Genomic DNA, 54,419 nt, shown 5'->3' with positions numbered 1-54,419 from the left:
AAGCTCCAACTCGCCACCTGTGACGGGAGCGCGGCCCAGCGGTGGACCCCCACCCCGTGACGCCCCGCTGAACACCCGGCCGGTCGGCCGCGCCCGTCGTCCGGGCGCGGCCGGCCGGCCCGCCCTTTCCGCTTCTCTGCAACGGGAGTACGGAATGAAGTCGAGCACCACCGTGAGCCGCGTCCTCACCGCCGCGCTGCTCCTCTCCCCACTCGTCACCGGCCTGACCACCCCCGCGACCGCGGCGGATGCGACGGCGGCCGAGGCCGTCAACGCGGCGCCCGGCGTGGTGCCCGCCCTCCAGCAGTGGACGGGCGGCACCGGCCGGATCACCCTGACCGCCACCAGCCGAATCGTGATCCCCGCCGGGGCTTCCGCCGCCGTCCAGTCCCTCGCCTCGCAACTCTCGTCCGAATCAGCCGAGTTGACGGGCCTCAGGCCGCCCGTGGCGACCGGCCCGCCCGCCGCCGGTGACATCGCCCTGCGCGTCGACCCGGCGGCCGACTTCGGCGCGGCGAAGGCCGAACTGCGCCCGGAGGCCTACCGGTTGAGCACGGCCACGGGCTCGGTCAGCATCACCGGCGGCGGGGACCAGGGCCTCTACTACGGGACCCGTACCCTGCTCCAGGCCGTCCTCGGCTCCGCCGACCACGCCAGCCTGCCGGTCGGCACCGCCGTCGACTACCCCGACTACGCGGTCCGCGGCTTCATGCTGGACGTAGGCCGCCGGTACTACACGCCCGAGTTCATCAACTCCTACCTCCACTGGATGGGCTGGCTGAAGCTCAACACCCTCCAGCTCCACCTCAACGACAACGAGATCAGCCCGCCCAACGGCGACTGGTCCCAGGCCATTTCGGCCTTCCGCCTGAAGAGCACCAACCCGGCCTTCGCCGGCCTGGCCGACGCCCAGGGCTACACCCGCCAGGACTGGGACGGCTTCGAGGCCACCGCGGCGGCCAACGGCGTCACCCTCGTCCCGGAGATCGACGCCCCGGCCCACTCCCGCGCCTTCGTCAAGTTCCGCCCGAGCCTCGGCCTCAACGGCGGCAACTCCGACCACCTCGACCTGTCGAAGCCGGCCACCACCGACTTCATGAAGAGCGTCTACGCCGAGTTCGCGCCGTGGTTCCGCGGCCCCACCGTGCACATCGGCATCGACGAGTACCCGCGCGAACTGACGGCCCAGTACAAGACCTACGTCAACACCATTGCGCCGTACGTGCGTTCGCTCGGCAAGAAGGTCAACGCCTGGGGCAGCTTCACCGTGATGGGCGGCAGCGGCGCGGGCTACGACAAGGGCATGGCGATCAACAGCTGGAACAACGGCTGGTACGGCCCCAAGGCCGCCATCGCCGACGGCTACCAGGTGATCAACTCCAACGACGGCCTGCTCTACGTCGTCCCGTTCGCCGACTACTACCACCCGCAGGGCCTCGACGGTCAGTCGATCTTCAGCAGCTGGGCACCCCACGTCTTCGGCGGCGGCCAGGACCTGGCGCCCCAGGCCCCGAACCTGCTCGGCGCCATGCCCGCCGTCTGGAACGACAAGGTCCGGCTCAACTACACCGAGCTCCAGACCCACACCCTGATCGAGAAGAGCTTCGCCGCCCTCGCCCAGAAGATGTGGTCCCCCACCGCCGGCGGCACCGACTACACCGCCTTCCTCACCAAGGTCGCCACCGTCGGCCAGGGCCCCGGCACCGCCTACCTCCCCGACACCGTCACCAAGCCGACCGGGGCCCCGGGCGACCTGGCCTTCCAGCGCCCGGTGACCGCCTCCTCGACGGAGACGGCCGCCTTCCCCGCCTCCTACGCCGTCGACGGCAATGCCACCACCCGCTGGGCCAGCCAGTACAGCGACAACCAGTGGCTCCAGGTCGACCTCGGCACCCCGGCCGCCTACAACACCGTCCGCCTCACCTGGGAGGCCGCCTACGGCAAGGACTACGACCTCCAGACCTCCACCGACGGCACCACCTGGACCACTGTCGCCCAACGCCGCGGCCGCACCACCGCCGGCACCGACACCCTCACCTTCCCCGCCACCACTGCCCGCCACCTCCGCCTCCAGGGCCTCAGCCGGGGCACCACCTACGGCTACTCCCTCTACTCCCTGGAGGTCTTCGCCCCCGACCTGGCCTTCCAACGCCCCGTCACCGCCTCCTCCACCGAGACCGCCGCCTTCCCCGCCTCCTACGCCGTCGACGGCAACCCGACCACGCGCTGGGCCAGCCAGTACACCGATGACCAGTGGCTCCAGGTCGACCTCGGCACCCCGCAGCGCGTCTCCACCGTCCGCCTCGCCTGGGAGGCCGCCTACGGCAAGGACTACGACGTCCGGGTCTCCGACGACGGGATCGCCTGGACCACCGTCGCCCAACGCCGCGGCCTCACCGCGCCCGCCGCCGACGTCCTCGCCTTCACCCCCGTCACCACCCGCTACGTCCGCGTCCAGGGCCTCGCCCGGGGCACCGGCTACGGCTACTCCCTCTACTCCCTGGAGGTGACGGCCTGACAGGATGACCCGGGGCGGCGGGCAGGCCGTCGGCGCCGACAGCAGAGGAACCGAGATCGACATGACCGAAGCACCCAAGCCCCTGCTACTGCCGGACGGCCGCCCCGCCGCCCACGCCTGGACGCTGGACCCGACGCTCCGTCACCTCAACCACGGCTCCTTCGGCGCCGTCCCGCTCGCCGCGCAGCGGGAGCAGCAGCGGCTGCGCGAGGAGATGGAGCGGGCGCCGGTGGTGTGGTTCCCCGCGCTGCCCGGGCGGGTGGCGGCGGCCCGCGCGGAGGTCGCGGACTTCCTGCGGGTCCCGGTGCGGGACCTGGCCCTGGTGCCCAACGCAAGCGCCGGGGCCAGCGTCGTCTACGGCAGCCTGCCGGCCCGGCCGGGCGGCGAGGTGCTGGTCACCGACCACGGGTACGGGGCGGTCACCATGGGCGCCGAGCGGCTGGCCCGCCGCTGGGGCGGGCGGGTGCGGACGGCGCACGTACCGCTGCACGCCGGCCCCGAGGAGGCGGCCGCCGCGATCCTGGCCTCCGTCACCGACCGCACCGCGCTCATCGTGCTGGACCACATCACCTCGGCCACCGCCCGCCGGCTCCCGGTGGACCTGATCGGCGCGGCGGCCCGCGAGGCCGGCATCCCGCTGCTGGTCGACGGGGCGCACGTACCAGGTCTGATCGAGGACCCGCTGGCCGGGCTGGAGTTCGACGTGTGGGTGGGCAACCTGCACAAGTTCGGCTGCGCCCCGCGCGGGGCCTCGGCGCTGGTGGTCCGGAGTGAACTCCGGGACCAGCTCCACCCGTTGATCGACTCCTGGGCAGCGGAGGAGCCCTTCCCCGAGCGCTTCGACACCCAGGGGACGCTTGACGCCACCAGCTACCTCGCCGCCTCGGCCGCCCTGGACTTCCTCGAGCGGACCTGGGGCTGGGACACCGTCCGCACCTACCTCTCCGACCTGGCCGACCACGCCGAACAGGTCATCGGCGCAGCCTTCGCCGAACTGACCGGCGAGAGCGCCGCGGTGGACGTCGGCATGCCGGTGAACGCCCTGCGGCTGGTCCGCCTCCCCGAGGGCCTGGCGGGCACCCGGCTGGAGGCGGACGCGCTGCGCGACCGGGTCGCGGCCGAACTCGGCGTCGAGGCGGCCTTCACCAGCTTCGGCGGCACCGGGTACTTCCGGCTCTCCACCCACGTCTACAACACGGCGGCCGACTACCAGGACTTCGCCGAGCGCTGCGTCCCCGTCCTCGCCGACTGGGCCCGGCGCTCCGCCTGACGCGCTCGCTCAGAGCCGGACCGGCAGGGCCGTCAGCCCCCGGAACAGCCGGGAATGACGCCAGGTCAGTTCGCCCTCCGGCACGGCGAGCCGCATGGCGGGGAAGCGCTCCAGCAGCACCCGCAGGGTGATCTCCACCTCGGCGTGGGCGAGCGGCGCGCCCAGGCAGCGGTGGGCGCCGTGGCCGAAGGCGAGGTGCGCGGCGGCGTCCGGCCGGTGGATGTCGAGGCGGTCCGGTTCGGCGAAGCGGGCCGGGTCGCGGTTGGCGGCGCCCGGGCAGACGAAGACCGGACTGCCCGCCGGGACGGCGGTCCCGTCCGCGCCGAGGGTGGTGGCGGCCGGGGCCCAGCGCCAGGTGGCGATGGAGACCGGGGCGTCGTAGCGCAGCAGTTCGTCGACGGCGCCGGGGATCCGCTCGGGGCCGGCCAGCAGCTCGTCCCAGGCGGCGGGGTGGCGCAGCAGTGCGAGCACGCCGTTGCCGATCGCGGCGGTGGTGGTCTCGTGGCCGGCCACCAGGAGCAGCACCGCGAGGGAGAGCAGCTCGTGCTCGTCCAGCGGGGCGTCCTCGCCGTCGCGGGCGGCGATCAGTTCGGAGATCAGGGCGTCGTCGGGGGCGGTGCGCTTGGCGGCGATCAGCTCGGCCATGTACGCGGCCAGCGCGTGCGAGGCGGCGTCGATGCGGGTGTGGTCCCCGGTGACGAACAGTTCGGCCGACCAGTGGCCGATCGCGGGCCGGTCCTCCTCCGGGACTCCGAGCAGTTCGCAGATGACGGTGACCGGGAGCGGGGCGGCCAGCCCCTCCACCAGGTCGACCTCCTGGCCGGGCTCCCAACCGGCCGTCAGCTCGCGCGCCAGGGCCTCGATCGCGGGCCGCAGCCGGTTGACCGTGGCGGTGGTGAACGCGCGGGTGACCAGGCGGCGTAGGCGGGTGTGCTCGGGGGCGTCGGTGGTGAGCAGGTTGCGGGCGATCGCCGGATGGAGGGTGCGGTCGGGGTCCTTGTCCGCGAAGTAGGCGGTGGTGTCCTTCGACAGCCCCGCGCCGGCCAGCGCCTGGCGGGCCTCCTGATACCCCGTCACCACCACCGCCCCGGCCTCGCTGCCCGCGAACGGGATCGGCAGGACCGGCGCCTTCGCGCGCAGCGCGGCGTAGTACGGGTACCGGTCGCGGTAGAAGGCCGGGTCGTTCAGCACCATGCGTCCGTCCCCCTCCGCGGCGTCCCGTCCAGCCCGATCGTAGCCAGCCGCGCTCCGCCCGGACCAGGGTGCCCCGCCGGTCCGGGCGGACGTGTCGTCAGGCGGCGTCGAGCCCGTGCGCCGCGATCACGTGGGCGCTGCCGTCCACCAGCCGGTACGAGAGGCCGACCACGGCCACCCGGCCGGCCTCGATCGCCTCGGCGAGGATGCGGGAACGATCGACCAGCAGGTCGACGGTCTGGCGGATGTGCTCCGCTATGAACTCACTGTCCTCGGTGTGCCCGGCCGCCCTGGCCGTCAGCACGCTCGGGGTCACCCGCTCGATCACGTCCCGCACGAACCCCGGCGCCCTGGTCCCCGCCTCGACGGCGGCCCGGGTCGCGGCCACCGCCCCGCAGGAGTCGTGGCCCAGCACGACCACCAGCGGCGCACCGAGCACGGCCACGCCGTACTCGATGCTGCCCAGCACCTCCGGGCCGACCACCTGCCCGGCGGTGCGGACCACGAACAGGTCCCCCAGGCCCCGGTCGAAGATGATCTCGGCCGCGAGGCGGGAGTCGGCGCAGCCGAACATCACCGCGAACGGGTTCTGCTCGGGCGCGATCTCGGTCCGCCGCGCGGCGTCCTGGTTGGGGTGCTCGGGCTCGCCGGTGACGAACCGTCGGTTCCCGGACATCAGCATCGCGAACGCGTCGGCGGGGGTGGTGGGGAGCATGGTTGACATGCCCGCAGCCTACGGCGCCTCTCGGACGCGTGATCGAACGGGTCCGCCGGTCGGGCATGATGCCCTCCGCCGACCGGGCATGATCGGGCCATGCCGATCCAGCGTCCTCGCCTGCTACGACACCTGCGCCGCCGCCGTCTGCGGATCGCGCATGTCAGCCCGGTGGAGTTCCCCTGTCTGTTGGTCGATGACGACGGCTGGGTGATGCCGTGCGCGGACGACGCCGAGCTCCAGGGACTGACCGAACCGGACTTCACCGACGACATCGTGGCCGCCTTCGACGCATCCGCGTGCCCGCTCGAACTCCGTCTCGTCGGCGACGGACAGGTCATCAGCCTGGCCCCGGCGGGGGACCCCCGACCCGACGAGCTCACCGCGCACGTACAGGCCTACTTCCGCCGCTGGACCGACCGAGAAGCCCCCGCGCTCGTGCGACCGGTGCAGGCCTATGTCGCAGAGGTCGCCGCGACCATCCGCAGCGCTCCCGCCCGGCGCCGCCCCCGTCCCTGAGGCGACCGCCTCCCTCCCCGACCGCTCAGCGGAGAGGGCGGGACACCGGCAGGCACGGTGGCCCGGCGGGAGCCGCGAGCGGGGGCGGCTCAGGAACAGCCGACCGGTGGGGCACGTACGAGCACGCACCACGCTGGGTATACTCCTCGCCGCGCCCGAACCGGACGCGGGATTTCTGATCACGGGGGCCGGAGTGCCGCAGGTCGAAGAGGGCACCGGAACGGGTGTGGACAGCCTGCGGGCGATCTGGGCGGCGGGGCCCGCCGAGGCTGCGGCCATGGCGAAGCGACCGTGGTACCGACGGGTGACGCGTCGGCGGATCACGGCTGTGGCGGGGTGCCTGGCCGTGGTGGCCGCAGCCGTGGTGGCCGTCGAGTCGGTGGACTCCGGCCACGTGCAGCGGGACATCTCGCTGCCGCCGACCTTCGGTGCGCTGGCCCTGGTGCAGGACGACGAGGGGCTGGCGCAGCTGCGCCGGGAGTACGAGGCGGACACCCGCCGACGGTTCGCGCCGGGCACCGTCACCGTCGTGGGCTACGGGACACCGGGCTCCACGGGAGTTGACGGCACCCGGCTGCTGGCCACGGCCTGGACCGGCTCGTTCGCGGACGCCGCCCAGACAGCCACCAAGGTGTTGGGTGGCTATCGCCCGGGCGGCGACGGCCACTTGTCGGACGGCACCCCGGTCAGCGGGATGGACACCTTCGACCCGGGCCCCCTCGGCGGAGCGATGGCCTGCGCGACGGTCGGCGAGCCGGGTCGGAGCGCACCGGCCTGCGCCTGGGCGGACGGCAGCACCGCGGGGTTCCTGATCGACTTCGACCCCGGCGCGACCGTCGGTCAACTCGCCGACCACACCCGGGAGTTCCGTTCCCTGGCCGAGCACGAGAAGTAGTCACCCACCGGCACGGCCTGACCAGCCGTCCCGGCCGTCGGCCGAAGGCGGCCTGGCCGTCACCCTCGCCTGAGCGGGCACGGGCCCGTCAGGTCAGTGGGTGGGCCAGGGGACGGTGGTGTCGGTGGGGGCGGTGTAGTCGACGCCGGGGACGTCCCAGCCGTAGAGGTGGCGGAACTGCTCGTGGAACCACTGGGGGCCGGCCGGGGTGGTGGCGAGGGCGGTGGCCGGGGATTCCCAGAGGTCGTGGACCTGCTGCTGGACCTTCTCATCGAGTTCCCAGTCGTCCAGGCGGATGCGGCCCTGCGGGTCGAGGGCGAGCGGGGCCCGGCCGGTGAGCTGGGACCACAGGGCGAGTGCCTGGTCGGTGGTGGTCCGCCAGCCGTCCGGGCCGAGGACGTTGCGGAGCAGGGAGGTGTACAGGGCGATGGAGGGGATGGCGGTGGACGCCTGGGTGACGGCGGCGCCGGCGACGACGGTGAACGCCCGGCCGCCGTGCGGGAGGAGACGCTGCGTCAGGGTGTGGGCGGTCTGCTCCAGGTGCTCCTTGGCGGCGCCGATGGTGCCCTGACGGTAGACCGGGGCGGTGATGGCGGAGCCGACGTAGGACAGGGCGACGGTGGTGAAGCCGTCGGCGAGCAGCCCGCGGTCGGTGAGGGCCTCGACCCACAGCTGCCAGTCCTCGCCCCCCATGACCTTGGTCGTGGCGAGCTGTTCGGCGTCGGTGGCGGGGGTGAGCCGGACGCTGCCGACGGTGGCGGTGCCGTCGGGGAAGAGCAGGGACGGCGCTTCGTAGGCGGCGCCGACGGGCTTGATGACGGAGTGGTGGACCTCGCCGGTGGCCGGATCGGTGCGGCGGGGCGCGGCGAGGCTGTAGACGAGGTGGTCGACGGGGCCGAAGCGCTCGGCGACGAGGTCGAGGACCTCGTTCTTGGCGTCGGCGGAGAAGGCGTCGGCGTTGACGAAGACGAAGTCGGCGCCGTCCTGCTCGGCCAGGCGGGCGGCGGTCGCGGTGCGGTACCAGCCCGCCGAGGCGGTGCGGCGGTCGGTGGCGGGTGCCTCGAAGGCGACGCCGACGCCGCGGATGCCGTGGCGGCGCAGCCCGGCGAGCAGGAGGGCAAGGCCGTAGCCGGCGCTTGAGCCGAGGAGCAGGACGACCGGGGGGCGACCCTCGGTGGTGCCGCCGTCGGTGGTGCGGTCGGGGATGGCCGTCCACATGTCCTCGACGACCTTGGCGCAGCCGTCGGGGTGGGAGTTGACGATGAGGTAGCCGCGCTGCAGGGGGTTGATCGGCTTGGTGCTCACTCGGGCCCGCTTTCGGTGGTGACGTTCGACTGCTGCTCCTCGGGCAGCGTATGGGGGCGGGTGCGGGCGGCTTGTGGGGTGCCTGACGGAGAATCAGCCCGCCCGTTGTCGCTGTCCGCATGGCGGCGGGCTCCTTGATCGGTTACGAGCCGTCTCCTCCCCCGTCAGTCGAGGGCGCGGGCGTGGCGGAGGCGGGCGCCGAGGGCGTCCGGGCCGATGATCGGGGCCGGGTAGTCGGGGGCCAGTACCCAGGGCTGGTGGACGGCGGGGCCGGGGACGTGGGCGAGTTCGGGGATCCAGCGGCGGACGTAGGTGCCGTCGGGGTCGTAACGGAGAGCCTGGCGCAGGGGGTTGAGGACGCGGTTGGGGCGGGTGTCGGTGCCGGTGCCGGCGGTCCACTGCCAGTTGAGCTGGTTGTTGGCCACGTCGCCGTCGACCAGCAGGGAGAGGAAGTGGCGGGCGCCGATCCGCCAGTCCAGGTAGAGGGACTTGACCAGGAAACTCGCCGTCAGCAGGCGGGCGCGGTTGTGCATCCAGCCCTCGTGGAGCAGCTGGCGCATGCCGGCGTCGACGATCGGGTAGCCGGTGCGGCCCTGTCGCCAGGCCTCGGCCTCCGCCTCGTCGTGGTGCCAGTGGTCGCCCCGGCTGCGGTAGTCCCGGTGCGCGGCGGCGGGCCGGGCGGCGAGGACCTGGTGGTGGAAGTCGCGCCAGGCCAGCTGCCGGACGAAGGCCTCGGCGCCACCGCCGCCGTGGGCGGTGGCGTGGGCGGCCAGCTCGTTCGCGGAGAGGCAGCCGAAGTGCAGGTACGGGGAGAGCCGGGAGGTGCCGTCCTCGGCGAGGGCGTCGTGGAGTTCGGCGTAGGCGTCCGGGTCCCAGCGCTTCCAGTGGCGGCGGGCGGCGCTCTCGCCGCCCGGGGGCAGGGCGGGTGACGTGCCGTCAGCGGCGGGAAGGGAGGAGCTGGTGAGGCCGGCCGGGGTGCGCAGGGCGCGGGGCGCGGCGAGGACCGCGCGGCGGGGGGCCTGCTGCCAGGCGCGGTGGTACGGGGTGAAGACGGCGTAGTGGTCCTTGCCCGCCGGGGTGACGCCGCCGGGCGGGACGACGGTCAGCGAGGCCTCGTGGACCCGGAGGCGGTCGCCGAGCAGTTCGCGCAGGCGGGTCTCCCGGCGGTGGGCGAAGGCGCTGACCCCGGCGGCCAGGCGGACGGTGGTGGCGCCGGCTTCGGCGGCCGCCCGGACGGCCTCCTCGGCCGGGTCGCCGTGCCGCAGGACCAGGCGGGAGCCGCGGCGGCGCAGTCCGTCGTCGAGGTCGGCGAGGCAGTCGGCGAGGAAGGCCCGCCGGTTGGGGGCGGCGAAGCCGGCCGCCTCGACGGCCGGGTCCAGGACGAACAGCGGGACGACCTGGTCGGCCGCGTGGGCGGCGGCGTGCAGGACGGGGTTGTCGTGCAGGCGCAGGTCCTGGGTGAACAGGGCGATCGAGACGGTCATCGAGGGTTCCCGGGTCGGTTCGAGCGATTCGTACGCGGACGCGGCATTCGCTCCGCAGCGTACGTTCGGAGCCGACGCGGTTCCGGATTGCGGCAGGCGGGGCGGGGCCAGGGTGTCCCCTGTGCATCCTGGGCCCGCCCGCCCGCCGTACGGTCAGACGGACTCGGTGGGCAGGCCGGCCTCCACCCAGTCCTGGATGCCCTCGCGGTACTTGCGGACGTCGGTGTAGCCGAGGGCGGTCAGCCGGTCGGCGACCTGGCCGCTGTTGGGGCAGGCGGGGTTGGAGCAGTAGGTGACGATCGCGGCGGTGCGGTCGGGCAGCACGGTGGCCGCGAGGGAGTCGACCTCGCCCGGCGTCAGGGGCAGCGCCCCGGGCAGGTGCTGCTGGGCGTGGTACTGGCCGCCGAGGGTGTCGACGACGGTGACGGCGCCGGCCTCGATGGCCGCGGCCAGCTCGTCGCGGGTGATGAGAGCGGTCATGGCAGTGCCTCCTGGAGAGAATCGGACTACAGTCCTCTTGTGGCTCACGACATTAACGGACCGCAGTCCGCTTCCGCAACGCCCCTGGAACTCCTGCGCACTCCCCCGCCCAAGGAGCGCGCCGACGCCGCCCGCAACCGGGCCGCCGTCCTGGAGGCCGCCGCCCGGCTGTTCGCCGAACACGGCGTCGAGGCGGTCTCGATGGACCAGGTGGCGGCGGCCGCCGGCGTCGGCAAGGGCACGCTGTTCCGCCGCTTCGGCGACCGGTCGGGGCTGGCGGCCGCGCTGCTCGACGCCCGCGAACGCGTCCTCCAGGAGGCCGTCCTCCAGGGGCCGTCTCCGCTCGGCCCCGGCGGCCCCCGCACGCCCGCCGCCTCCTCCGCCGACCGGCTGACGGCCTTCCTCTCCGCCTACCTGGACTACCTGCTCGACCACCTCCCCCTGGTCCGGATGTCCGAGACCGCCTCCCCCGGCGCCCGCTACCGCATCGGCGCCTACCGCTTCTGGCACCGCCACGTCGCCCTGCTGCTGGCCGACACCCCCGACCCCGAGTACGCCGCCCACGCCCTGCTCGCCCCGCTGGGCGCCGAGCATGTCGCGGCGCTGCTACCGGAGTTGGGGCCGGAGCGGATCCGCGCCGGGGTGCTCCGCCAGGCCCGCGCGGCGTTCTGACGGTCCGTCCGTGCGGATAGCCTGGCCGCTGGGCCCGACGACCCGCGACCAGCTACCCCGACCCGAGGAGGGAAGGCATGGCAGTCCAGCGTCTCGACAACGTGCTCATCGTGGTGGAGGACCTGGACGCGGTGATCGCGTTCTTCCTCGCCCTGGGGCTGGAGCTCGAAGGCCGGGGCCCGCTCGACTGGCCCGGCGCCGAACGGGTGATCGGCCTCACCGGTGTCCGCCAGGACATCGCGATGCTCCGGGTGCCGGACGGCCCCGGCCGGGTGGAGCTGGCCAAATTCCACCACCCGGAGCCGATCACCCCGACCCCGGCCGTGGCCCCCGCCAACACCCTGGGCCTGCGCCGGGCGATGTTCGCCGTCGACGACCTCCGGGCGACCGTCGACCGCGTCCGCGCCACGGGCGCCGAACTCGTCGGCGAGATCGTCCGGTTCGAGGACGTCTACCTGCTCTGCTACGTGCGCGGCCCGGAGGGCATCGTGGTCGGCCTGGCCGAGGAGCTCGGCTGACCTGCCGTCAGCGGACCCCCGCGCGGGCAGCACGCCGTCGGCCCCGGGAAGCGCGGTCCGGCCCGTTGCAGCGTCCATCATGCCGAGGGAGCACCCTCGTCACGGTCGTCGCGGACCAGGAGCCCGCCCACGGGATGGACGCCGGTCGCCGTACTCGGCGCGGTCGGCATCGTGGCGGTGGCCGCCACCTCGATCGGCAAGCGGCTCGGGCTGCCGAGACGATGCTCTTCCTGCTCGCCCTGCTGCTGTTCGCCGGGGTGGTGCTGCCGGCCGTCTGGTCGCGGCACTGCTACCGGCGGACGGCCGCGCGGCGGACGCCGGCGATGCTGCTGAAGGCCGGTGCGCGACCTCTACCCCTTCTGACGTCCGACTTCTGACGTCCGACTTCTGACGTCCGACGCACCGTCCGAGCGGACGCGGCCGCCGCGGGGACCCGGGTGAGGGGCTCTCCGCGGCGGCCGCGTGGGTGTCGGCACCGGTTCAGGTGCGGCGGCGCAGTCGGGGGAGCAGGACGGCGGCGAGGGCTGCGGCGGTGGCTGCCAGGAGCAGCGGGGTGCGGTTGGCCCGCGCGAAAGCGGCGGCGCGGCGGGGGAGGTCGGGCGGGGTGTGGTCGAGGGCGTGGGTGACGGTGGCGCGCACCGACGAGGCGGCGTGTTCGGCGAGCTCGCGGGCGTGGTGCGTGACGTCCGCCACCGCGTGCCCGGTGTGTGCCAGGTGGTCGAGTGCGCTCGCGGCCGGCGCGGAGACGTCGTTGCCGGGTGTCCCTGTGGTCATCGGTGGGTCCTCTCCTCGGAGTGGTGTGCCCTGGGGGCGTCCGTCCCGTTCTCGCGGCTACCCCGGTTCGCCGAAAACATCCCTGCGGCGCCAGGCAGTTGACGGGGCGCCAGCGCATGAGGACGGCGATCCGGGGCAACCGCGATTACGACGGCACCTCGAGGCCACGACCGAGGAGTGATCCCATGACCCGCCCCGTACCCACGCAGCTCTCCACCGCCGAACTCACCGCCGAGGCGGCCGACCTGGTCCGGGCCGCCGGGCTGGCCGCGCAGCCCGGCGGCGCGCCCGGCCTGATCCACCCCACCGACGCCGCCGCCGCGGTCAACGCGCTGGCCGGCCTGACCGCGCGGCTGCCCGAACTGCTGGACCAGGTAGGGACGTTCCTCAGCAGCGAGCAGGCCACCGGCCGGTTCGGCTCGCCCGAGGCGGACGACTTCGACGACGTGCGGCTGGCCCGGGACGCGCGCGAGCACCTCTACGAGGCCGGCCGTACCGCCGCCCTGCTCGCCGAGTCGCTCGCGGCCGCCGCCGGCGCGCTGGCGCCGCTCGGGCGGACCCGCACGGCCGGCGGGCCGACCACCCCGCACGTCTGACACCGGGCGGCACGACGCGACACCGACGCGACACCGCCGTGACAGCGTCTTGATCGGAGCTGTCAGCGGTCTGTCAGTGGTCTGACGGTGGCGTCGGACACCTTCGGAGGAGCGGCCGCCCGGACCGACCGGACGGCCCGGCCTCGAAGGAGTCACCATGCACGACGACACCCATGTCACGATCATCGGCGCCGGGCTCGGCGGCCTCGCGCTGGCCCGCGTCCTGCACGTCAACGGCATCGCCTCCACCGTGTACGAGGCGGAGAGCTCGCCGGCCGAGCGGACCCAGGGCGGGTTGCTGGACATCCACGACTACAACGGCCAACTGGCCATCACGGCGGCCGGGTTGACGGAGGAGTTCGAGAAGATCGTGCTGCCCGGCCGGCAGGCGCTGCGGGTGCTGGGGACGGACGGCAGCGTGCTGCTGGACAAGCCCGACGACGGCACCGGCGGCCGCCCCGAGGTGCAGCGCGGCGAACTGCGCCGGATCCTGCTGGAGTCGCTCCCGCTGGGCACCGTCCGCTGGGGCCGCAAGGTCGCCGGCACCCGTGCGCTGGGCGGGGGCCGGCACGAGGTGACCTTCGCGGACGGGACGGCCGTCACCACCGGTCTGCTGGTCGGTGCGGACGGGGCCTGGTCGCGGGTGCGGCCGCTGCTCTCGGACGTGGTGCCGGAGTACTCCGGCACCTCCTCAGTGGAGACCTACCTGTACGGGGCCGGCACCCGTCACCCGGCCGCCGCGGCGACGGTGGGCGGCGGGTCGATGATCGCGCCCGGGGACGGCCAGGAGCTGTTCGCCCACCGGGCGGAGGGCGAGACGCTGCACGTCTACGCCCTGCTGACGCGCCCTCAGGAGTGGTTCCAGGAGATCGACTTCACCGACCCGGACGCCGCCCGGCAGCGGATCGCCGCCGAGTACGCGGACTGGGCACCCGCCCTGGCCGCCCTGGTGGCGGAGGGCGACAGCGCCCCCGTGCACCGTCCGCACTTCGGGCTGCCGGGCGACCACCGCTGGGAGCGCGTCCCCGGCGTGACCCTGCTCGGCGACGCCGCCCACCTCCAGCCGCCGAACGGCGAGGGCGCCAACCTGGCCCTGCTGGACGGCGCCGAGCTCGGCCTGGCCATCGCCGCCCACCCAGGCGACTCCGAGGCCGCACTCACCGCCTACGAGCGGGAGATGTTCGTCCGCAGCGCCGAGGTCGCCGCCGCCGAGCCCTTCGGCCTGGAGGACCTGGAGGCCTTCGCGGCCCAACTCGGCGCGGCGTAGGGGCCGTCAGGCACGCCCCGCCGCCGTCAGCCGCCGGCGAGGGTGACGCCGCGGCTGCGCATGTTCTCGACCGTCGCGTCCTGCACCGTGCGCAGCGCCCCGGGCAGCGGGGTGCGGTTCTTGAGTGCCTTGGGCAGCTCGGCGGTGAGCGACTTGGCGGTGGCAGCCATCGAGGGCCCCCAGCGCCAGCGGCTGCTGCCGGAGGCGCCGAGCTGGCGGAAGACGTCGCCGATGACCTGGCCGCCGAAGTAGGGGCTGGGGGCGTTGAGGGCGGGGAGGGTGTCGGTGGCGACGGCCGCCGGGTAGATCCTGGCCTTCTCGACCAGGATGTCCAGCGCCTTGCGGTCGGTGCCGAGCCAGGCGGCGAAGCCGGCGGCGGCCTCGGGGGCCGGGCAGCCGCGGGCCACGGCGGTGGCGGAGCCGCCGTCGAAGACGGCCGGGTCGTTGCCCTTGCCCCAGCCGGGGAGCGGGGCGACGGCCCAGGCTCCGGAGGCGCCGGGGGCGTTCTCCTCCAGCAGGGCGGCGTACCAGACGGGGGCGGGGAAGGCGGCTATGGTGCCGTCGCCGAGGCCCTTGTAGAGCTCCGGGGAGAAGCCCTGACGGACCGCCACCAGGCCCCGGTCCACCAGGCCCTGCCAGTACTGGGCCATGGCGGCGGTGGGGGCGCCGGTGATGTCGACCTGCCACTTGCCGGCCTGGGTACCGAACCACTGCGCGCCGGCCTGGGCCGCGAGCGCGGTGAACCACCAGGGGTCGTCCGGGGTGAAGGCGGTGAGCGTGGTGCGCGGGGCCACCCGGTGCAGCCGGTCGGCGTCGCGGGCGAACTCCTCCCAGGTGGACTGCGGGCGCATGCCGTACCGCTGGTAGACGTCGCGCCGGTAGAACAGGGCCATCGGGCCAACGTCGACGGGCATCCCGTAGGCGTCGCCGTCCACCGTGACCTGGGACCAGGCGGATTCGGGGTAGAGCACCCGGGCGGTGGAGGTGTCCACGGGGGTGACGGCCTTGGCCGCGACGAAGGCCGGCAGGGACTCGTAGCCGACCTGGACCAGGCAGGGACCCTTGCCGTCGGCCACCGCCTGCAGCATGGCGTCGTAGCCGCCCTTGCTACCGGGGTCGGTCGGCCGGAACTCGATCCGGACCTTCGGGTGGTCGGCGGTGTAGGCGGCGGCCGCCTCGGCGTAGCCGGGGGCCCACCCCCAGAAGGTGATCGTGGTGGTCCGGTCGGCGGCGGGACTGGAGCATGAGGCGGTCGCCACGGCCATCAGGAAGGCGGCGAGGGCGCCGAGACGGCGTTGTCTCGGGGAGCTGGTCACGGGTGGTCCTTGGATCGGTGTCGCGGGGGCGGCGCGGGGGTGACCAGCAGTATGCCGCCCGAAATCGGCGGTACGTCAATGACTTTGATCGAATCGAGGCCCGACCGCCACCATCACCGACCCGGACACCCCAAGCTTTGTCAGTGCACGGTCATATCACTCGGGCAGCCGACAGCCCCTGGGGGCCACCACCGTCCCCTCCCGACTGCGCACCGGCGACCATGGGTCCAGGGCGGCGGCGGACGACCTCCCGGTGCGGGCCGGGACCGCCGAGGAGTTGCGCCAACGTGCCTGGCTCGGCAAGGCGACGACCGGGTGGCGCGGGCGCGCCGAACCCCGCTGACCTCGAAGTGTCGGCCAACCCGATCCGGCGTTCTCGACAACACCGTCGGTGGACCCGTCGGCCAGCCCGCCCCGGACGGCCTTCGGGGTGGCGGCGGGATGGAGCGCGGCGGCGCCGGTCACGTGCCCTGATCCCGCCGCCGGCAGGGACCACGGGCCCGTGACAGTTCATCAGAACCGGATGCAGGTGACCGGCTCTGTGCCGGTGGTGCGGGCGGCGGGTGTGCCGGTGTCCTGCCGTGCCCGTGGGGGTGGCAGGACACCGGCGGGCCATCTGGAGTCACGGGCCGGCGGGCTGCGGGAGCCGTGACGGTCGAGATGGGGCGTGGGTCAGATGCCGGCGGTGTACAGCAGTTCGTTGGGGCTGGTCTTGCTCACGTTGGTCAGGACGTCCTTGGTGGACTCGGTGGAGAGCCACAGGGCGAGGCTTTCGGGGGTGGCGTCGGTGTGGGCGGCGAGGTAGACGGCGACGGCGCCGGCGACGTGCGGGGCGGAGTAGGAGCTGCCGGACTCGGTGGAGCTGCCGCCGCCGAGCTTGGCGGAGGTGATGTCCGCGCCCGGTGCGTACAGGGAGAGGCAGTTGCCGTAGTTGCTGAAGTCGGTCTCCTCGTCGTACTTGTTGCTGGCGCCGACGGTGACGGCCTTGGTGGCGGAGGCGGGGGAGACGCCGCAGGCGTCCACGGAGCTGTTGCCGCCGGCGACGACGGGCAGGATCCCCGCGTTCGAGAGGGCGTTCGCGGCTTCGTTGACGGTGTCGCTCTTCTCCCCGCCGAGGGAGAGGTTGGCGACGGCCGGCTTCTTGGCGTTGGCCGCGACCCACTCCATGCCCGCGATCATCTGTTCGCTGGTGCCGGTGCCGTCGCAGCCGAGGACGCGGACGCCGACCAGGTTCACCTTGCGGGCCACCCCGTAGGTCTTGCCACCCAGCACCCCCGCGACGAAGGTGCCGTGCCCCTGGCAGTCGACGCCTTCCTTGCCGTCGCCGACGGTGTCGGTACCGACGCTGGCGCGGCCCTCGAACTCCTCGTGGGTGGTCTCGATGCCGGTGCCGATCACGTAGGCGGTGACGCCCTCACCGGTGCCCGTGACGGTGAACTGCCCGTCCCCCGCACCCTTCTCGGCGTCCCAGCCCTCGTTCTGGTCGATGCGGTCCAGGCCCCAGCTCGACGCCGCCTCCCGCTTCCCGGAGCCGGAGGAGGGAACCGCTGCCGGGATACCGGCCACCGCGTTCTCCTCCACCGCCCGCACGCCGGGCAGGGCGCGGACCTTCGCCAACTGGGCGGAATCGAGAGCGGCGGAGAAGCCGTTCAGGACGTGCCGGTAGGTGTGCAGCGGCTCCACCCCGGCCCGGGCGGCCAACGCCGCCGGGTCCACGCCGGGCCGGACGGTCACGATGTACTGACCCGCCACCGCCTTGACCGCCCGGTGCAGCGGGGCCGGCGCCACCGCCGGGTATTCGGGGGCGGCCTGGACACCGGCGCTCTGGACCGCGAGCGGGACGGTCAGGAGAAGAGCGGCGAACGCGCGGCGCGCGGACAGTCGCATAGAGGACTCCGATCGGACAGAGCCGCCCTGGGGCCGGGACGGTCCCGGACACGACGACCCGCCTCCTCTCCTTCGTCCGCCAACACCCCCGCCTTGAGCCACACCAGTGCCGCAACGTTCTCGGCTGAGCAAGTGTTTGCGGCTGTGTCGTCCGCGAGGATCACCGCCATGTGTGTCTGCGCGTGCAAGCGTTCCCGTGCCTCGGCGTTGACGGATGCTCAGTTGTGCCTGGCGTCGGTGCCGCACGATCCGGCCCCGTGGGACGTGACCTACCGGTGGTTCCGGGCCTGGACGGCGGACGGTACCTGGGACCGGGTCCACGACACGCTGCGCGAGCGGGTAGCAGGCTTGCCAGTCGCGGCCTGGCGGCAGGCGGCGGGCGGCGGGCGGCGGGCGGCGGCGAGCTGGTCGCGGTGGGGGGCGAATGGTCAGGATGCGTCGCGCCGGTTCACTCGAACGAGCGAACTGGCCGGTGGCCGTGTCGGAGAGCGGCGGCACACGCAAGAATCATCCCGACCAAGATCCGCTTGCGGCCGGACATCGCCGCGTACCCCTGGTCAACCCTGCGACGAAAGGCTTCCATGAGTTGGCTCGATGTCCTGATCCACGTGACCTCGGTTGTCGGACCCTACGTCGGCCCGATCGCCGTGTGACGCGCCATGCTGCGGTGACCCGCCCGGGAAGCCATCACGCGGCCAGGCTGCGCGCAGTCCGGCCGGCTCCCGAGCGGGGGCTCGATCCCGTGCTCGTGGTGCCGGCCGACCTCGGGGCCGGCGCGCCGGCCACCCCGAAGAGGCGCACGCCCGGCAGGCGGCCAAGACCAGCGTCCGGCAGTCCCTCGACCCGACGCTGATTCCCGGTCTGCTCCAGACCCCGGAGTACGCCCGCGCGGCGCTCTCCCGGTTCTCCGTACTGCACCCCGGCAGCGCGTACCCGGAGCTGACGGGGTGTCAGGATGCCGACCTTCGGGGGGTGTCGGGGGTGGCGGCCGGTGTGCCAGGCTCGCTCGCGGTCTCATCGGAAACGATCACCAGGGATGTGCACATGCGAGAGTTCCGGCACCTGTTGGCCCGGCTGTTGACGGTCGTGGCGCTGGTACTCGGCGGGACGGCGGCCGTCGGCGTTCCGGTGGCCGCCGCCGTCCAGAGCGGCCCGACCCAGACGATCTGCGGCTACACACCGGTGCCCGCCGGGTGGGTGATCGTGAGTCAGACGGCGGCAGGGTGCGGCGGATACGGGCAGCGCACCATCGTGCAGCTGACCACCGAGACCACCGTCCAGGCCTGCTCCAACTCGCCGGTCCCGGAGCGGTGGGTGATCACGGCCATGCAGAACACCTCGGGCTGCGGCAGCTACCCGCTCTACTCGCTGCTGAGGATCACCGACCAGACCACCGTCACGGACTGCGCGCAGTCCGCGATCCTGCCGGGCTGGGTGATCACCGCGGTGCAGACGGCCGGCACCCCCTGCGGGACCTACGGCACCTACACCGTCACCCTCCAGACCGCGCCGACCACCTACCAGGCCTGCGGCCACTCCGCGATCGCGGACGGCTGGGTGATCACCGCGACGCAGAACAACGCCGGCTGCGGCAGCTACCCCCGGTACACCATGCTCAAGGTCACCGACCAGACGACCCTCACCGACTGCGCGCAGTCGGCCATCCAGCCGGGGTGGGTCGTGGTGTCGGTGCAGACCGCCAACACGCCCTGCGGGACCTACGGCACGTACGGCCTGGTCCGGATCACCGACCAGACCACCCTGCAGGCCTGCGGGAACTCCCCCGTCCCGGCCGGGTGGGTGGTGAGCTCGATCCGGACCGCCAACACCCCGTGCGGGCCGTACTGGGTCAACAGCCTGCTGCGGATCACCACCGAGACCAGCCTGACCGTCTGCGGCAACACCCCGCTGCCCGCCGGCTGGACCGTCACCGGCTCGGTGAACGGGAACTGGTGCGGGGTGCTGGTCATCCAGAGCATCAGGAGGATCGCCTGACCCGGCCGCTCGCCGTGGCCGTCCGGTCCGCCCCGCCCGGCCCGGGCTGACGGTGGCTCAGAGGTGGTGGGCGGGCGCGGCGGTGTCGGACCAGAGCCAGTCGATGGGGGTGTGCAGCTTCTTCAGGGCGTTGCGGCTCCTAGTCACGGTGGCGAGGGCGTCGGTGACGGCGGTGGGGAGCTCGGCGAGCTCGGCGGGGACGGGGACGCGCAGGACGAGGTGCTGCTTGCGGTGGGCGAGGAGGAGCTCGCCGGCGGGGGTGGCGTTGAGGAGGGTGAAGTTGGTCAGGGCCTTGAAGGGGGCCTCGGTGGTGCGCAGCGCGGCGCGCAGCGTGCCGTCGGCGGTCCAGGCGTAGAGGCCGTAGCGGTTGAGGTGGAAGGCGTGGGACCGGTACGGGTCGGTGACCACCTCGTAGTTGGCGCCGGTGTACGGGCTGTCCTGGTAGAGGTCGAGGCCGTCGAGCCGGCCGTGCACGGTGCCCCGCTCGTCGAGCAGGACGAAGGCGAAGCGCTGGCCCCGGCTGCCGGAGCGGTAGGTGCGGCCGAAGACGGGGACCACGTAGAGCTCGTCGGAGAGCGGGACGGGGCGGCGCAGGAAGGCGCGGTCCCAGTCGTACGCGGTGCCGCCGGCCAGCTCGGTCAGCTGCAGGCCGAGCGCGGGTGAGGGACGGTTGCCCTGGAACACCGGGGCGTCGCCGAACCGGACGTGCGGGCGGGCGTCCTCCTCCTCGGTCTGGCGGTCGGCGGAGGTCGCCAGGGTGGCGAAGGCGCGCAGGACGGGCCGGTGGCCCGGGGCGAGGGCCGCGCCGGGGTCGGTGACGGCGACCAGGTTGGGGAGCGGGACGCCCCAGTTCTCCAGCCGGCTCTCGCAGACCAGGGAGAGCAGGCGGCCGCCGGGGGTGACGGCGATCGAGGCGGCGAAGGGGTCGTCGGCCGGGCCGGTCTCCTTCTTGGTCCAGGAGTACGTCGACAGCTGCCAGCCGCCGAGCAGGCGGTCCAGTCCGGGGGTGAGCAGGTGGGTGTTGCCGGGCCGGGAGCTGAGGGCCAGCGTCCCGTCGGGGAGCACCGCGAGGTTGGACTCGTTGCCCCAGCTGATGGTCGAGGGCGTGCCGCCCGGGACCTCGTAGGGGATGACGGCGGTCGCGACGGTGGCGCCGTCCGGGGCGTGACGGGTGATCAGCTGGAGCGTGAAGCCCCGTCCGCCGTCCTTCGCGCGGCGCCGGTCGTGCCGCCACAGGCCGCTCAGCACGTAGGTGTCGCCGTCGCCGGTGCCGACCGCGTGCCGCAGCTCGTGGCCCCAGTCGTCAGTCGCGGGGTCGAGCCCGAGCGACTCGACCAGGGAGGCGGGCACGGTGATCGGAAAGAGCGTCATGACCGCCATCCTGTCCCACCGTTGTGACAGCCCCGCCGCCCGGGGTGGCGCGGGGGGCCGCCGTATACTTCTGCGGCTCGGCGGCCCCGGGGCGGCGGGCGCGGAACGACACGGGGGCCTGACGGTCCGACAGCCCGGTCCGACAGCCTGCGGTCCGGCGTCCCGGGGCGGCCCTCACGGCCGCCCCGGGGCACCGCGGTTCAGGCGCCGACGTGGATGCCGGGGCGGCGGTCCGGGTCTGGCTCGTTGCGGCGGATGATCTCGTGGGTGACGGGGGCGGTGTCGCCCCGGCCGAGCAGGAAGTACCGGAGCATGTGCTTGAGCGGGCTGCCCTCCGCCCAGGCGAAGTAGCAGTGCGGCCGGACGCCGGTGGCGTCGCGCAGGGCGAGCAGGACGGCGGCGATGGCGTTCGGCGCGGCCGGGGCCTCCGCGCGCAGGACCCGGTAGCCGTCGACCTCGACGCCCCGCACGTACAGGGTGTCGCTGAACTCGGAGGGGTCGACCACCTCGATCTCCAGGAACAGCACGTCCGCGCTGCCCGGCACCGGGTTGTCGCCGCGCTGCTCGCGCTCCTTGAACGCGTACTCGGCCGCGTCCCCGGCGCTGCGGCGGTTGGTGATGATGTTGATCGCGTTGTCGTGCGCCAGGGTGTCGGTGACGAACTGACGGGCCGTCGGGTCGAAGGCGATGCTGTCGGCGCGCAGCTCGGTGGTGCGGGAGATCCGGGAGACCAGCGACACCAGCACGATGCCGAGGATGAAGGCGCCGGAGATGGTGATGCCGTCGGGCTTGTCGACGATGTTGGCGACCAGCGCGTACAGCAGCACGGCGGTGAGCGCGGCGAAGCCGGCGGTGGCCCCGCGGCGGCGCCGGCGCAGGGCGGAGACGGTGACCGCGAACGCGCCGGAGACCATCATCGCCAGCACGCCGGTGGCGTACGCGCCGGCCTGGGCGTTGACGTCGGCGTCGAAGACGAAGGTGATGACGATGCAGAGCGCCGTGTAGACCAGCACCACCGGCCGCACCGCGCGGCCCCACTCGGGGGCCATCCCGTAGTCCGGCAGGTAGCGCGGCACGATGTTGACCAGTCCGGCCATGGCCGAGGCACCGGCGAACCAGAGGATCAGGATGGTGCTGATGTCGTACGCGGTGCCGAAGGCCTCGCCGACCTGCTCGTGGGCCAGCCAGGCGAGGGCGCGCCCGTTGGCGCCGCCGCCGGGCTCGAACTCCCGGTGCGGGATCAGTACGGTGGTGACGAAGCTGGCGGCCAGCAGGTAGACGCTCATCACGGCCGCGGCGGTGGTGAGCAGCTTGCGGGTGTTGCGGATCCGGGAGTGCAGGCGCTCGGTCTCGTCCTCCCCCTCGGCGGCGACCAGCGGCATCATGCTGACCCCGGTCTCGAAGCCGGAGAGTCCCAGCACCAGCAACGGGAAGGCGAGCAGCGCGGGTTGGACCAGCCCGCCGAGGCCGCCGCCGCCTTCGGTCAACGCGTGGGTCCAGGCCGACCAGGCGCCGGGGGTGGTGACCACCTCCACCACTCCGGCGCCGATGGTGATCGCGTTGAGCAGCAGGAAGACCGCCACCAGCGGGATGGCCACCTTGACGGCCTCGCTGAACCCGAGCAGGAACACCCCGCCCAGCAGGAGCAGCAGGCCGACGGTCAGGGCGACTTCGTGGCCGTGCAGCGCGCCGGTGAGGTACGGGTTCTCCACCAGGTGGACGGAGGCGTCCGCGGCGGAGAGCGTGATGGTGACGATCCAGGAGGTCGCGACGAAGCCGAGCAGCACCAGCACGAACAGCTTGCCGCGCCAGAACGGCAGCAGGTCCTCCAGCATCGCCACCGACCCGGCGCCGCCGGGGCTCTCCTTCGCCACCCGGCGGTACATCGGCAGCATGCCGACCAGGGTCAGCAGCACCAGGATCAGGGTCGCCAGCGGCGAGACCGCGCCCGCGGCGAGGGCGGCGATGGCCGGGACGTAGGCCAGGCTGGAGAAGTAGTCCACCCCGGTCAGGCACATGACCTTCCACCAGGCCTGCGGCTCCGTGTGCCCCTCGGCCGCCGCCGGGCCGACCGGCTGGACGCGGTACTTCAACAGCCAGCGGGCGGCGGCACCCTGGGGCTGCGCCCGCTTGGCCGGGCTCTCCACCACCGCCGGGACCGCGTGCTCGGGCTCCGGCTCCGCCTGTTCGGGTACCGCTGCCTGTTCAGCCGTGTTGCTCATGCCCGCCCCTCCGTCACCAACCGTCCCACCGTCTCGGCCGTCGGCGGGTGACCGCGTCACGATCGGCGCAATCATGAAGCATGACCGGAACACCCGAGCGCCCGGGGTGGGTGACGGGACGTCAACGCACCGGCTCGGCACCGCCGGGGACGTACCGTCGACCACCTGCCTCACCCCGCCCGACCTGCTCCTTCCCGCTCATCGCCCGCCTACCCCCGTGGCGGGGTCCGACACCACCGGGGCCGGCTCCACTTCCCGGAAAGCCCGTCCGTACTCCCGGACTTGGCGGGCACAATGGGGGCCATGCGGACCTCGGACATACGCGCCTTCACCCACCGTCAGCTCGACGGCTGGACCGACGGGTTCAACGGTGACCCGCACGGCGAGCGGTATCGGCGTGTCACCCGGCCGGTACTGGAGCCCACCGAGGAGCTCGCCGCGCTGGTCGCCGCCAGGACCACCGACCCGGTCACCCGGGCCGGCGTGTACGTCAGCGCGCTGCTGACCTACGGCTGGACCCGGCAGCGGCTGGCCGCCCTGGGAGTCGACGCCGCCCTGCTGGACGTCGGCGAAGCGGCCCGGCTGCACCTCAACCAGGCGGGCCGCTTCCCGGCCGGGGCCGCCGCCCGGGCCGCGCTGATCGACGAGTGCTGGGCGGTCCTCGGCGGTCACCTGCGGCCGGAGGAGCGGAGCGGGTACCTGGCCGCGGTGGCCGCGCGCCGGCCCGGCTTCGGCACCCCCGCCACGGTCCGGCGGCTGATCGCCGACCTGGACTCCGAGGACGAGCTCGTGCTCATCCACGCAGTCACGGCCCTCGGCGTCCTCCGCGCCGCCGAGGCGGTCGAGCCCCTCCTCGCCACCCTGGCCCGGCTGCTCCGCGCCGAAGGACCGCTCTCCCACCTGACGCACCGTCTCCGTCTCACCGTGCCGCCGATGTTGACCCCGGCACACCTCCCGCTCGTCCTGCCCTGGCTCACCGGACCCGAACCGGGGTCCCGCACCTGGGACGGGGACAGCCGGACCGGGGAGAGGGACCGGTTCCGCCGGAACATCGCCGAGTTCCTCCGCCCCTTCGACGACCCCGGTGCCCGCGCCGCCGTCGAGCGGTACGACGCCGAGGTCGAGCGGGCGGACCGCGCCCGGCTGAGCGGGATCGCCGGGGAGCAAGTGCCCGAGGAGCGGGCCGCGTTCGTCCGCTGGCTGATCGACCGGGTCGCCGAGACGCCGCTCCAGGGCGCGTACATCAAGGCGCTGGGGGCGTACGGTGACGCCTCCGCCCTACCCGTGCTGACCGTCGCCCTCGGCCACGAGCACGGGGCGGTGCAGGCCCGCGCCGACCACGCCATCCAGCTGATCGGCGGGCGGGCGGCCCGCCGCGAGGCCGTCCTCGCCGTGCTCCGCGACCCGGCCGCCGCGCACCGCCGGGCGGCCTACGCCGCCGGCCGGCTGGGGCTCGCCGAGGCCGTCCCCGACCTGATCGCCGTGCTGCGCGGCCGGTACCGGGAGGCCCACGAAGCCGCCGTCACCTCGCTCGCCCGGCTCGGCGCCGTCGAGGCCGTCCCCGCGATCCTCGCGCTCCCGCTGACGAAGACGATCGGGCACCGCGACGAGCTGGTCCCCCGGCTGACCGCCCTGCGCCGGCTCGGCCCCCTCCCGGGCACCGACCCGGCGCCGCTGGAGGAGTTCGCGCTCGACGCGATCCGCCGCACTCCCCCGACCAGCCTCCGCACGGGCGCCGCGGTGCGCGACCTCGCCACCGACGTCCTGGCGCTCTGCGACTCGCCGCGCGCGACCGACCTGGTGGTGCAGACCCTGGTGCACGGGACCGTCCGGGCCTCGCTGGTACGCCCGTTGGCCGAACGCGGCGACCCCGCTCTGGTCCACCTGATGGCCCATCTGGTCGACCACGCGCCCGACCGCAGGATCCGGCGGCTGGCCACCGAGGGCATCCTGCGCGCCGCCCGTCACCCGGCGGTGGACCCCGACCGGCTGGAGACCCAGGTGGCCCGGCTGGCCGACGCCACCACCCGGGCCTGGCTCGAACCGCGGCTCCCGGAGCGGCCCGGCCGGCTGCGGCGCCTGTGCGAGGTCACCCACCACCGGGAGCCCCGGGCCCGCGCACAGGCCGTCAGATCGCTGGCGCTGCTCGGCGGTCCGGAGGCACTGAAGCTGATCGAGGCGATGCGGGACGACCCCAGCCGGCACGTCCGCGCCTGCGTCGAGGGGGCGCTGCGCCACCACACCCGCGCCTGAGCGGGCTCAGCGGCGCAGCGCCTCGGCCGGGGCGATCCGGGAGGCGCGCCAGGCCGGGTAGAGGCCGGCGACCAGGCCCGTGACCAGGCCGATGACCGGGGCCGAGACGACGGTGGCGGGGTCGATGACCGGGGTCCAGTCCCGGGCCAGAGCGACGCCGAGGACGGTGAGGACGCCGATCGTGGTGCCGACCAGTCCGCCGAGCAGCCCCAAGGTCGCCGACTCGGTGAGGAATTGGCCCGTGATGTGCCGGCCCCTGGCCCCGAGCGCCCGGCGCAGGCCGATCTCCCCGGTCCGCTCCAGGACGGCGACCAGGGTGGTGTTGGCGATGCCGATCGAGCCGATGACGAGGCAGATCGCGGAGAGCAGCAGGAAGAGCTGGTCCAGGTCCGAGCTCACGTTGGAGCGCAGCGACCTCGGGTCCGGCGGCGGGACTGCCTTGAAGCGGTCCGGGTGGGTCGGGTCCAGCGCGAGCGCCGCCTCGTCGGCGACCTGCTGGGCGGCGCCGATCCTGGTGGAGACCAGCATCTTGGCGCGGTCGCCCTTGGGTTCGCCCCAGAGCCGCAGCGCGGTGCCCTGCGGGACGGTGACCGAGAGCAGCAGGTCCGGCTTGCGCTCCACGCCGTCCATGATGCCGACGACCAGGAACGGGCGGCCGTCGACGAACACCGCGGGCTGGGTCTCCAGCGTGGTGATGCCGAGCCGTGCGGCCAGGGCCGAGCCGATCACCGCGACCTCCTGGCCGCTGCTGTCGTGCCAGGCGTCGAAGGCCCGGCCCTGGACCAGGTGCGGGGCGGCCGCCGCCAGAGCGCCGGCCGAGGCGGCGACCACCGGGACCTGTTCGCCGCCGGCCGGACGGCCGACCGGGGCGGCGCGCACGGCGGCGTCGGGGAACCTGACGTTCCAGAAGGTGCCGCCGGCCTCGACGCCGTTGAGGCGCTGGATGCGGGCGTCGGCGTCGCGGGGGAAGGAGAGCGGCACCAGGTCGGGGCGGCTGCCGCCGGTGTCCTCGACCGTCACCTCGGTGGCGCTGAGCAGGTTGAACCGCGCGTCGATCTGCGAGCTGGTGGTCGCGGTCAGGCCGAGCACCGCGACGAAGGTGCCGACACCGAGGACGGTGCCGACGGCGGTGAGCGCCGAGCGGGCGGGGCGCTGCAGGATGCCGGCCAGGGCCTCCGAGAGCAGGTCCCGCAGCCTGAGCCGTGAGGGCTCGACGGGGCGCGAGGGCTTGACGGGAGCGGACGGCCGGGGGCGACGACGCGTCAGGCGGCGCCCCGCCGTCAGGGGCTGAGGGTCCGTCATGCCGGCACCGCCTCGGTCAGGACGCCGTCGCGGATCGCGACCGTGCGCGACGCGCGGGCGGCCACCTGCGGGTCGTGGGTGATCAGGACGACGGTCATCCCGTCGCGGTTGAGCTGCTCGACCAGGGCGAGGACGGACTCGGCGGTGGCGGAGTCCAGGTTGCCGGTCGGTTCGTCGCAGAGCAGCAGGCTGGGCCGGGAGACCAACGCCCTTGCGATGGCAACGCGTTGGCGTTCACCGCCGGAGAGGCGGGTGGGCAGGGCGTCCAGCCGGTGGCCGAGGCCGACGGTCTCCAGCGCCTCGCGGGCCAGGGCCCGCCGCGCGGCCGCCTCACGGCGCCCCCGGCCGGGGGTGTAGAGGCAGGCCAGGGCGACGTTCTCGGTGGCGCTGCGGTGCGGGAGCAGGTGGAAGGACTGGAAGACGAAGCCGATCTCCCGCCCGCGCAGGGCGGTGCGGTCCCGCTCGGAGAGTGCGGCGGTGTCGAGGCCGTTCAGCAGGTAGCGGCCGCCGGTCGGGCGGTCCAGCAGCCCGGCGATGTTCAGGAAGGTCGACTTGCCGGAGCCGGACGGGCCGACCACCGCGACGAAGTCGCCGCGTCCCACGGTGAGGTCGCAGGCGTGCAGCGCCGTGACCGGCGGCGGGCCCGGGTAGGTGAGCCCGACCTGCTCGAACTCCACGACGGGGGCGCTCACTTGGCGCCCGCCGCAGGGGTGTTGCCGGCGCTGCGGACACCGACGATCACCTGGTCGCCCTCCTTGACCGTGCCCTCGGCGACCGGCCGCACCTCGGCGCTGCCACCGCCGACCGTGCCCGGGGTCACCTCGACCCGGCGGCGCTGGCCGTTCTCCAGCACGGTGAGCACGGTGCGGCCGTCGGCGGCGGCCGTGATGGCGGAGACCGGGACCACCAGGACCGGGCCCGGGGACGAGGCCGCCACGATGGTCAACCGGACGTCCTGGCCCGCGAGTCGGGGATCCAGCGCGGTGTCCGGGTCGACCACCAGGCCGAAGCCGGCCGGGCCCGCGGCCGGGCCGCCGGCCGGGGCGGCCTGCCCCGGGGCGGCGGGGTCGACGCCCTGCTGGGCGGCACTGGCGGAGTCGGCGATGCTCGTCACGGTGGCGCCCGCCTTGTCGCCGGTCAGCTCGGAGAGGATCTCCACCTTCTGCCCGGCGTGCACCAGCCCCCGGTCCGCCTGGCCGAGCCGGCCCTGGACGACCAGGGCGCCCGCCGACAGCGTGAGGATCCGGCCGGAGGGGACCGCGCCGACCCGGGCGGCCACGCTCTCCACCCGGGCGGGGAAGCCCGGGAGGTAGACGATCTCGCCGGAGGGGACCATCGGGCCGTTCTCCGCCTTCACCTTGGCGAGGCGGGCCTGGAGCCGGGCCAGGTCCTCGGTGGCGCGCTCGACCTGCTTGGTCGCGGAGGTGGGCGTGGAGGTGGGCGTCGGACCTGCGGCGGGGCCTGCGGCCGCGGCCTCCTTGGCGTCGGCGAGGGCCCGCTGCCCGGAGGTGACGGCCTCCTCGGCGGCGGTCACCTGGGCCGCGCCGTCCGTGCCGACGGACTGCGGGTCGTAGCCGTGGGCGCGGTAGAAGGCGGTGACGGCCTCCTTGGTGGCCTCGCCGAAGGTGCCCGCGCGGTCCCCGTCCGAGGAGAAGCCGAGCGCCTTGAGGGCGGTCTGCAGCTGGGCCACGTCCTGGCCCGTGGTGCCGGGCTTGAGGTCGCGGTAGACGGGCAGTTCGCCCTGGAGCGGGAAGACGGGCCGGCCGGCCACCTCCACCACCGGCTCGCCGGCGGTGACCTGGGCCCCGGGCCTGACGGGGAGTTTGGTGACCACGGCCGAGCCGCCGCCCGCACCGGCGCTGACCGGCATCACGTCGACGGACCGGGCGGCGGTGACCTGGCCACGGGTGATCACGGTGGAGGTCAGCACCTGCCGCTCGACCCGGGCGGTCAGGACGTCGGCCGGCGGCGGACCGGTCTCGGCGGCGGCCTGGGCCGGGGACTTGACCAGCAGGGAGGCGCCCACCCCCGCGCCGCTCAGCAGCACGGACAGGGCAGCCGTGGCGACGACCACCGATCGTCTGGATACACGTGCAGTCACGGCTTCCTCAACCAAATGTCCGAATTGACGGTTACGTTCGCACCCAGAGTGATATTCCCGGCCTGCGCAATCGCCCCATATGAGCAGGAGCGGGCGGCCGTTGCAAGTTCACACCGGGGGGCCGGGATGTGACATGACGCACGCTTGACTCCAATCGGTTCGGTGACGAATGATTCGCCGTGCACCGGCATCTGACCGGAGGGGGGCTGACCACAGGCGCCCCCGTGGAAGCGCCCGGCTGAATTATCGCCGCGGCACGAAAAGCGAAGGATTTGCCGCATGAAGCGGAAGCTGGGAAGACTGCGTTCCCTCGGACTGGCGGCAGCGGGTATCGGGGCGGTCGTCGCCCCCGTGGTGACGGCCTCACCGGCCGGCGCGGTGACCACCTACAACGTCTCGGACAACTGTGACACCAACACGAACGCGGACTGCCGCACCGGGACGAACGTGCTGATCGTCCACTACAACAGCGTCGACGCCAACGGCTGGACCACCAGCGGCCGCGCCTCGTTCCTGGGCAACGTCTCGGACTACGCGGGGACCTACTACTCCCCCAACGGCGCCATCGCCTACTACTACTCCTACGTCTTCGGCAACGGCGGGAACGGCTCCGGCCAGGCGGTCAAGAACAATGCCGCCTCGGTGCTCGCCTGCAGCTCGACCGCCAATTACCGGGTGTACTACAACTCCGCCTATCAGGGCCATTCCCAGTACATCAGCGGCGACTGGGGCTGCAACAACGGCGTGAACCTGGATTCCACCCTGAAGAACGAGAACGCCTCCCAGCACTGGGGCTGATTTCCCGGAAAAAGGATTCGGGCATGCGGGCCGCCGCATGCCCGAATCCTCCACCACCCTCACGAATAGGAAAACACGTGACCACCACCTCGGGCCCGCGCGCCGGACGCCCCGCCGCCGCCACCCTGGCGGCCGTCCTGGCCGGCGCCGCCCTCCTCGGCCTGAGCGCCTGCTCCTCCTCCACCAACCCGACCGTCGCCCCGGCCGTCGGTACGGCTGGCGCGGCCGCGGAGCAGGGCAGCCGGCCGGCGCCCGAGGCGGTCCCGCAGAGCGGTCTGGCCAAGGGCCTGTCCCTGCCGCTGGCCGCCTACATGCAGACCCACCCGGAGTCGCGGACCATCCAGAGCGCGGTCTTCCAGATGGAGCGCGACTGCATGGCACGGTTCGGCTTCAGCTACGACCCCAAGCTCACCAGCGGCTCGGCGCCGAGCTACGACGACACCAACATGCCCCGCCGCTACGGCATCACCGACCGCCGCACCGCCGAGCAGTACGGCTACGGCCTCGGCGACGAGTCCTTCACCCCGCCGCCCTCCCCCGTCCTCACCCCCGCCATGGTGGCGGTGTTCACCGGCCGGGTGGAGATGAAGCCCGGCGCCGCGAAGGCGCCCGAGGTCTACAACGGGCTCGCCGTGCCGGCGGACGGCTGCCAGGGCGAGGCCGTCGAGAAGATCGGCTCCCGGATCGACACCACCCTGGTCAGCCGGCTGGACGCCGAGAGCCTGGACAAGTCCCAGCAGGACCCGGCCGTCCAGGACGTCATCCGCCGGTGGTCCGCCTGCATGGCCGGCAAGGGCTACACCGTCTCCGAGCCGTACGACGCCGTGAACCTCGCCGGCGGCGCGTCCGGTGCCGGAGCGGCCGCCGTCGCGGTGGCCCTGGCCGACATCGACTGCAAGGACCAGACCTCCCTGGTCGCAACCTGGTTCAAGGTCGACTCCGACATCCAGCGCGGCATGATCGAGCGCAACCAGCTCGCCCTGAAGGACACCCGCGAGCGGGTCACCGCCGCCGTGAAGCGCGCCACCCAGCTCGTCGGCCACTGACCCGCGCCGAGCTTGACGGGCCGTCAGCCGCGGCGGGACCAGACCGGGGTGACCACGGCGATCAGCACCGCCGCGACACCGATCTGCAGGAAGTGCCGGATCCAGTCGATGCCACCGGTGTCCCGCACGCCGAGCGCGCTCGCGAGGGCGTTGCCGGCCAGGCCGCCGACCACGCCGAGGACCACCGTCAGCCAGAGCGGGATCGGCTGGCGGCCGGGCAGGACGAGCTTGGCCAGCAGGCCGATGACCAGGCCGGCGATGACGGCCCACAGGAACGACATGGGTGAACTCCCTTGTCCGGTCGGGTGCCTCGCGCGGTCGGCGCGGGCCGTTTCGTTCCTCTTGCCCCGGATTCGGGAAGCGAACCGCACGACCGGTAGCCTGCGGACATGTCGGTCAACATCGATCTCCACTTCACCGTCTCCCGCCTCACCGACCCCGCGCAGGCCGAGGCCGTCGCCGAGTCCATCGGCGAACTGCTGCGCGACGAGGGCTTCGAGGGCCAGATCAGCTACGGCGCGGTCCGCGACGACGGCGTCGACCACGTCTCGGGCGAGTCGAAGTTCCCGATCAGCATCAGCGGCTTCGGCCGCTGGCAGCCGTACTTCGAGAGCTCGTTCGCGTCCGCCGTCGCCGAGGTCGCCCCCGACGCCGAGGTCTCCATCGACTGGGGCTACCCCGACGAGGAGTACTGAGGCGGCGCGCTGGCGACCGGTCAGGAGAGCTCGGGGTCGGTGTGCGCCGGGGTCCGGTCGGCCGCCTTGAGGCAGGCGATCACCCGCTCGTGGGTGTCACCGACCCGGTCGGTGACCTGGACCCGGATGTAGACCTCGTCGATGACCCGCATCGCGGCCTCGGTGAACCAGCCCAGGAAGCAGAACCCCTGCGCCTGGATCGGGATGCCGGCCGCGTTGACGGCCAGCATGAAGTCCTTGCGCAGCTCCAGACCGGCCCCGACGATCACCGCGATCGCCTCCTGGGGCGTGCCCCAGCCGCTCTCCGGCCGCGGCAGTGCGTCGGGCGGGGCGTCCGGAGGCGCGGGCAGGAAGGTCACCAGGTAGGCGATCTCGGTGACCACGGCCACGTCCTCGGCGGCGTTGGTCAGTTCACAGGCCCAGGCCCGCTGCCCGAACGGCGCCATGCCGTCCACCGCCCGGCCGGTGTGGCCGAGTGCGGGCCGGACCGTCCGGGCGTACTGGGCCCGGGCCAGCGAGGCCCCGACGGCGGCCAGCGCGGCGGTGGTGGCACTCTGGATGTCCAGCAGCTTCAGCCGCCACGGCCAGCTCTGCTGCACCGGCTCCGCCAGGTTGTCCCGGAGCACGCTGTAGACCAGCAGCGCCAACGCGACCGCGGCGGCCGCGTTCAGCAGCCTGGACAGCAGGGTGTTCCGGCGCACGACTCTCTGCTTGCTCTCCATCAAGCCCCCCGGCGTCGATTCTAGGCGCCAGGCTGGAGCTCCGGAAGAAGTCAACTACCGCCTCTGCTGGCGGGGTTGGGTTGGTCACAGGGCGGGCGGAACGTCCTTCCGGCCCGGGCGCCGGTGGGGTGACGGACCCTCAGGTGCCCGGCACCCGCCGGAGCTCGCGCACCGGCCGGATCAGCAGCAGCGCCGCCGCGACCACCAGCCCGGCCGTCCCGACCGCCCCGAGCACGGCCTTCGGGCCGAAGGCCGCGGCGGCCGGGCCGGCCAGCGCACTGCCGATCGGCAGCATGCAGACCGAGCCGGCCACGTCGTAGGCGTGGATCCGGTTCAACACCTCCCGTGGCACCTGGGTCTGCACGCTGGTGGCCCACATGACGCCCCAGAAGGTGACGCCGGTGCCGACCAGCGCCTGGGCGGCGGCCAGCGCCGGCACCCCCCAGCCCAGCACGATCCCGAGCGGGTAGAGCGGGAAGGCCAGCAGCGCCAGGGCGCCCGCGGCCAGCGGCCGCACCGGCTTGAGCCGCATCGCCAGCAGCCCGCCGCACACCGTCCCGACCGCCAGCGCGCAGGTGACCAGGCCGAACAGCGCGGACCCGTACGCGGGGACCAGCACCCCCGCCGCCACCGGCAGCAGCGGGCCGGTCGAGAACAGCGTGTAGAACATCCAGACCACGATCGTGCCCCACAGCCAGGCCCGGGCGCGGAACTCGTGCCAGCCCGTCAGCAGGTTCCGCCAGAGGCTGTCGCCGGGCGGCGGCGCGGCGGGCGGAGCCAGCCGCAGCGCGGTCAGGCCGCAGGCGCTCACCCCGTACGTGACGGCCGCCAGCACCATCACCCAGCCGGTCGCGGCGGCGCCGACCAGCAGGCCCGCCAGGGCCGGCCCGAGCAGTGCCGTCACCGCCTCCGAGGCGCGCAGCACCCCGTTCGCCCCCTGCACGTCCCGGGCCACCTGCGGGACGGTGGAGGCGGCGCCCGGCTGGAACATCGCGGCGGCGCCACCGGCCACCGCCATCAGCGCGTACAACTGCCAGAGCCGCTCGACCCCTTGGAAGAACAGCACCGCCATCAGCACCCGGACCACCAGGTTCACCAGATCGGCGCCGATCATCATCCGGCGGGCGGTGAACCGGTCCGCGAGCACCCCGCCGAACAGCACCAGCCCAGCGAACGGCGCCGTCATGCAGCCCAGCGCCAGCCCGACGCTGCCCAGGCCGTGGCCCGCCCCGATCAGCCCGGCGGAGACCGCCACCGGCAGCATGGTGTGCCCGAGCAGGCCGGCGCTGCGGGCGGTGAAGTAGTACCGGAAGTTCCGGGACCAGATGGCCGGCCCGAGCGGAACGGCGGCGGGGTCGAAGAGCGGGGGCTGCTGGAGCCCGGATTGCGTCACGGGAAGCAGTCTTGGCGTCCCCCGCCCGGAATTCCAGTCGCAACGAGCGCCGAACCGCCCCTCGCCGCAAACTGACCGAACCCGACCGAACCCGACCGGCAGTGCCTTCCGGGCCGGACGGCCCGTCAGCGGCCCACCCGGCCGGCCTCGATGCGGCGTCCCCCGCCCGGCAGCACGGCCGCCGCGTCCTTGCGGGCCGGCGCGACCGCCCCGGCGAAGCCCGTGGCGAGCGCCGCCGCCAGGTCCAGCAGCCCCGGGGAGGTCCGGCCCGCGACCTGAGGATCCGACAGCAGGTCGTAGGAGGCCGGAACCGCCGGCGAGGCCAGCGCGCCGATCCCCACCACCAGCACCACGCCGGCCAGCACGAACCGTACCGCCGTACCGCTGCCGCCCCGGACCGCGCCGAGCGCGACGCCCGTGATCGGCGTCGACAGCGGGGCGATGATCATCGCCCAGATCACCGTCGCCGTGGAGTCCGTCAGCACCCCGCACGCCGCGATCACCGCCGACAGCACCAGCATCACCCAGAACGCCGACTGCTTCGCCCGCGCGTCACCGTCCGTCAGGTCGAGGTCCGCCCGCAGCTCGGCCGGCGTACGGCGCTGACGCTCCGGCAGAACCCACACCCGCACCTCCCCGCCACCGACCGTCCGAGCAGTCTCCGCCACCCCGCGGGCCCGCCCGGGCAGCCACGCCGGGCGCTCCCGCACAGGGGTGACGGCAGGTCAGATGCCGGTGAGCTCGGGGACCTGGCTGGGCATCCCCCAGCTGACGACCCGTCGCAGGACCGCCGCGAACTCGTCGAGGTCCGCCCCCGGGGCGGCGAACTCCACCTCCACGGTCGGCTCCAGGCCCAGGGTGGAGGCGGCGAGCGGGGTCAGGGTGAAGACCGCCCGGCCGGGGGTGAACTCCACGGCGAGCAGGCCGCCGTAGCAGGTGCCGCCGCTGCCGGTGGTGAGGCAGTAGGTGTTGTTGAAGAGGTCGTCCTCATCGTCCTCGCCCTCCCACGGGTCCTCGGCGAACAGGTCGCGTTGGAAGAGCAGTGCGATCCCGGAGCCGTCCTCCTGCTCGGAGAAGCCCGCCTCCAGGACCTCGTCGTCCTCGTCCTCCGCGGTGCCCACCGCACGTGCGACCAGCCTCATCAACGCCTCCGCCTTCCCGCCACCCACGTCCCCGCCCCTTGGGGGCCGTCCCACCTGTATACGACATTCACTCCGAGCTCGCGGTTCATTCGGTTCATTGCCCCCTGGCAGCGCGTACAGGGCGGCAGGACGGCGTCGATCACCGCCGTCTCGCCCCGCTGCATGGGGATCTGGCCGTGGTAGGGGTCGTTGGGGATGGAGATCCGGGGGCCGGTGGAGGCGCCGGAGAGACGGGAGACCCGGTGTTCGGTGTGGGTGACGGCCTGGGCGTTGTAGCCGGTGCCGAGCGTGGCCTCCTCCGGGGTGGTGCGTCCGCTCCAGAGGCCGTACTCCAGCCGGACCGAGCCGTCGGGGTTGTGGATGGTGACGCCCGCGATGTGGCCGTGCGTGGTGTTCTGACCGGCGTCGATGGTGGACTGACAGGGGGTCAGCCCGAGCGGGTCGATCCACACCAGGGGGTTGCGGACGTAGGTGGCCGGATTGGGCGCGGGGGCCAGGCCGAGCGGGTCCGGGGACTGGTAGCGGGCGGTCAGCGGGTCGTAGTAGCGGTGCAGGTTGTAGTGCCAGCCGGTCTCCCGGTCGAGGTACTGGCCGGGGAAGCGCAGCGGGCAGTCCGCCTCGCCCCGTCCCGGGTCCGACGGCGTCCCCCACAGGGTGAAGCCCTGCTGCCAGGCGATCTCCCCCTGCTCGTCGACCAGCTCGCCGGGGGTGCCCACCTGATCGGTGACGACGGCGTAGAACCGCCGGTCGGCTCCGGTGCGCGGCACCGGCCCCGAGCCGGGCTCCGCCGAACCGTCCTGATGCTCCGTCACGGTCTGCGAGACCGCCCGGTACCCGCCCGGCTCCCAGTCCCAGGTGGTGGTGCGGACGGGTGCGCCCGGCTCGGGCCGGTGGTCCTGCTCCGCCAGGACGGTGCCCTCCCAGACGAAGTCGAACCGCTCCAGCACGGTGGTGCCGTCGGCCGCGAGCCGCAGTTTGGCCGTCCGCCGCCCGGACGGGTCGTACTGGTAGCGCCAGAGCGACCCGTCCGGGGTGGTGACCGCGCGCAGCCGGTCCTCGGCGTCCCAGCGGTAGGACCAGACCCGCCGCCCGCCGGAGAGCAGCCGCCTGGTCTGCCGGACCACCCGGCCCTGGGCGTCGTACTCGTAGCCGGTGCGCCCGGCGCTCACCAACCGGGTGCCGGAGACGGTGCGTTCGCCCTGCGGCAGATCGGGATCGACGGCGGGCCAGGCGGCCCGGGTGAGGTTGCCGGCCGGGTCGTAGGCGTAACTCTCCCCGCCCGCCTGCCCGGTGACGGTGCGGACCCGGCCGGTCCGGTCCGTCTCGTAGGAGCGGCGGCCGGTGCGGGAGTCGTCCACCAGCGCGAGGACGTCCCCCGGGCCGTAGGCGTAGGAGCGCTCGTGCAGGCGGGTGCCGCCGGTGCCGTGCTCCAGGAGCTGGGCGGTGAGCCGGTGCGCGCCGTCCCAGGTGTGGCGCAGCACCGCGGCGCCCAGGTCGCGGAGGACCTCACGGCCCGCCAGGTCGTGGCCGAACGCCACCCGGTGGCCGGAGGCGTCCAGCGCGGCGGGGTGGCCGGCGGCGTCGTACTGCCAGTGGGAGACGGCGCCGCTCGGGGTCCGGCGGTGGGTCCGGTGCCCGAGGGCGTCGTAGCGGTGCTCGACGGAGCGGCCGCCGGAGGTCTCGGCGAGCAGGTTGCCGGCGGGGTCGTAACGGAACGTCAGGGCGGCGTCGGGATTGGTGGCCTCGACGAGCCGGCCGGCCGGGTCGTAGCCGAAGGTGGTGACCGCCCCGGCGTCGGTGCGCTGGCGGACCATCCGGGCGGCGCCGTCGTAGTCGTACTCGATGCTCTGGCCGGCGCCGTTGGTGCGGCGCAGGAGCTGGCCCGCCGGGTCGTGCTGGTACGTCAACTCCCTTCCGTCGAAGTCCCGTTCGCTGGTCGGCAGGCCGTTGGCGTCGTACTCGTAGGTCCAGCTGAGGCCGCGGTGGTCGGTGACGGACCGCAGTCGGAGCTCGGTGTCGTAGCCGAAGGTGTGACGGGCGCCGTCGGGTGTGGTGCGGGCGGCCACCAGGTCGAAGTGGGTGTACTCGAAGCGGGTGACGGCGCCGGTGCGGTCGGTGTGTTCGAGGAGGTTGCCCTCGCCGTCGTACGTCCACTGCTCCGCGGTGCCGTCGCCGTGCAGCCGCCGGGCCGGAAGGCCCTCGGTGGTCCACTCGTAACGCACCGCACCGCCCAGCGGGTCCACCACCTCGACCGGCCGGCCGAAGGCGTCGCGGCGGCAGCGGGTGACCGCGCCGAGCGGATCGGTGATCTCGACCGGCAGGCCCGCGGTGTCGTTGACGATGCGGGTCGTCGCGCCGTTCGCGTCGGTGACCTCGGTGAGGAAGCCCTCGGCCGTCCGGCCGTAGCGGGTGACCGCGCCGAGCGGGTCGGTGACCGTCAGCGGGTTGCCGCGATCGTCGTAGCCGTACTCCCAGACCGCTCCGCACGGGTCGGTCTGCCGGACGGGCCGGTGGCGGGGGTCGTGGACGGCGGTGGTCAGGCTGCCGTCGGGCAGGGCGACGGCGGCCAGGTTGCCGTCGACGTCGTAGTCGTAGCCGCTGGTCCGGCCGAGCGGGTCGGTCCTGGAGAGCAGCCGGTCGAAGCGGTCCCACACCGAGTGGACGGTGTGGCCCAGCGGATCGGTCTCGGCGACGGTCTGGCCGAGCTCGTTGAGCCCGTAGACCGTGGCCGCGCCGAGGGAGTTGGTGACGGTGGTGACGCGCCGTCCGGTGTCGTAGGCGAAGACCGCGTCGAGGAATCCCTGCTCGCCGCGGGTCTGCACGCACCGGCCGGACCGGTCGTAGAGGTAGCGGTACCGGCGCTGGTTGCGGTCCGTCCAGGTGGTGATCCGCCCGGCCTCGTCGTAGGTGAAGCCGAGGGCCAGGCCGGAAGAGTTCACCACTCGGGCCAGCCGGACGTTGCCGTCGTAGCCGAACGTCAGCAGCGGGATGCCAGGGGCGTCCGGCTCGGGAGTGTCGAGCAGCCGCAGGCCCGTGATCCGCCGCCCCTCGGTGTCCACGGCGACGTGGTAGCCCCCGCCGTGGCGCACCCCGACCGGCACGCCACCGGGGCCGTAGTCGAAGTCGATCCGCAGGCCGTTCCGGTCGGTGATCGCGGAGATCGGCAACTGCAGTGCGGCGGAAGGGCGGTGGACCGCGACCGCGTCGCCGTCCGGGCCGGTCGCGGTGGCGAAGTGCCAGCTCAGCCCGGTGTGCGGATTCGCGATCCGCAGCCCTCCCGGCACCTCCGGGTCCCAGGAGAGCGGCCAGCGCGGGCCCTCCACCGGCAGCACCTCGGCATCGGCCCGGGGCACGGGGTAGACCAGCAGCATCCCGTCCTCGGTCGCGAACACCACGCCCTCGTCATCGAGTTCGACCCGCTGGTCGAGGGTCGAGGCCCAGGAGCGGCCGAACCAGCCGCCGGAGCGGTACGAGGAGACGTGGGTGCGGCTGAGCAGCAGGGGCAGCGCTCCCGGCAGTGCGACGTCCTGCTGCGCCAGCACCATCTCCCCGGAGGCGACGTCCACCGGGTCGCTCGCGCACTTCCGGGAGCCGACCGGCACGGCCGTCCCGCGCGGGTCACCGGCACCGTCCCGCAGGCGGGGTGAGGCCGGAGGCTTCGACCGGCCGTCTCCGTCGCGCCCGCCCGGCTTGCCACCCGGCTTCCCGTCGCCCGTCCTCGGGCTCTTCGGGCCGCCCTTGCCGTCCTTGCCCTTGAGGCCGTCGACGATGCTCTGCTCGTTGGCCCGGTGGTTGGCACTGGTCTTCCGGAGTCCGCTGCCCATGTCCTTCATGTGCTTGCGGAGGGCCGTCTGCCCCTGCTCCATGACGTCCAGCAGCCGGCCGATGCCCTGTTCGGCGGCGGCCGCGAGGCCGCCCTTGCCCTTGGTGCGGCCGAACGCCGAACGGGCCCGGCCGTGGTGGCGCCGCTGCGAGGCGGCGAGGCCGTCGGAGTGGCCGTCGAACTTCTTCGCCAGGTTCTCGAAGGAATCGGGGTCGTGCTTGAACCCGTCGCTCATGCCGCGTTCCCCCCACCGGCGGCGGCGTCCTCCAGCAGGTTGACGACCAGCTTCCCGGCCATTCCGCCGACCTTCTCCATCACTTCACCCATCGCCATGGAGACGAGTTCGTCGATGATCTGCTGTTCGGCCTCCTTGAGCAGCCGCCGCACGATCACCCGGGTCACCTGGGTGGCGCCGGCGGCGCCGATTTCGGAGAGCCCGAAGGTGAACGGCGCTGCGGCCTGAGCGGCTATCACCTCCGCCGCCATGATGCCGAGTTGGACGATGGCGGCGATCTTCGCGCCCTCGATGACCACGGCCACCCCGTCCAGGCAGACGGCCACCAGCCGCCCACCCTCGGCGAGGAGGTGCAGGTGCTCGCCGGAGACCTTCCCCCAGTGCGCCTCGAAGGCCTGCACGGCGAGCCCCGCGTTGGCGCCCAGCATGTCCTGCACCGCCGAGTGCGCGTCGGCCGCTCCGGTGTCGATCTCCTCGGCCAACTCCCTCATGGCATCGGCCATTTCGCGGTAGTCGTCCTCGTCCACGTTCGGCCAGTTGACTCCGATCAGATCCAGCACCCAGGCCAGTTCGTCGGGCAGTACGACACCCATCCGCCACCTCCCCCGTCAGAAATCGCACGGGCAGGCTAGACGGGAGGGCCGCGAACTCCGCTCCGCTGATGGAAGGTTGGCCGATTCCCATCCCCTCGGTGTCCGAACGGACCGGCCTCGCCACCGAAGCGGAAAGGCTCCCCCCGCATTGCGGATTCCTTCCCAACGGGGCCGCTCCTCGGCGGCGCGGTCTCAGCTGTGCGCAGCCGCGTCGGCCAGTGCGCGGAGCTCGGCGGTGATGGTGTGCCAGACCGGTTCGGGCAGTTCGTGGCCGACCTCGGGCAGCAGCAGTTTGCGGGCGTTCGGGATGCGGGAGGCGATCGCCGTCGCGGCGGTGGGCTTGATCAGGGGGTCGTCCGCGCCGTGCAGGACCAGGGTCGGCCGCCGGATGGCGCTGATCGGACCGCCGTGCCACTGGGCGCCGATCTGGCGGCTCTGCGCCTGCTGGTCGTGCACGCCCGCGTCGGCGGTGCGCTCGACGGCTTGCCTCGCGGCGGGCTCGTCGAAGGGGCGGGCCGGTGAGGCGAGCAGCCGGGAGACCTCGACGCCGGCGGCTATCGCGCCCTCCCGGGTGTCGGGGAACTTCAGCTTGGCGAACTTCGCGAGGGTCCCCAGCCGGATGAACCGCAGGGTCCTCAGGCCCGCGACGTCGCCGGGAACCGCGGCCATGGTCGTGACGGACCGGACCCGGTCCGGGTGTCGCAGGGCCACGCGCTGGGCGATGGCGCCGCCGAGGGAGACGCCGAGCAGATGCGCGGACTCCCAGCCCAGCGCGTCCATGACGGCGATCGCGTCGTCCGCCATGTCCTCGGCCGTGTAGGCGCCGCCGCGCTTGCGGAACAGCGCGGAGATGGGGTTCCTGGCGGCGACGGGCGGCAGGTGGGTGGACTCGCCGCCGTCGCGCTGGTCGTAGCGGGCTACGGCGAAGCCCGCCTCGGCGAGCAGGTGGCACAGGCCGTCCGGGATCCAGAGCCGGTTGACGCCGAGGCCGGTCATCAGCAGCAGCGGCTCCCCGTCGGACCCCTCGGGCCCCTCGGTGAACCGGTCGTACGCGAGCTCGACCGGCCCGTTCTCGGCGAAGCGGACCGGGGTCCACGGGTACGCGGTGGACTCGGACATGGCGGACTCGGGCATGGCGGCCTCCCAATAAAGTGCGATCGGTGTTCGCAGTTTTAGTATAGGGGGCGCCCGCAGACAGCGGCACGAACGGACAGCGGATGAGAGCAGGTGCACGAGTGGCCCAGGAGCCCGTCATCGTCTGGACCCGGCCGGAGCGCGGCGCACGCGGGCCCGCCGCGGTGCACTCCCGCGCGGAGTTGGCCGAAGTCGCCGTCCGGCTGGCGGACCTGGGCGGCCTCGCGGCCGTGTCCATGCGCCAGGTCGGCGCGGAACTGGGCACCGGCCAGGCATCGCTGTACCGCTACCTCGGCTCCCGCGACGACCTCCTCGACCTGATGACGGACGCGGTCGCGGGCGAGATCGACCTGGCCGTCCCGCTCACCGGTGACCCGGTCGAGGACCTGGCCGCCCTCGCCGTCCGGGCGAAGGACGCGCGACTGCGGCACCCCTGGCTCGTCGACGTACCCCCGGAGCCGCTCCGGATCGGCCCGAACGGGATGGACTTCCTGGAGTACGCGCTCCGGGCACTCGCCCCCGCCGGGCTGCCCGGCCGGACCTGCCTGGAGATCGTCGCCCTGCTCAACGCCCTGACCGAGCAGTTCTCCCGCGCCGAGCTGCAGAGCGGCCGCGGACTCACCGGCCGCCAAGGGGCGCAGGCCGCGTACCTCGGCGAGACGGCGGCCCGAGGTGGGCACCCGCACGTCGCGGCGGCCATGGCCGAGCAGTCGGAAGCGGACCCGGCGCAGGACGAGCAGCCGCGGTTCGAGCGGATCATGCGGCGGGCACTCACCGGCCTCATCACGCAGGGGACCGGCTCCTGAGCTCCTCGCCGCCGGCCGACCTTCCGTCAGGAGCCTTGCCCGCACCACCCGTTGAAACCCGGGCGCCCCCTCGGCGAGAATCCGGGCATGACCACAGCACGCTGGCAGGACACCGTCATCGCCCGGAGCGACGAGACCGTCGTCGTCGAGGGGAACCACTACTTCCCGGCCGACTCCGTACTGCGGGAGTTCCTCCTCCCGTCCACCACCACGACCATGTGCGGGTGGAAGGGGACGGCCTCCTACTACTCCCTCCTCGTCGACGGGCAGACCAACGCCGACGCCGCCTGGTACTACGCCGACCCGCTGCCCGAGGCGGAGCACGTCCGCGACCGGGTGGCCTTCTGGCGCGGAGTCGACGTCACCGAGCACTGACCCCGACCTGACGGAGCACGAGCAGCGGGCCTCGGACGCCCGCGGGCCTTCCCGGCTACGCCGACCAGGCCTGCCGCAGGGCCGCGCGGTCGGCCGAGGCCCGCTGCTCGTGCTCGGTCCGTGCCTGCTCCAGGAGCCCGGCCCAGGAGTCCACCGTGGGGCGGCGGCGCAGCAGGGCCCGGCGTTCGCGTTCGGTCATGCCGCCCCAGACGCCGTGCTCGATCCGCTGGTCGAGCGCGTGGGAGAGGCACTCGGTGCGGACCGGGCAGCCGCCGCAGATCGCCTTCGCCCGGTTCTGCGCCGAACCGTCGACGAACAGCTCGTCCGGGTCGGCCGTCCGGCACGCGCCCCGCTTCACCCAGTCCTCGCCGAGCTCCTCCATGTCCATCCCCTCCACGTCGCACGCCGGGCGGCACCGAACGGCCGACCTGGACGAGTCCATGACGCTATGTCCCCACCCCGGCCCCCGGAAGCGGCCCTTCACTCGATCGGGTGAGGGAACGCCGTTGTCCCCACGCCGGGGTCACACGTCCGAACAGACGTCACGTCAGATGCCCACGCCTCGAACGCCGGCGGGCCTCCCACTGCCGGAGCGGCATGACCCACGTCCACCGGGGAACAACGTGGTCACGTCCACAGCGGGCTCCGGCGGGCGGTGGATCCGTACACGAGGAGGTGCGGCATGGCCGGAGGAGACCCGGCGATCGAGCTCACCGCGCTGACCAGGCACTACGGCCGGACCGTCGGCGTCGAGGGGCTCGACGTCACGGTGGAGGCGGGCGAGGTGTTCGGCCTGCTCGGGCCGAACGGCGCCGGCAAGACCACCGTACTGCGCTGCCTGACCGGCCTGCTCCGGCCGACCTCCGGCCGGGTCCGGGCCCTCGGCCTGGACCCGATCGCCGACCACGGCGCGCTGGCCCCCGCGCTCGGCTACCTGCCCGGCGAGCTGCGCCTGTACCCCGAACTGACCGGCCGTCAGACCCTCGGTCTGCTCAGCGACCTCCAGTGCGCCCCGACGCCCCGTCAGGGCGAGCTCTGCGAACGGCTCGGCCTCACCGCCGAGATCCTGGCCCGGCCGGTCAGGGAGTACTCCCGGGGGATGAAGCAGAAGCTCGGCCTGGTCCAAGCCCTCCAGCACGAACCGCGGCTCGCCGTGCTGGACGAACCGACCGAAGGCCTGGACCCGCTGGTCCAGGAGACCTTCTTCGAACTGCTCGCCGAGGCCCGGGCGGCCGGCCGCACCGTCCTGCTCTCCAGCCACGTCCTGCCCGAAGTCCAGCGCGCCTGCGGGCGGGTGGCGATCATCCGCGCCGGGCGGTTGGTGACGGTGCGCGCGGTCACCGAGCTGCGCGAGGCCCGCGCCCGCCGGGTCCGGCTGGTCTTCGCCGACGGCCTCGGCACCCGCCCGCTCGGCCGGGCCGACGAGTGGTCACCTCGCTGGTCCGGCGACCGGGTCGAACTGCTGATCCCGCCGAGCGAGGTGCCGCAGGCCCTGCGCGGGCTGCTCACCCTGCCCGTCACCGACCTGACCGTCGAAGAAGCCGGCCTCGACGAGGCCTTCCTCGACCTCTACCGAGGAACCACGGAGGAGGGGTCATGAGGAGACGACGGTTCCCGCTCTTCCGGCTCGCCCTGCAACGGCGGCGCACGATGCTCACGGCCCTGGTGCTGGGCATGGTCCTGTTCGAGGTGCTGATCGTGGTGATCACCGGCACCCTCTCCCCCGCCCAGCTGTTCGCCGGTACGGGCAAGCAACCCCCGGGCGCCTTCCAGGCGTTCAGCGGCTCGGCCGGCCAGGTGTCGATCGCCAGCCGCCCCGGGCTGCTCGGGGCCGGTCTGGTGCACCCGTTCTGGATCGCCATCCAGCTCACCGCCGTCGGCTCCCTCGCCGCGGCGGCCGTGGCGGCGGACGCCGAGGCGGGGACGCTGGAACTCCTGATGGTCCGTCCGGTCTCCCGTACGCGGCTGCTGGCCGAACGGACCGCCGCGGTGCTGGCCGCCGCGCTGCTGCTGAACCTGGCCGCCACCCTGACCGTCGCAGCCGGGGTCGCGCTCGCCCCGGACCTCCACCGCGACGTCCCGCTGAGCGGCGTGTTCGCCGCCGGACTGCTGGGCCTGGCCTTCACGCTCTGCCTCGCCGGCCCCGCCCTCGCGGTCTCCGCCGTCGCACGCGGCCGGGCCCAGGTGATCGGCGCCGTGGTCGCCCTCGGCGCGGTCGGCTTCGCGCTCAACTTCGTCGCCCTCGCCTGGCACCCGGCCCGGCCCCTGCGCTACGCCAGCCCGTTCCACTACTACACCCCGGGCGACGCACTCGCCGACGGCACCGTGCCCTGGGGTTCCTTCGGCCTTCTGACCCTGGTCGGCGCGGCCGGGATCGCCGCCGCCTTCGCCCTCTTCACCCGCCGGGACCTGGCCGGCTGAGGCTCCGTCAGGGCCCATCCGCCCTTGGAGGCCCCGGAAGGTAAAGGACCGTACGGACACGCTGGGATAAAGTCACTCCGCGAATCCCCGGCGTCACGGAAAGTCGCGATCATGAAACACGCTCCCACCCTCGCCCCGCAGGCGGACCAGGTCCCGTTGCTCGGCGAGGTCACCCAACTGGCCACCGTCGTCAAGTGCATGGGCCGCACCTACACGGCGGCCGCCGCCGGCACCGGCACCGTCCGCCTCGACGACGTCACCGACCCCACCCACCCCCTTCCGCTCGGCACCGCGCACCCCGCGTCCGGCGCGTGGGAGGTCCACGACCGGACCGGTGCGCACCTCACCAGCACCGGCGACCTCCTGTACGCCCTGGCCCTGCTGCGGCAGCACGAGTGGCCCGCCCCGGACCACGGCCGCCAGGGGGCGTCCGGCGGCCTGCCGTAGCCGCTCGGCCACGCCCGCCGCGGTCGGTGCCGGTCAAACTCTGGGCAAAGCCTTTCTCAACCACTTGTGTGATCATCTCTGCCCGACGCCGCCCCCAATCGCCGGTCGGTCTAAGGTCGTTGTCGTCGCGAGTGCTCAGGGGAGAGGAGGCGTGCGATGGTCGACGCCCCGCACGTGTGCGCGTACCAGCAGGTGCCGGCGGGTGGGCCGCTCTCGGCGGAGTGGTGCATCGAGCGGTTCGCCCCGGTGCTGCGGGCGCTGCCCGAGGGGTTGGACGAGCAGTCGGTGAGCCGGCCGGAGCTGTTGCTCCATCAGGAGACGCTGGGCGGGCGGAGCTGGGAGATCTACTACGTGCCGTTCGACCGGATCGCCCCGGCCGCCCGGGTGGCACTGGTCGGCATCACCCCGGGCCGCCGCCAGCTCCACCTCGCGGTGCGGGCGGCCAGGGCGGCGCTGCTGGCGGGGGTGGAGCCGGACGAGGCGGTCAGGCTTGCCAAGCAGACCGGGGCGTTCGGCGGCGCGATCCGCACCCACGCGGTGGCGATGCTCGACGGGATCGGCCTGGCCGACGCGCTCGGGTTGGCGACCACGGCGCGGCTCTGGGACCCGCAGGAGCGGGTGGCGGCGTTCACCTCGGCGGTCGGGCACGCGGTGTTCGTCGACGGGGCGAACTGGAACGGCTCGGGGCTGACCAGGATTCCGGTGCTGCGGACCTTCGCCGAACAGGTGCTCGGGGCCGAACTGGCCGCGATGCCACAGGCGTTGGTGATCCCGTTCGGCAAGGCGGCCACCGAGGCGGTCCAGCTCGCGGTCGGCTCCGGACGGCTCGCGGCGGAGCGCTGCCTGCTCGGCTTCCCGCACCCCTCCGGGGCCAACGGCCACCGCAAGCGGCAGTACGAGCAGGAGCGGGAGCGGCTGACCGAGGCGGTCGCGGCCTGGGCCGGCTGAGGCGCTCGGCGACGGCGCAGTGCGACGCACCGTCAGCGTCAACGAGGGCGAGGGCGACCACCTGCTGGCCGGGGGCGTGCTCTTGGCCGGCAACGGCCCCCGCACCGCCCCGGCCGCCAACACCGAGACGCAGGCGTACCTCGGGTACCCGGTGGTCGGGCTCACCCTCGTGGACCCGCGGTTCTACCACCTCGACACGGCACTCGCGGTCCTGGGCGCCGACGACGTCATGTACTGGCCCGGCGCCTTCTCCGAGCGCAGCCGCCGGCGCCTGCGGCAGCTCTTCCCCGACGCGCTGGAGGCGAGCGAGGAGGACGCGGCCGCCTCCGGGATGAACGCCATCAGCGACGGCAGCGAGGTCGTCCTGCCGGCCGCCGCGCACGCGCTGGCCGGCAAGCTCGCGGCCCGCGGCTACGTCCCGCGCCCGGTGGACGTCGGTGAGCTGGGCAAGGCGGGCGGCGGTCCGAAGTGCTGCGTGCTGGAGTTGCGCGGCGCCCCGGGCGCCGCCTGAGCTCCCCCGGGCCGGGCCGTGAGGTTCGGAGCGGGCAAGCGGGGTAGGCGCGGTCCGTCGGTGGTCCGCGTCCGAGGGAGGAGATCCACCCATGGGTGTCAGCGCAGCAGGTCCGCAACCGCGCCTGCCCCGGGCCCGGGGGCCGCTCTCCGGCGCGGTGACCGACCTGCTGAGGGCGGGGAGCCCGCCGGCCGGCGGGCCGGTGCCCGCCGAGTTCGGCTCGGCCTCGGGGTGGGACGAGGACGTCCAGCTCGCCCTCTACCTCTGCTACGAGCTCCACTACCGGGGCTTCGCAGGCGTCGATCCGGAGTGGGAGTGGGATCCGGGGCTGCTGACGCTCCGTCACCGGCTGGAGGAGCGCTTCCTGGCCGCCGTACGGGCCGAGCTGGGGCCGGTCGCGCCACTGGCGGAGCAGCTGGACGCGCTCCTGGTGGAGCCGGTGGACGGGGACGGGCCCTCGCACGTCCTGCTGAAGGAGGGCCGGCGGTGGCAGGCCCGGGAGTACCTGGTGCACCGCTCGCTCTACCACCTCAAGGAGGCCGATCCGCAGGCCTGGGTGATCCCCCGCCTGCACGGCGCCGCGCAGGCGGCACTGCTGGCGATCGAGTACGACGAGTACGGCGCGGGCCGCCCGGAGCGGGTGCACTCCACTCTGTTCGCGGCGATGATGGCGGACTTCGGCCTCGAGACCGGGTACGGCCACTACCTCGACGCGGTGCCCGCCACAGGGCTGGCGGTGGTCAACCTGATGTCGCTGTTCGGCCTGCACCGCAAGCACCGGGGCGCGCTGGTGGGGCAGTTCGCGGGGGTCGAGATCACCTCCTCCCCCGGATCCGCCCGCCTGGCCGAGGCGTTCGAGCGGCTCGGCGCCGGGCCGGCCGGGACGGCCTTCTACCTGGAGCACGTCGAGGCGGACGCCGTCCACGAGCAGCTGGTGCGGCACGGTGTCATCGAGGCGCTGCTGCGCGACGAGCCCGCCGTCGAGGCGGACGTCGCGTTCGGGCTGGCGGCGTCCGGCCTGCTGGAGGACCGCCTCGCCCGGCACCTCGTCAGCAGCTGGCGGGCGCACCGCAGTTCGCTCCGCTCCCCCCTGCCGGGGTCAACCCCGGCGCCCTGACCCGGCCGGGCACAGGGATCGGGCGGACGGCTCGGGAGGGCTCAGCGGACACCGCCGGCTGCCACGTGCTTTCATCCGGGTGCCGGGACGGACGGGCGGACCGCGCGCAGGTGGGGGCGGATGGTGAGGAGCCGGTCGGTGCCGGTGAGCGCCAGCAGGTGCAGCAGCTGCGGTCCCGCTCCGACCAGGACCATCCAGGTGCCGGCGGAGTCGCAGAAGGTGAGGGCGGTGAGGTCGACGATCAGCAGGACCGGGGCCCGGGCGATCGCCTCGGACAGTGCCGCCTCGAAGTCTTGGCGGCCTCGTGGTCGGCGGCACCGGCGATGTGGAGGACCAGGGCCGGCAGGTCCGTGGCGACCGTGCGCCGCCACCGTTCACCCGCTGTCACCGCTCTCGCCTTCGGCCAGTGCCTCCGTCAGATCCGGGTGCACCGTGAAGAGCTCGTCCGCGCCGGTGACCTGCAGGATCCTGGCGACCACGGGGCCGGGTGCGGCGAGCTCCAGCCGGCCTCCGGACTCCCGCGCGGCCAAGCGGGTACGCAGCAGCAGGTTCAGACCGGTGGAGTCGCAGAACGCGAGGCCCGAGCAGTCCACCACCAGCCGTTGCGCCCCGTCGGCGAGCGCGCTCTCCAGAGCGTCGCGCAGCGGGGCGACCGAATCGTGGTCCAGTTCGCCCTCCGGCCGCACCACCGTGACCCGCCGGCGGACCTGGACCGTGACCCCGAGGTGGGTATCGGACACGTCCATCGCAACACTCCTCGGGGACGACGGCAGCGGTCCACCGTTCCACCATAGGCCGCTGACCTGCCCGGCCCCACCCGCACGTGGAGCCGGTCTCACCGCGCGCGCCCGTGTCGGCGGATCAGCAGCCACGGCAGCAGCACCCACCACACCGCGAACCACACCATCACCCCGGCCACCACGAAGCCGGCCGCGGCACTGTCCAGCGCCAGGTGCAGCAGCAGGAGCAGACAGCACCCGACGGTGAGCGCGAGCAGCGCCACGCCGACCGCGACCAACCGGGCGGTCGCGTCCACCAGTTGCGGCTTCAGCCGCCGCCCGGCGAGCAGCCGGTGGTAGGAGACCGGGGCGATCAGCGCGCCGGTCGCCATGGCACCGAGCACGACGGTGACCACGTACAGCGTCCGGTCGAAGGTGCCCAGCGAGGCGAACCGGGGGGTGAAGACGACGCTCAGCAGGAAGCCGAAGAGGATCTGCGCCCCGGTCTGGGCCACCCGCACCTCCTGCAGCAGCTCCGTCCACCGCCGGTCCGCCCGCTCGTCCGGCGTCTCGCTCCGGCCGCGCCCCTGCTCCTCCACCCGCTCCGGCAGCTGCCCCCGCCTCCGGTCCGGAGACCCGCCCCGCGAGCGGGTCCGCGCCGTGGTCACGGCAGGTCCTCCGCCGCCCCGACCGCCGACACCGGGCGGGGCCGGCGGGCGGGGCCGCGGAGGTGGCACCTCAGCCGGCCCAGGTCTCCCTTCAGCGGCCGGCCGAGCAGACCGAGCAGACCGAGCAGCGTGGCCGCGCGGTCCGTCGCACGGTCGACTGCGCCGCCGGCGGACTGTCGCATCTTGCTCATGGTCACTCCCCTGCTGCACCGGTCGAGCCGCTCGGGCGTCTGCCCCGCGCGGGAGCCCGCATGCGCCCCCGGGCTCACAGGTTTCGACCCCGGCCCCCGGGCAGACGCGACTGCGAGGCTCCGGCGCGTTCGGCAGGAGGTGAGGGCGGTGGATCGGCTGAGTGTCCCGCTGATCGACGGACTCGGGGACGGACTGGCGGTGCCGGCCGTCGAGGTCACCGAGCTGATGCGCACGCTTGCCCGGGAGTGGGAGCACTGGGCCGAGGAGCCTGGCTCCGAGCTGGACCCCGGCACGGTACTGGCGCCGGCCACCATGCGCCGCAGGCTGCCACGGTGGGCGGCCGGCACCGGCTACGCGCTGGCCCGTGCCGGGCTACGTGCTGGTCGTCCTGCTCGCGCTGTCCGTGGCGCTGCTGTTGGCCGCCGCCGATGCCCGCACCGCCACCGCGCTCGGCCTGTACTCCCCGGTCTGGGCGGCGACCCTCGCCCTCCTCGCGGTCCGCGTCCCGGTGCTGTGGCGGTGCAGGAGGCGATGACCTCGGCCGCACCACACCCTCACAGCTCCTCCACGACCGTCGCCTCGACGATCTTGCCTCCGGCCACGGGCAGGACGTGCACCCCGCGGCTGAGCCGGGTGACGACCAGCAGACCGTAGCCGGCCGGCGGGGGGAGGTCGTCGACGACGATCAGCTCGGGATTGGTGTCCTCCACCGCCACCTCGACCAGGCCGGCGCAGGCGGAGACCAGCAGACGGCTCGGGCCGGGGGCGTGCAGGCAGGCGTTGGCGACCAGCTCGGCGACCACCAGCTCGACGTCCATCCGCGTCTGCGGCCGGAAGCGGGGCCCGGCCCCGCCGGCCAGCTCGTCCAGGAAGCGGCGGACGGCCCTCCGGGCGGTGCGCACCGAACCGGTGCGACCGTCCAGGTCGACGGCGAGTGCCGGGATCTGGCGCACGGTGATCGCTCCTCCTAGGTCGGGTGGAGTTCACCGGGCGCCTGCCCGTATTTCCGCCTCCTACCGCTCAGCGGGCCGGAGTCGCGCCGTCCACCTCCGCCCGGAGGCGGTGCAGGGTGGTGGAGAGGATCCGCGAGACGTGCATCTGCGAGACGCCGATCCGGGCGGCGATCTCGGCCTGGCTGTGGTTGCCCCAGAAGCGCAGCAGCAGGACGGTCCGCTCGCGCTCCGACAGCCGGCCCAGCAGCGGCCGCACCGCCTCGCGCAGGTCGACCAGCTCGATGCCCGGGTCGCAGCTGCCGAGCCGGTCGACCAGCGCGCTGTTCCGGTCGTCGGAGTCCTCGTCGCGCAGCGCGTCGAGGGAGTCGGCCCGGTAGAGCCGTCCCGCCGTCAGCCCGATGTCGACCTGCTCGCGGGTCAGGCCGAGGGCCGCGGCGCTCTCCTCGGTGGTGGGCAGCCGGCCCAGCTCCTGCTCCAGCCGGTCGGAGCCGCGGGCCACCAGCAGGTACAGCTCCTGCACGCTGCGCGGCACCCGCACCGGCCAGGAGGTGTCGCGGAAGAAGCGCTTCACCTCGCCGGAGATGGTCGGAATGGCGTAGGTCACGAAGACCACGCCCCGGTCGACGTCGTAGCCGTCCACCGCCTTGATCAGGCCGACGGTGCCGACCTGGAGGATGTCGTCCAGCTCCTCCGGGCGGTGCCGGAAGCGGGACGCCACGAAGCGGACGAGCGGCATGTTCAGCTCGATGACGGTGCCCCGGACGTAGCTGTAGGCCGGGGATCCGGGCTCCAGTTCACGGAGGCGGCGCAGGAGCGCGTCACTCATCGCGCGGGCCTCGGTCTTGCCCATGGACCGCATTTCCCACGCGGTCGGGCGGTACGTCGTCTCGATGGCGGGACTCGCCGGGATCTGGGCAGCGGGGGGTGTCACAGCAGGCGCGGACATGGGGGTCAACTCCCGAAGCGTTCCGGGGGGATGCCCTCGCCGACCTGGTGCCGCCACGGACGTGGCCGGCGGGTCGGGGGCATGGAGGAGAGCGCTCGGCCCGGCTGCTTCAGGCTACGGCTGCTCTGCTTGTACCCGCTCAGGGGGTGGCGAACCGCGGTCCGCCCACATCGGTCCGAATGCTCAGGCGACGACCCGCAGACCGACCAGGCAGGTGTCGTCCAAGGGGTTAGGGGCACCCAGCCGGCGGAGCACGTGGTCGAGCAGGCCCGGCAGCGACGGCACGCGGTACTCCTCGACGGCCTCCACCAGCCGCCCCACTCCGGTGGCGAGGTCGCTGCCGCGGCGCTCCACCAGGCCGTCGGTGTACAGCAGCAGGGTGTCACCGGGGAGCAGGCGCAGCTCGGCGCTGCGGTAGACGGCGCGGGGGCTGACGCCGAGGACCAGGCCGTTCGGCGGGTCGAGCGGGTCGGCCGTGCCCTCGCGGGCGAGGACGGGGGGCAGGTGGCCGGCCCGGGCCCAGGTGAGGGTCCCGGTGCCGGGGTCGAGGCGTCCGCACACGGCGGTGGCGATGAAGTCGGCGCGTTCGTGGCAGAGCATCCGGTTGAGGCAGTCGAGGGAGTGCGCCGGGTCCGCGCCGTCGTGGGCGATGCCGCGCAGGGCGTGGCGCAGCCGGGCCATGCAGGCGGCGGCGTGCAGGCCGTGGCCGGAGACGTCGCCGACCACCACCAGGACGGTGCCGTCGGGCATGCCGAGGACGTCGTACCAGTCGCCGCCGACCCTGCTTTCGCGTTCGGCGGGCAGGTAGTGGGCGGCGGTCTCGAGACCGGCGGGCAGCGGCCCGGCGGGGGCGTCCATCAGAGCGTGCTGGAGTGCCCGGACGGCGCGGTGCTCCGTGTCGGCGCGCTGGCGCTGGGCCGCGAGCTGGTCGCGCGTGCTCGACAGCGCCTGCTCGGCGCGCCGCCAGGGGGTGATGTCCTGCACCACCCCGTGGACGGCGGACACCTCGCGGGAGCCGACGGGGGCGAGGACCGCCTTGGCCAGGGCCCGCATGCTGCGGTAGCCGCCCTCGGCGGGCACCTCGAACTCGAGCGTCGCCGGGGTGTGCCCGCCGAGCAGTTCGGCGGCCGCCGCGCGCACGGCCGCCCGGTCGTGCGGCGCGACGGCCGCGAGGGCCCGCGCCGGGGCCAGCCGTCCGGTCGGCTCCTCGGGGAGGCCGAGCAGGCGCAGCGTCTCGGCGGAGCAGGTGAGGCCGTCGGCGCCCGGCTCCCAGCTCCAGGTGCCGAGCCGGGCGAGCTTCTGGGCCTGGGCCAGGTGGCTGCCGCTGCGGTCCTGCTCGTCGTGGGTGCGCCAGCTGATCAGTACGCCGTCCAGGAAGGGCGTGGCGTGCAGGGTCATGGCGGAGGCGTGGACGGCGCCGCCGACGATCTCGACGAACTGTTCGGCCTCCGCCTCGTACGGGACGCCGGTGGCGGCGACGGCCAGCAGCTGCTGGAAGGTGCCCGAGGCGACCATGCCGGGGTACAGCTCGGTGACCCGGCGGCCGACCAGGTCACCGCCGGTCCGGCCGGCCAGGTCGACGGTCGCGGAGTTGGCGTGCTCGACCCGCAGGTCGGTGACCTTGCCGCCGGGTTCGCGGATGGCGTTGAGGATCAGGACCGGGTCGAGGAGCGCGTCCAGGACTGCCCGGAACCAGGGCTCGGTGGCCGGCTCCAGCTGCCCGAAGCCCTCCGGGCCGGTGGAGAGGACCCTGGGCAGCTCGGCGGCGACCAGCCGGGAGAGCGCGGAGAGGTACCGGCTCGCGGCCCGGTCCGGACGGTACTCCTCGGGCCAGCCGAGCTTCATCGCGCCGAGCAGTCGCCGCCCGGTGCGCAGCGGCAGCGCGCAGACCGTCCGGCCGGGGATCAGGTCCTCACCGGTGAGGTCGGGGTAGCGGACCGCGAACTCGGCCCGGTTCTGCACCCAGACGGTGGTGCCGAGCTGCGCGGCCTCGGTGAGCGGGACGGCGGTCTGCGGCGGGATCCGCTGCCACTGGCTGAGCTGCTGGGCGGAGACGCCGTGACTGCCCGTCAGACGCAGCGCGCCGTCGGGCTCCAGCAGGGCCAGGACGACCGCCCCGACGCCGAGCGGGGCGAGCGCCACCTCGTGCAGCAGCCGGGCCAGGTCCTGCGGGGTGTCGGCCGAAGCGAGCGCCGAGGCGGCGAGGTGGAACCGCGCCGCGAAGCCCTGAGGCGGGAACTCGGGTAGCACGGACCGCACTTGGGAATCGCGCTGCCCGGCCGGTGCGGGACGGAGCTCCGTCCTGCCGGTCGCCGCGCCCGGCTGGTCGGCGGGCCGCCCGGGTGCTGACGGGGTGTCGGGCGGGACGGCGACGCCGAGCAGTTCGGCGGCGACGTCGACCAGGCGGCGGTTGCTGCGCTGGGAGAGCGCGGACAGACGCTCGAAGGCCTCGTCCGGGGTGCAGGACAGTCTGGCGACCAGGACGCCCTTGGCCTGCTCGATCACTCCCCTGGTCCGCATCGCGCGGCGAAGGCCCTCGACCTCGGCGCGCAGGCGGTCGACGGTGGCCTCCAGGACGGGCCGCTCCTCCGGGTCCTCGGTCACCGCGCACCTCCCGGCTCCGCGCCACGAGGGGCGGGACGGTCTCGGCCCGGCGGGCCTCGCCCGCCTGCGGACCCCAGCGTAGGCCCGCCCCGCCGGGGTCGCGAACGAAGCTCGCGCCGCTCGGGTCACCCGGACGGCGCCGGGGCGGGGACGGTTCGCGCTCCGGCGGCGGTGGTCTCCACCAGGTCGTCGACGACGTCCGCCAGTGACCCGCTGCGGGCGTGTACCGCGCGCTGGCGCGAGGCTCCGGTGCCGCCCGTCAGCAGGCGCCGCAGCTGCCGGCGGGCGAGCGCCTCGTCGCCGTGGAACCCCAGCCCCGGCCCGGCGAACGCCATGAGGTCCTCCAGCAGTTCCACGACCGGACGCGGGTCGCCGGTGAGCGGGTGCGGGCACCGTGCGGCCAGGCCGTGCAGCGCCACCGCGTGGTGGGCCGCGCGCAGGTCGGCCGGGGACGGGTGCCACGCGGCCGGCCGGGCCGGCGGGGGCCCGCCGCCGAGCAGGACGTGCACGAGTGCCCGCAGGAGGCAGGCGAGGAGCGCCACGGTCTCGGCGTCGGCGTTGGTGTCGGCGAACCGGAACTCGAGGGTGGGCAGGTGCTCGCTGGGCCGGGCGTACCAGTAGATCATCTTGCGGTCGAGGATCACCCGGTCCGCGACCAGCCGCCGCGCGGTCCGCTCGTAGCCGTCCTCGTCAAGGGCGGGGGCGGGCCCGTGGGTCGGCCAGGCCGCGTAGCGGAGGTCCCGGGTGGACGCGGCGCCGCCGTCGGCGCCTTCGCAGTAGGGCGAGTTGACGCTCAGAGCCTGGAGGACCGGCAGCCACGGCCGTACGGCGGCGCTCACCGCGAGGGCCTCGGCGCGGGTGAGGTCACCGATGTGGACGTGGCACCCGCACAGCTCGCCGCCGACCTGGTCGGCCGCCTCACCCACGTGCGCGGCGAGGCGGTGGTAGCGCGGGGTTCCGGTGACGGGGAGGGGGTGGTGGCTCGGCAGGACCGGCAGCGGGCTGGCCGCGAGCCGGCAGCCGACGGCATCGGCCGCGGCCGTCAGCGCGGCGCGGCAGGCCGCGAGCTCGGCGCCCAGGTCGCCGGCCGTCATCACCGGTCTGGTGCACGCCTCCACCTGGGTGGCCAGGAACTCCGCCTGGGCGCGGGGGCCCAGCCGCCGCGCGGCCAGCGGCAGGACCTCGGGGGCGGCCGGCACCGTGCGGCGGCTCACCGGGTCCAGGAGCAGGAACTCCTCCTCGACACCGAACCGTAGGGCTCTGCGGATCCTGGTCGTCCGGGCCGGACTCGTTCCGTGCATGGGAAGCTCCGAACTGTCGTCAGGGTGGCGCCCAGCGTCTACCCGGTTGCTCCCCGGCCAGACATCCGCCGTGTCCGTGTCGGCCGGCGGTACCCGGGTAGGCGCGGCGGAGAAGACCGGTGACCGGAGGAGGCGGGCGGCCGTGCCCCGAGGATCGAGCCCGAAGCGCGAGCGGC

At 74.0% G+C, this 54,419-nt stretch carries 54 protein-coding genes and 1 pseudogene (1 of these 55 running past the window's edge); 25 read left to right on the top strand and 30 right to left on the bottom strand.

Translation table 11 applies throughout. The features are described 5' to 3' along the window. Positions 1-154: 154 nt before the first annotated feature. The gene (locus ACZ6ZR_RS22310) at positions 155-2,518 is read left to right on the top strand and encodes a discoidin domain-containing protein (protein WP_465644849.1); all 2,364 of its coding nucleotides are present in this window, start codon (positions 155-157) and stop codon (positions 2,516-2,518) included. 61 nt (positions 2,519-2,579) lie between these two features. After that, a complete protein-coding gene (locus ACZ6ZR_RS22305) occupies positions 2,580-3,788 on the top strand; it encodes an aminotransferase class V-fold PLP-dependent enzyme (RefSeq protein ID WP_465644847.1) in 1,209 nt (402 codons plus the stop codon). Between the two features lie 9 nt (positions 3,789-3,797). Here the strand turns inward: ACZ6ZR_RS22305 and ACZ6ZR_RS22300 are convergent, their stop codons facing one another. Then, positions 3,798-4,982: a cytochrome P450 family protein gene (locus ACZ6ZR_RS22300; protein WP_465644845.1), complete on the bottom strand. Its 1,185-nt coding sequence runs from the start codon at positions 4,980-4,982 to the stop codon at positions 3,798-3,800. A gap of 97 nt (positions 4,983-5,079) precedes the next feature. Beyond that, a complete protein-coding gene (locus tag ACZ6ZR_RS22295) occupies positions 5,080-5,706 on the bottom strand; it encodes a carbonic anhydrase (protein ID WP_465644843.1) in 627 nt (208 codons plus the stop codon). Between the two features lie 90 nt (positions 5,707-5,796). On the opposite strand from ACZ6ZR_RS22295, the gene ACZ6ZR_RS22290 reads away from it, so the two are divergent. Both ACZ6ZR_RS22290 and ACZ6ZR_RS22285 read left to right on the top strand, forming a co-directional pair. Continuing rightward, positions 5,797-6,216, top strand: a complete 420-nt coding sequence (locus ACZ6ZR_RS22290; protein ID WP_465644841.1) for a hypothetical protein — start codon at positions 5,797-5,799, stop codon at positions 6,214-6,216. A gap of 277 nt (positions 6,217-6,493) precedes the next feature. Further along, positions 6,494-7,111 (top strand): hypothetical protein, encoded by a 618-nt coding sequence (locus tag ACZ6ZR_RS22285; RefSeq protein ID WP_465644839.1) that lies wholly within the window; start codon positions 6,494-6,496, stop codon positions 7,109-7,111. A 93-nt stretch (positions 7,112-7,204) separates the two neighbouring features. Here the strand turns inward: ACZ6ZR_RS22285 and fabV are convergent, their stop codons facing one another. From fabV to ACZ6ZR_RS22270, 3 genes are all read right to left on the bottom strand, one after another. Then, entirely contained in the window at positions 7,205-8,416 is a 1,212-nt protein-coding gene (gene fabV / locus ACZ6ZR_RS22280; RefSeq protein ID WP_465644837.1) for an enoyl-[acyl-carrier-protein] reductase FabV, read from the bottom strand. 164 nt (positions 8,417-8,580) lie between these two features. Then, positions 8,581-9,900, bottom strand: coding sequence for a cryptochrome/photolyase family protein (locus tag ACZ6ZR_RS22275; protein ID WP_465644835.1), 1,320 nt, complete (start codon positions 9,898-9,900; stop codon positions 8,581-8,583). Positions 9,901-10,053: 153 nt separating this feature from the next. Continuing rightward, the gene (locus ACZ6ZR_RS22270) at positions 10,054-10,380 is read right to left on the bottom strand and encodes a rhodanese-like domain-containing protein (protein WP_465644833.1); all 327 of its coding nucleotides are present in this window, start codon (positions 10,378-10,380) and stop codon (positions 10,054-10,056) included. Between the two features lie 39 nt (positions 10,381-10,419). Here ACZ6ZR_RS22270 and ACZ6ZR_RS22265 point away from each other — a divergent pair, with 39 nt between their 5' ends. The 3 genes from ACZ6ZR_RS22265 to ACZ6ZR_RS22255 all read left to right on the top strand — a co-directional run bounded on the left by ACZ6ZR_RS22265 (position 10,420) and on the right by ACZ6ZR_RS22255 (position 11,947). Further along, complete coding sequence (locus ACZ6ZR_RS22265) at positions 10,420-11,052, top strand: TetR/AcrR family transcriptional regulator (protein ID WP_465644831.1); 633 nt, start codon at positions 10,420-10,422, stop codon at positions 11,050-11,052. Positions 11,053-11,129: 77 nt separating this feature from the next. Further along, positions 11,130-11,570: a VOC family protein gene (locus tag ACZ6ZR_RS22260; protein ID WP_465644829.1), complete on the top strand. Its 441-nt coding sequence runs from the start codon at positions 11,130-11,132 to the stop codon at positions 11,568-11,570. A gap of 221 nt (positions 11,571-11,791) precedes the next feature. Further along, the gene (locus ACZ6ZR_RS22255; protein ID WP_465644827.1) at positions 11,792-11,947 is read left to right on the top strand and encodes a hypothetical protein; all 156 of its coding nucleotides are present in this window, start codon (positions 11,792-11,794) and stop codon (positions 11,945-11,947) included. Positions 11,948-12,050: 103 nt separating this feature from the next. On the opposite strand, the gene ACZ6ZR_RS22250 is transcribed toward ACZ6ZR_RS22255, so the two are convergent. Then, positions 12,051-12,344 carry a hypothetical protein gene (locus ACZ6ZR_RS22250; RefSeq protein WP_465644826.1) on the bottom strand — a complete coding sequence of 98 codons (294 nt, stop codon included), beginning with the start codon at positions 12,342-12,344 and terminating at the stop codon, positions 12,051-12,053. Positions 12,345-12,529: 185 nt separating this feature from the next. Here ACZ6ZR_RS22250 and ACZ6ZR_RS22245 point away from each other — a divergent pair, with 185 nt between their 5' ends. Then, positions 12,530-12,940 carry a hypothetical protein gene (locus ACZ6ZR_RS22245; protein WP_465644824.1) on the top strand — a complete coding sequence of 137 codons (411 nt, stop codon included), beginning with the start codon at positions 12,530-12,532 and terminating at the stop codon, positions 12,938-12,940. A gap of 157 nt (positions 12,941-13,097) precedes the next feature. Continuing rightward, a complete protein-coding gene (locus ACZ6ZR_RS22240) occupies positions 13,098-14,207 on the top strand; it encodes an FAD-dependent oxidoreductase (RefSeq protein WP_465644822.1) in 1,110 nt (369 codons plus the stop codon). Positions 14,208-14,233: 26 nt separating this feature from the next. Here ACZ6ZR_RS22240 and ACZ6ZR_RS22235 read toward each other — a convergent pair whose 3' ends face one another. After that, complete coding sequence (locus tag ACZ6ZR_RS22235; protein ID WP_465644820.1) at positions 14,234-15,523, bottom strand: ABC transporter substrate-binding protein; 1,290 nt, start codon at positions 15,521-15,523, stop codon at positions 14,234-14,236. 672 nt (positions 15,524-16,195) lie between these two features. Continuing rightward, on the bottom strand, positions 16,196-17,410 hold the full coding sequence (locus ACZ6ZR_RS22230) for a S8 family peptidase (RefSeq protein ID WP_465644818.1): 1,215 nt from the start codon (positions 17,408-17,410) through the stop codon (positions 16,196-16,198). A gap of 618 nt (positions 17,411-18,028) precedes the next feature. Between ACZ6ZR_RS22230 and ACZ6ZR_RS22225 the strand changes: the two are divergent. Together ACZ6ZR_RS22225 and ACZ6ZR_RS22220 are read left to right on the top strand one after the other, a co-directional pair. Then, positions 18,029-18,310: pseudogene (locus ACZ6ZR_RS22225) on the top strand (Scr1 family TA system antitoxin-like transcriptional regulator); the annotation flags it as partial. A gap of 144 nt (positions 18,311-18,454) precedes the next feature. Then, positions 18,455-19,405: a hypothetical protein gene (locus ACZ6ZR_RS22220; protein WP_465644857.1), complete on the top strand. Its 951-nt coding sequence runs from the start codon at positions 18,455-18,457 to the stop codon at positions 19,403-19,405. A gap of 57 nt (positions 19,406-19,462) precedes the next feature. Here ACZ6ZR_RS22220 and ACZ6ZR_RS22215 read toward each other — a convergent pair whose 3' ends face one another. Together ACZ6ZR_RS22215 and ACZ6ZR_RS22210 are read right to left on the bottom strand one after the other, a co-directional pair. Continuing rightward, positions 19,463-20,776 carry a hypothetical protein gene (locus ACZ6ZR_RS22215; RefSeq protein WP_465644816.1) on the bottom strand — a complete coding sequence of 438 codons (1,314 nt, stop codon included), beginning with the start codon at positions 20,774-20,776 and terminating at the stop codon, positions 19,463-19,465. A gap of 200 nt (positions 20,777-20,976) precedes the next feature. Beyond that, entirely contained in the window at positions 20,977-22,998 is a 2,022-nt protein-coding gene (locus ACZ6ZR_RS22210) for an APC family permease (protein ID WP_465644814.1), read from the bottom strand. A gap of 303 nt (positions 22,999-23,301) precedes the next feature. Between ACZ6ZR_RS22210 and ACZ6ZR_RS22205 the strand changes: the two genes are divergently transcribed. Continuing rightward, positions 23,302-25,251 (top strand): hypothetical protein, encoded by a 1,950-nt coding sequence (locus ACZ6ZR_RS22205; RefSeq protein ID WP_465644812.1) that lies wholly within the window; start codon positions 23,302-23,304, stop codon positions 25,249-25,251. A gap of 6 nt (positions 25,252-25,257) precedes the next feature. Here the strand turns inward: ACZ6ZR_RS22205 and ACZ6ZR_RS22200 are convergent, their stop codons facing one another. Genes ACZ6ZR_RS22200 through ACZ6ZR_RS22190 form a run of 3 tightly spaced genes read right to left on the bottom strand, consistent with a single transcriptional unit; the run spans position 25,258 to position 28,627 of the window. Continuing rightward, the gene (locus ACZ6ZR_RS22200) at positions 25,258-26,553 is read right to left on the bottom strand and encodes an ABC transporter permease (protein ID WP_465644810.1); all 1,296 of its coding nucleotides are present in this window, start codon (positions 26,551-26,553) and stop codon (positions 25,258-25,260) included. Next, positions 26,550-27,245, bottom strand: a complete 696-nt coding sequence (locus tag ACZ6ZR_RS22195) for an ABC transporter ATP-binding protein (RefSeq protein WP_465644808.1) — start codon at positions 27,243-27,245, stop codon at positions 26,550-26,552. Before ACZ6ZR_RS22195 ends, ACZ6ZR_RS22200 begins: the two co-directional genes overlap by 4 nt. Beyond that, positions 27,242-28,627 (bottom strand): peptidoglycan-binding protein, encoded by a 1,386-nt coding sequence (locus tag ACZ6ZR_RS22190; RefSeq protein ID WP_465644806.1) that lies wholly within the window; start codon positions 28,625-28,627, stop codon positions 27,242-27,244. The genes ACZ6ZR_RS22195 and ACZ6ZR_RS22190 overlap by 4 nt, the downstream gene beginning before the upstream one ends. Before the next feature lie 306 nt (positions 28,628-28,933). On the opposite strand from ACZ6ZR_RS22190, the gene ACZ6ZR_RS22185 reads away from it, so the two are divergent. Together ACZ6ZR_RS22185 and ACZ6ZR_RS22180 are read left to right on the top strand one after the other, a co-directional pair. Beyond that, complete coding sequence (locus tag ACZ6ZR_RS22185) at positions 28,934-29,452, top strand: hypothetical protein (RefSeq protein ID WP_465644804.1); 519 nt, start codon at positions 28,934-28,936, stop codon at positions 29,450-29,452. Between the two features lie 77 nt (positions 29,453-29,529). Beyond that, positions 29,530-30,498 (top strand): hypothetical protein, encoded by a 969-nt coding sequence (locus ACZ6ZR_RS22180; RefSeq protein WP_465644802.1) that lies wholly within the window; start codon positions 29,530-29,532, stop codon positions 30,496-30,498. A 23-nt stretch (positions 30,499-30,521) separates the two neighbouring features. Here ACZ6ZR_RS22180 and ACZ6ZR_RS22175 read toward each other — a convergent pair whose 3' ends face one another. Then, the gene (locus ACZ6ZR_RS22175) at positions 30,522-30,779 is read right to left on the bottom strand and encodes a GlsB/YeaQ/YmgE family stress response membrane protein (RefSeq protein ID WP_465644800.1); all 258 of its coding nucleotides are present in this window, start codon (positions 30,777-30,779) and stop codon (positions 30,522-30,524) included. A 108-nt stretch (positions 30,780-30,887) separates the two neighbouring features. On the opposite strand from ACZ6ZR_RS22175, the gene ACZ6ZR_RS22170 reads away from it, so the two are divergent. Further along, positions 30,888-31,193: a hypothetical protein gene (locus ACZ6ZR_RS22170; RefSeq protein WP_465644798.1), complete on the top strand. Its 306-nt coding sequence runs from the start codon at positions 30,888-30,890 to the stop codon at positions 31,191-31,193. A 20-nt stretch (positions 31,194-31,213) separates the two neighbouring features. On the opposite strand, the gene ACZ6ZR_RS22165 is transcribed toward ACZ6ZR_RS22170, so the two are convergent. The 7 genes from ACZ6ZR_RS22165 to ACZ6ZR_RS22135 all read right to left on the bottom strand — a co-directional run bounded on the left by ACZ6ZR_RS22165 (position 31,214) and on the right by ACZ6ZR_RS22135 (position 40,235). Continuing rightward, positions 31,214-31,894: a hypothetical protein gene (locus tag ACZ6ZR_RS22165; protein ID WP_465644796.1), complete on the bottom strand. Its 681-nt coding sequence runs from the start codon at positions 31,892-31,894 to the stop codon at positions 31,214-31,216. 160 nt (positions 31,895-32,054) lie between these two features. Next, positions 32,055-33,308, bottom strand: coding sequence for an MFS transporter (locus ACZ6ZR_RS22160; protein ID WP_465644794.1), 1,254 nt, complete (start codon positions 33,306-33,308; stop codon positions 32,055-32,057). A gap of 125 nt (positions 33,309-33,433) precedes the next feature. Continuing rightward, entirely contained in the window at positions 33,434-33,934 is a 501-nt protein-coding gene (locus ACZ6ZR_RS22155) for a DUF389 domain-containing protein (RefSeq protein WP_465644792.1), read from the bottom strand. A 99-nt stretch (positions 33,935-34,033) separates the two neighbouring features. Then, positions 34,034-34,450, bottom strand: coding sequence for a hypothetical protein (locus tag ACZ6ZR_RS22150; protein WP_465644790.1), 417 nt, complete (start codon positions 34,448-34,450; stop codon positions 34,034-34,036). After that, positions 34,450-38,508 carry a DUF6531 domain-containing protein gene (locus ACZ6ZR_RS22145; protein ID WP_465644788.1) on the bottom strand — a complete coding sequence of 1,353 codons (4,059 nt, stop codon included), beginning with the start codon at positions 38,506-38,508 and terminating at the stop codon, positions 34,450-34,452. The genes ACZ6ZR_RS22150 and ACZ6ZR_RS22145 overlap by 1 nt, the downstream gene beginning before the upstream one ends. Then, positions 38,505-39,101 carry a WXG100-like domain-containing protein gene (locus tag ACZ6ZR_RS22140; protein ID WP_465644786.1) on the bottom strand — a complete coding sequence of 199 codons (597 nt, stop codon included), beginning with the start codon at positions 39,099-39,101 and terminating at the stop codon, positions 38,505-38,507. The genes ACZ6ZR_RS22145 and ACZ6ZR_RS22140 overlap by 4 nt, the downstream gene beginning before the upstream one ends. Before the next feature lie 192 nt (positions 39,102-39,293). Continuing rightward, positions 39,294-40,235 (bottom strand): alpha/beta fold hydrolase, encoded by a 942-nt coding sequence (locus ACZ6ZR_RS22135; RefSeq protein ID WP_465644784.1) that lies wholly within the window; start codon positions 40,233-40,235, stop codon positions 39,294-39,296. 83 nt (positions 40,236-40,318) lie between these two features. Between ACZ6ZR_RS22135 and ACZ6ZR_RS22130 the strand changes: the two genes are divergently transcribed. Next, on the top strand, positions 40,319-41,041 hold the full coding sequence (locus ACZ6ZR_RS22130; RefSeq protein ID WP_465644782.1) for a TetR/AcrR family transcriptional regulator: 723 nt from the start codon (positions 40,319-40,321) through the stop codon (positions 41,039-41,041). A gap of 87 nt (positions 41,042-41,128) precedes the next feature. After that, positions 41,129-41,416 carry a DUF427 domain-containing protein gene (locus ACZ6ZR_RS22125; RefSeq protein ID WP_465644780.1) on the top strand — a complete coding sequence of 96 codons (288 nt, stop codon included), beginning with the start codon at positions 41,129-41,131 and terminating at the stop codon, positions 41,414-41,416. A gap of 55 nt (positions 41,417-41,471) precedes the next feature. On the opposite strand, the gene ACZ6ZR_RS22120 is transcribed toward ACZ6ZR_RS22125, so the two are convergent. Next, positions 41,472-41,798 (bottom strand): WhiB family transcriptional regulator, encoded by a 327-nt coding sequence (locus ACZ6ZR_RS22120; protein ID WP_465644778.1) that lies wholly within the window; start codon positions 41,796-41,798, stop codon positions 41,472-41,474. A 300-nt stretch (positions 41,799-42,098) separates the two neighbouring features. Here ACZ6ZR_RS22120 and ACZ6ZR_RS22115 point away from each other — a divergent pair, with 300 nt between their 5' ends. The 6 genes from ACZ6ZR_RS22115 (at position 42,099) to ACZ6ZR_RS22090 (ending at position 46,860) form a co-directional block, all read left to right on the top strand. Beyond that, the gene (locus ACZ6ZR_RS22115; RefSeq protein ID WP_465644776.1) at positions 42,099-43,016 is read left to right on the top strand and encodes an ABC transporter ATP-binding protein; all 918 of its coding nucleotides are present in this window, start codon (positions 42,099-42,101) and stop codon (positions 43,014-43,016) included. Then, on the top strand, positions 43,013-43,837 hold the full coding sequence (locus ACZ6ZR_RS22110; RefSeq protein ID WP_465644774.1) for an ABC transporter permease subunit: 825 nt from the start codon (positions 43,013-43,015) through the stop codon (positions 43,835-43,837). Before ACZ6ZR_RS22115 ends, ACZ6ZR_RS22110 begins: the two co-directional genes overlap by 4 nt. 111 nt (positions 43,838-43,948) lie before the next feature. Continuing rightward, complete coding sequence (locus tag ACZ6ZR_RS22105) at positions 43,949-44,284, top strand: hypothetical protein (RefSeq protein ID WP_465644772.1); 336 nt, start codon at positions 43,949-43,951, stop codon at positions 44,282-44,284. Between the two features lie 156 nt (positions 44,285-44,440). Beyond that, positions 44,441-45,232, top strand: coding sequence for a hypothetical protein (locus ACZ6ZR_RS22100; RefSeq protein ID WP_465644770.1), 792 nt, complete (start codon positions 44,441-44,443; stop codon positions 45,230-45,232). A gap of 19 nt (positions 45,233-45,251) precedes the next feature. Then, entirely contained in the window at positions 45,252-45,743 is a 492-nt protein-coding gene (locus tag ACZ6ZR_RS22095; protein ID WP_465644768.1) for a dimethylarginine dimethylaminohydrolase family protein, read from the top strand. Positions 45,744-45,834: 91 nt separating this feature from the next. Beyond that, positions 45,835-46,860 carry an iron-containing redox enzyme family protein gene (locus tag ACZ6ZR_RS22090; RefSeq protein WP_465644766.1) on the top strand — a complete coding sequence of 342 codons (1,026 nt, stop codon included), beginning with the start codon at positions 45,835-45,837 and terminating at the stop codon, positions 46,858-46,860. Positions 46,861-46,931: 71 nt separating this feature from the next. Here ACZ6ZR_RS22090 and ACZ6ZR_RS22085 read toward each other — a convergent pair whose 3' ends face one another. The 4 genes from ACZ6ZR_RS22085 to ACZ6ZR_RS22070 form a co-directional block, all read right to left on the bottom strand. Continuing rightward, positions 46,932-47,231, bottom strand: coding sequence for an STAS domain-containing protein (locus ACZ6ZR_RS22085; RefSeq protein ID WP_465644764.1), 300 nt, complete (start codon positions 47,229-47,231; stop codon positions 46,932-46,934). 3 nt (positions 47,232-47,234) lie between these two features. After that, the gene (locus ACZ6ZR_RS22080; protein WP_465644762.1) at positions 47,235-47,606 is read right to left on the bottom strand and encodes an STAS domain-containing protein; all 372 of its coding nucleotides are present in this window, start codon (positions 47,604-47,606) and stop codon (positions 47,235-47,237) included. Positions 47,607-47,695: 89 nt separating this feature from the next. Continuing rightward, positions 47,696-48,247 carry a DUF6328 family protein gene (locus ACZ6ZR_RS22075; protein WP_465644760.1) on the bottom strand — a complete coding sequence of 184 codons (552 nt, stop codon included), beginning with the start codon at positions 48,245-48,247 and terminating at the stop codon, positions 47,696-47,698. Beyond that, entirely contained in the window at positions 48,244-48,438 is a 195-nt protein-coding gene (locus ACZ6ZR_RS22070; protein ID WP_465644758.1) for a hypothetical protein, read from the bottom strand. Before ACZ6ZR_RS22070 ends, ACZ6ZR_RS22075 begins: the two co-directional genes overlap by 4 nt. Before the next feature lie 365 nt (positions 48,439-48,803). Here ACZ6ZR_RS22070 and ACZ6ZR_RS22065 point away from each other — a divergent pair, with 365 nt between their 5' ends. Beyond that, positions 48,804-48,974, top strand: coding sequence for a hypothetical protein (locus ACZ6ZR_RS22065; RefSeq protein WP_465644756.1), 171 nt, complete (start codon positions 48,804-48,806; stop codon positions 48,972-48,974). A 19-nt stretch (positions 48,975-48,993) separates the two neighbouring features. Here the strand turns inward: ACZ6ZR_RS22065 and ACZ6ZR_RS22060 are convergent, their stop codons facing one another. The 4 genes from ACZ6ZR_RS22060 to ACZ6ZR_RS22045 all read right to left on the bottom strand — a co-directional run bounded on the left by ACZ6ZR_RS22060 (position 48,994) and on the right by ACZ6ZR_RS22045 (position 54,243). Continuing rightward, positions 48,994-49,392 carry an ATP-binding protein gene (locus tag ACZ6ZR_RS22060; RefSeq protein WP_465644754.1) on the bottom strand — a complete coding sequence of 133 codons (399 nt, stop codon included), beginning with the start codon at positions 49,390-49,392 and terminating at the stop codon, positions 48,994-48,996. 67 nt (positions 49,393-49,459) lie between these two features. Then, positions 49,460-50,242, bottom strand: coding sequence for a SigB/SigF/SigG family RNA polymerase sigma factor (locus ACZ6ZR_RS22055; RefSeq protein WP_465644752.1), 783 nt, complete (start codon positions 50,240-50,242; stop codon positions 49,460-49,462). Between the two features lie 279 nt (positions 50,243-50,521). Then, a complete protein-coding gene (locus ACZ6ZR_RS22050) occupies positions 50,522-52,942 on the bottom strand; it encodes a SpoIIE family protein phosphatase (protein WP_465644750.1) in 2,421 nt (806 codons plus the stop codon). Between the two features lie 125 nt (positions 52,943-53,067). Beyond that, positions 53,068-54,243 carry a carboxylate-amine ligase gene (locus tag ACZ6ZR_RS22045; protein WP_465644748.1) on the bottom strand — a complete coding sequence of 392 codons (1,176 nt, stop codon included), beginning with the start codon at positions 54,241-54,243 and terminating at the stop codon, positions 53,068-53,070. A gap of 142 nt (positions 54,244-54,385) precedes the next feature. Between ACZ6ZR_RS22045 and ACZ6ZR_RS22040 the strand changes: the two genes are divergently transcribed. After that, on the top strand, positions 54,386-54,419 hold the 5' end (the start) of the coding sequence (locus ACZ6ZR_RS22040; RefSeq protein ID WP_465644746.1) for a plasmid stabilization protein. The gene runs 290 nt beyond the window's last position; 34 of the gene's 324 nt are visible here — the first part of the coding sequence; it begins with the start codon at positions 54,386-54,388; the stop codon falls past the right edge of the window.

The organism is Kitasatospora sp. NPDC088742 (assembly GCF_055584905.1).
The sequence above is the reverse complement of the archived record's forward strand: the minus strand, read 5'-3'. Positions and strand labels throughout refer to the sequence as shown.

Excerpts from the sequence above, each read along its gene's own strand:
- ACZ6ZR_RS22310 (WP_465644849.1), top strand. The coding sequence starts at position 155 with ATGAAGTCGAGCACCACCGTGAGCCGCGTCCTCACCGCCGCGCTGCTC.
- ACZ6ZR_RS22305 (WP_465644847.1), top strand. The coding sequence starts at position 2,580 with ATGACCGAAGCACCCAAGCCCCTGCTACTGCCGGACGGCCGCCCCGCC.
- ACZ6ZR_RS22300 (WP_465644845.1), bottom strand. The coding sequence starts at position 4,982 with ATGGTGCTGAACGACCCGGCCTTCTACCGCGACCGGTACCCGTACTAC.
- ACZ6ZR_RS22295 (WP_465644843.1), bottom strand. The coding sequence starts at position 5,706 with ATGTCAACCATGCTCCCCACCACCCCCGCCGACGCGTTCGCGATGCTG.
- ACZ6ZR_RS22290 (WP_465644841.1), top strand. The coding sequence starts at position 5,797 with ATGCCGATCCAGCGTCCTCGCCTGCTACGACACCTGCGCCGCCGCCGT.
- ACZ6ZR_RS22285 (WP_465644839.1), top strand. The coding sequence starts at position 6,494 with ATGGCGAAGCGACCGTGGTACCGACGGGTGACGCGTCGGCGGATCACG.
- ACZ6ZR_RS22275 (WP_465644835.1), bottom strand. The coding sequence starts at position 9,900 with ATGACCGTCTCGATCGCCCTGTTCACCCAGGACCTGCGCCTGCACGAC.
- ACZ6ZR_RS22270 (WP_465644833.1), bottom strand. The coding sequence starts at position 10,380 with ATGACCGCTCTCATCACCCGCGACGAGCTGGCCGCGGCCATCGAGGCC.
- ACZ6ZR_RS22260 (WP_465644829.1), top strand. The coding sequence starts at position 11,130 with ATGGCAGTCCAGCGTCTCGACAACGTGCTCATCGTGGTGGAGGACCTG.
- ACZ6ZR_RS22255 (WP_465644827.1), top strand. The coding sequence starts at position 11,792 with ATGCTCTTCCTGCTCGCCCTGCTGCTGTTCGCCGGGGTGGTGCTGCCG.
- ACZ6ZR_RS22250 (WP_465644826.1), bottom strand. The coding sequence starts at position 12,344 with ATGACCACAGGGACACCCGGCAACGACGTCTCCGCGCCGGCCGCGAGC.
- ACZ6ZR_RS22245 (WP_465644824.1), top strand. The coding sequence starts at position 12,530 with ATGACCCGCCCCGTACCCACGCAGCTCTCCACCGCCGAACTCACCGCC.
- ACZ6ZR_RS22240 (WP_465644822.1), top strand. The coding sequence starts at position 13,098 with ATGCACGACGACACCCATGTCACGATCATCGGCGCCGGGCTCGGCGGC.
- ACZ6ZR_RS22230 (WP_465644818.1), bottom strand. The coding sequence starts at position 17,410 with ATGCGACTGTCCGCGCGCCGCGCGTTCGCCGCTCTTCTCCTGACCGTC.
- ACZ6ZR_RS22220 (WP_465644857.1), top strand. The coding sequence starts at position 18,455 with ATGCGAGAGTTCCGGCACCTGTTGGCCCGGCTGTTGACGGTCGTGGCG.
- ACZ6ZR_RS22215 (WP_465644816.1), bottom strand. The coding sequence starts at position 20,776 with ATGACGCTCTTTCCGATCACCGTGCCCGCCTCCCTGGTCGAGTCGCTC.
- ACZ6ZR_RS22210 (WP_465644814.1), bottom strand. The coding sequence starts at position 22,998 with ATGAGCAACACGGCTGAACAGGCAGCGGTACCCGAACAGGCGGAGCCG.
- ACZ6ZR_RS22205 (WP_465644812.1), top strand. The coding sequence starts at position 23,302 with ATGCGGACCTCGGACATACGCGCCTTCACCCACCGTCAGCTCGACGGC.
- ACZ6ZR_RS22200 (WP_465644810.1), bottom strand. The coding sequence starts at position 26,553 with ATGACGGACCCTCAGCCCCTGACGGCGGGGCGCCGCCTGACGCGTCGT.
- ACZ6ZR_RS22185 (WP_465644804.1), top strand. The coding sequence starts at position 28,934 with ATGAAGCGGAAGCTGGGAAGACTGCGTTCCCTCGGACTGGCGGCAGCG.
- ACZ6ZR_RS22175 (WP_465644800.1), bottom strand. The coding sequence starts at position 30,779 with ATGTCGTTCCTGTGGGCCGTCATCGCCGGCCTGGTCATCGGCCTGCTG.
- ACZ6ZR_RS22170 (WP_465644798.1), top strand. The coding sequence starts at position 30,888 with ATGTCGGTCAACATCGATCTCCACTTCACCGTCTCCCGCCTCACCGAC.
- ACZ6ZR_RS22150 (WP_465644790.1), bottom strand. The coding sequence starts at position 34,450 with ATGAGGCTGGTCGCACGTGCGGTGGGCACCGCGGAGGACGAGGACGAC.
- ACZ6ZR_RS22145 (WP_465644788.1), bottom strand. The coding sequence starts at position 38,508 with ATGAGCGACGGGTTCAAGCACGACCCCGATTCCTTCGAGAACCTGGCG.
- ACZ6ZR_RS22140 (WP_465644786.1), bottom strand. The coding sequence starts at position 39,101 with ATGGGTGTCGTACTGCCCGACGAACTGGCCTGGGTGCTGGATCTGATC.
- ACZ6ZR_RS22135 (WP_465644784.1), bottom strand. The coding sequence starts at position 40,235 with ATGCCCGAGTCCGCCATGTCCGAGTCCACCGCGTACCCGTGGACCCCG.
- ACZ6ZR_RS22130 (WP_465644782.1), top strand. The coding sequence starts at position 40,319 with ATGAGAGCAGGTGCACGAGTGGCCCAGGAGCCCGTCATCGTCTGGACC.
- ACZ6ZR_RS22125 (WP_465644780.1), top strand. The coding sequence starts at position 41,129 with ATGACCACAGCACGCTGGCAGGACACCGTCATCGCCCGGAGCGACGAG.
- ACZ6ZR_RS22120 (WP_465644778.1), bottom strand. The coding sequence starts at position 41,798 with ATGGAGGAGCTCGGCGAGGACTGGGTGAAGCGGGGCGCGTGCCGGACG.
- ACZ6ZR_RS22115 (WP_465644776.1), top strand. The coding sequence starts at position 42,099 with ATGGCCGGAGGAGACCCGGCGATCGAGCTCACCGCGCTGACCAGGCAC.
- ACZ6ZR_RS22110 (WP_465644774.1), top strand. The coding sequence starts at position 43,013 with ATGAGGAGACGACGGTTCCCGCTCTTCCGGCTCGCCCTGCAACGGCGG.
- ACZ6ZR_RS22105 (WP_465644772.1), top strand. The coding sequence starts at position 43,949 with ATGAAACACGCTCCCACCCTCGCCCCGCAGGCGGACCAGGTCCCGTTG.
- ACZ6ZR_RS22100 (WP_465644770.1), top strand. The coding sequence starts at position 44,441 with ATGGTCGACGCCCCGCACGTGTGCGCGTACCAGCAGGTGCCGGCGGGT.
- ACZ6ZR_RS22090 (WP_465644766.1), top strand. The coding sequence starts at position 45,835 with ATGGGTGTCAGCGCAGCAGGTCCGCAACCGCGCCTGCCCCGGGCCCGG.
- ACZ6ZR_RS22080 (WP_465644762.1), bottom strand. The coding sequence starts at position 47,606 with ATGGACGTGTCCGATACCCACCTCGGGGTCACGGTCCAGGTCCGCCGG.
- ACZ6ZR_RS22070 (WP_465644758.1), bottom strand. The coding sequence starts at position 48,438 with ATGAGCAAGATGCGACAGTCCGCCGGCGGCGCAGTCGACCGTGCGACG.
- ACZ6ZR_RS22055 (WP_465644752.1), bottom strand. The coding sequence starts at position 50,242 with ATGGGCAAGACCGAGGCCCGCGCGATGAGTGACGCGCTCCTGCGCCGC.
- ACZ6ZR_RS22045 (WP_465644748.1), bottom strand. The coding sequence starts at position 54,243 with ATGCACGGAACGAGTCCGGCCCGGACGACCAGGATCCGCAGAGCCCTA.